The organism is Rubripirellula amarantea, from assembly GCF_007859865.1.
Classification (GTDB): domain Bacteria; phylum Planctomycetota; class Planctomycetia; order Pirellulales; family Pirellulaceae; genus Rubripirellula; species Rubripirellula amarantea.
The window spans coordinates 3,539,011-3,596,681 of record NZ_SJPI01000001.1; the positions used below are offsets into that span (position 1 = coordinate 3,539,011).

The 57,671-nt window shown below is 54.6% G+C and carries 38 protein-coding genes (2 of these 38 only partly in view); 17 read left to right on the forward strand and 21 right to left on the reverse strand.

What is annotated here, in order from left to right; translation table 11 throughout:
- From Pla22_RS12905 to Pla22_RS12925, 5 genes are all read left to right on the forward strand, one after another.
- Nucleotides 1-69: the 3' portion of a hypothetical protein gene (locus tag Pla22_RS12905; protein ID WP_146514973.1), read on the forward strand. The gene continues 849 nt to the left of window position 1, outside the view; only the last 69 of its 918 coding nucleotides appear in the window; the start codon falls outside the window, past its left edge; its stop codon occupies nt 67-69.
- 505 nt (nt 70-574) lie between these two features.
- Nucleotides 575-2,017 carry a BBP7 family outer membrane beta-barrel protein gene (locus tag Pla22_RS12910; protein ID WP_165440632.1) on the forward strand — a complete coding sequence of 481 codons (1,443 nt, stop codon included), beginning with the start codon at nt 575-577 and terminating at the stop codon, nt 2,015-2,017.
- Nucleotides 2,018-2,105: 88 nt separating this feature from the next.
- Nucleotides 2,106-6,434, forward strand: coding sequence for a beta strand repeat-containing protein (locus Pla22_RS12915; RefSeq protein WP_146514975.1), 4,329 nt, complete (start codon nt 2,106-2,108; stop codon nt 6,432-6,434).
- 186 nt (nt 6,435-6,620) lie between these two features.
- Nucleotides 6,621-6,923, forward strand: a complete 303-nt coding sequence (locus Pla22_RS12920; RefSeq protein WP_146514976.1) for a P-II family nitrogen regulator — start codon at nt 6,621-6,623, stop codon at nt 6,921-6,923.
- A 2-nt stretch (nt 6,924-6,925) separates the two neighbouring features.
- Nucleotides 6,926-7,414: a hypothetical protein gene (locus Pla22_RS12925; protein WP_146514977.1), complete on the forward strand. Its 489-nt coding sequence runs from the start codon at nt 6,926-6,928 to the stop codon at nt 7,412-7,414.
- Nucleotides 7,415-7,433: 19 nt separating this feature from the next.
- Here Pla22_RS12925 and Pla22_RS12930 read toward each other — a convergent pair whose 3' ends face one another.
- The 5 genes from Pla22_RS12930 to Pla22_RS12950 form a co-directional block, all read right to left on the reverse strand.
- Complete coding sequence (locus Pla22_RS12930) at nt 7,434-9,377, reverse strand: PDZ domain-containing protein (RefSeq protein ID WP_165440633.1); 1,944 nt, start codon at nt 9,375-9,377, stop codon at nt 7,434-7,436.
- Nucleotides 9,377-10,264, reverse strand: coding sequence for a S1C family serine protease (locus Pla22_RS12935; protein ID WP_390620266.1), 888 nt, complete (start codon nt 10,262-10,264; stop codon nt 9,377-9,379). The genes Pla22_RS12930 and Pla22_RS12935 overlap by 1 nt, the downstream gene beginning before the upstream one ends.
- A 104-nt stretch (nt 10,265-10,368) precedes the next feature.
- A complete protein-coding gene (locus Pla22_RS12940) occupies nt 10,369-12,249 on the reverse strand; it encodes a S1C family serine protease (protein ID WP_146514980.1) in 1,881 nt (626 codons plus the stop codon).
- 56 nt (nt 12,250-12,305) lie between these two features.
- Nucleotides 12,306-13,445 carry an NPCBM/NEW2 domain-containing protein gene (locus Pla22_RS12945; protein ID WP_146514981.1) on the reverse strand — a complete coding sequence of 380 codons (1,140 nt, stop codon included), beginning with the start codon at nt 13,443-13,445 and terminating at the stop codon, nt 12,306-12,308.
- Between the two features lie 95 nt (nt 13,446-13,540).
- On the reverse strand, nt 13,541-14,647 hold the full coding sequence (locus tag Pla22_RS12950; protein ID WP_146514982.1) for a glycosyltransferase family 4 protein: 1,107 nt from the start codon (nt 14,645-14,647) through the stop codon (nt 13,541-13,543).
- Nucleotides 14,648-14,799: 152 nt separating this feature from the next.
- On the opposite strand from Pla22_RS12950, the gene Pla22_RS25530 reads away from it, so the two are divergent.
- The 3 genes from Pla22_RS25530 to Pla22_RS12965 all read left to right on the forward strand — a co-directional run bounded on the left by Pla22_RS25530 (nt 14,800) and on the right by Pla22_RS12965 (nt 18,784).
- A complete protein-coding gene (locus Pla22_RS25530; RefSeq protein WP_207310350.1) occupies nt 14,800-15,264 on the forward strand; it encodes a hypothetical protein in 465 nt (154 codons plus the stop codon).
- An 84-nt stretch (nt 15,265-15,348) separates the two neighbouring features.
- A complete protein-coding gene (locus Pla22_RS12960; protein WP_146514983.1) occupies nt 15,349-16,773 on the forward strand; it encodes a DUF1559 domain-containing protein in 1,425 nt (474 codons plus the stop codon).
- A gap of 97 nt (nt 16,774-16,870) precedes the next feature.
- A complete protein-coding gene (locus Pla22_RS12965) occupies nt 16,871-18,784 on the forward strand; it encodes an arylsulfatase (RefSeq protein WP_315854175.1) in 1,914 nt (637 codons plus the stop codon).
- Between the two features lie 139 nt (nt 18,785-18,923).
- On the opposite strand, the gene lysA is transcribed toward Pla22_RS12965, so the two are convergent.
- The 3 genes from lysA to Pla22_RS12980 form a co-directional block, all read right to left on the reverse strand.
- A complete protein-coding gene (gene lysA / locus Pla22_RS12970; protein WP_146514984.1) occupies nt 18,924-20,195 on the reverse strand; it encodes a diaminopimelate decarboxylase in 1,272 nt (423 codons plus the stop codon).
- A gap of 119 nt (nt 20,196-20,314) precedes the next feature.
- On the reverse strand, nt 20,315-21,028 hold the full coding sequence (locus Pla22_RS12975) for a hypothetical protein (RefSeq protein WP_146514985.1): 714 nt from the start codon (nt 21,026-21,028) through the stop codon (nt 20,315-20,317).
- 570 nt (nt 21,029-21,598) lie between these two features.
- Entirely contained in the window at nt 21,599-22,882 is a 1,284-nt protein-coding gene (locus tag Pla22_RS12980; protein WP_146514986.1) for a cysteine desulfurase family protein, read from the reverse strand.
- Between the two features lie 402 nt (nt 22,883-23,284).
- On the opposite strand from Pla22_RS12980, the gene Pla22_RS12985 reads away from it, so the two are divergent.
- Both Pla22_RS12985 and Pla22_RS12990 read left to right on the forward strand, forming a co-directional pair.
- Nucleotides 23,285-24,586 (forward strand): DUF1559 family PulG-like putative transporter, encoded by a 1,302-nt coding sequence (locus Pla22_RS12985; RefSeq protein WP_146514987.1) that lies wholly within the window; start codon nt 23,285-23,287, stop codon nt 24,584-24,586.
- 535 nt (nt 24,587-25,121) lie between these two features.
- Complete coding sequence (locus Pla22_RS12990; protein ID WP_146514988.1) at nt 25,122-26,906, forward strand: PP2C family protein-serine/threonine phosphatase; 1,785 nt, start codon at nt 25,122-25,124, stop codon at nt 26,904-26,906.
- Between the two features lie 40 nt (nt 26,907-26,946).
- Here Pla22_RS12990 and Pla22_RS12995 read toward each other — a convergent pair whose 3' ends face one another.
- Entirely contained in the window at nt 26,947-27,828 is an 882-nt protein-coding gene (locus Pla22_RS12995; RefSeq protein ID WP_146514989.1) for a serine/threonine-protein kinase, read from the reverse strand.
- 335 nt (nt 27,829-28,163) lie between these two features.
- Here Pla22_RS12995 and Pla22_RS13000 point away from each other — a divergent pair, with 335 nt between their 5' ends.
- On the forward strand, nt 28,164-29,489 hold the full coding sequence (locus Pla22_RS13000) for a Gfo/Idh/MocA family oxidoreductase (protein ID WP_146514990.1): 1,326 nt from the start codon (nt 28,164-28,166) through the stop codon (nt 29,487-29,489).
- 266 nt (nt 29,490-29,755) lie between these two features.
- Here Pla22_RS13000 and pheT read toward each other — a convergent pair whose 3' ends face one another.
- Together pheT and Pla22_RS13010 are read right to left on the reverse strand one after the other, a co-directional pair.
- Nucleotides 29,756-31,810 carry a phenylalanine--tRNA ligase subunit beta gene (gene pheT, locus Pla22_RS13005; protein WP_146514991.1) on the reverse strand — a complete coding sequence of 685 codons (2,055 nt, stop codon included), beginning with the start codon at nt 31,808-31,810 and terminating at the stop codon, nt 29,756-29,758.
- Nucleotides 31,811-31,918: 108 nt separating this feature from the next.
- Nucleotides 31,919-35,233, reverse strand: a complete 3,315-nt coding sequence (locus Pla22_RS13010; RefSeq protein WP_146514992.1) for a dockerin type I domain-containing protein — start codon at nt 35,231-35,233, stop codon at nt 31,919-31,921.
- A 235-nt stretch (nt 35,234-35,468) separates the two neighbouring features.
- Here Pla22_RS13010 and Pla22_RS13015 point away from each other — a divergent pair, with 235 nt between their 5' ends.
- Nucleotides 35,469-36,290 carry a putative RNA methyltransferase gene (locus Pla22_RS13015; RefSeq protein ID WP_146514993.1) on the forward strand — a complete coding sequence of 274 codons (822 nt, stop codon included), beginning with the start codon at nt 35,469-35,471 and terminating at the stop codon, nt 36,288-36,290.
- Between the two features lie 62 nt (nt 36,291-36,352).
- Here Pla22_RS13015 and Pla22_RS13020 read toward each other — a convergent pair whose 3' ends face one another.
- Nucleotides 36,353-37,441: a YdjY domain-containing protein gene (locus Pla22_RS13020; protein ID WP_146514994.1), complete on the reverse strand. Its 1,089-nt coding sequence runs from the start codon at nt 37,439-37,441 to the stop codon at nt 36,353-36,355.
- Nucleotides 37,442-37,587: 146 nt separating this feature from the next.
- Here Pla22_RS13020 and Pla22_RS13025 point away from each other — a divergent pair, with 146 nt between their 5' ends.
- Genes Pla22_RS13025 through Pla22_RS13035 form a run of 3 tightly spaced genes read left to right on the forward strand, consistent with a single transcriptional unit; the run spans nt 37,588 to nt 40,540 of the window.
- Complete coding sequence (locus Pla22_RS13025) at nt 37,588-39,528, forward strand: hypothetical protein (RefSeq protein WP_146514995.1); 1,941 nt, start codon at nt 37,588-37,590, stop codon at nt 39,526-39,528.
- Nucleotides 39,529-39,530: 2 nt separating this feature from the next.
- On the forward strand, nt 39,531-40,265 hold the full coding sequence (locus Pla22_RS13030) for a YggS family pyridoxal phosphate-dependent enzyme (protein ID WP_146514996.1): 735 nt from the start codon (nt 39,531-39,533) through the stop codon (nt 40,263-40,265).
- Nucleotides 40,265-40,540, forward strand: coding sequence for a DUF167 domain-containing protein (locus Pla22_RS13035; RefSeq protein WP_146514997.1), 276 nt, complete (start codon nt 40,265-40,267; stop codon nt 40,538-40,540). The genes Pla22_RS13030 and Pla22_RS13035 overlap by 1 nt, the downstream gene beginning before the upstream one ends.
- Nucleotides 40,541-40,587: 47 nt before the next feature.
- Here Pla22_RS13035 and Pla22_RS13040 read toward each other — a convergent pair whose 3' ends face one another.
- Nucleotides 40,588-40,920, reverse strand: coding sequence for a hypothetical protein (locus tag Pla22_RS13040; protein WP_146514998.1), 333 nt, complete (start codon nt 40,918-40,920; stop codon nt 40,588-40,590).
- 598 nt (nt 40,921-41,518) lie between these two features.
- Here Pla22_RS13040 and Pla22_RS13045 point away from each other — a divergent pair.
- Nucleotides 41,519-42,682 (forward strand): agmatine deiminase family protein, encoded by a 1,164-nt coding sequence (locus tag Pla22_RS13045; protein WP_242631978.1) that lies wholly within the window; start codon nt 41,519-41,521, stop codon nt 42,680-42,682.
- Nucleotides 42,683-42,716: 34 nt separating this feature from the next.
- On the opposite strand, the gene Pla22_RS13050 is transcribed toward Pla22_RS13045, so the two are convergent.
- The 8 genes from Pla22_RS13050 to Pla22_RS13085 form a co-directional block, all read right to left on the reverse strand.
- Nucleotides 42,717-43,172, reverse strand: a complete 456-nt coding sequence (locus Pla22_RS13050; protein ID WP_146514999.1) for a hypothetical protein — start codon at nt 43,170-43,172, stop codon at nt 42,717-42,719.
- A 4-nt stretch (nt 43,173-43,176) separates the two neighbouring features.
- The gene (locus tag Pla22_RS13055; RefSeq protein ID WP_146515000.1) at nt 43,177-44,583 is read right to left on the reverse strand and encodes an NAD-dependent malic enzyme; all 1,407 of its coding nucleotides are present in this window, start codon (nt 44,581-44,583) and stop codon (nt 43,177-43,179) included.
- A gap of 110 nt (nt 44,584-44,693) precedes the next feature.
- Complete coding sequence (locus tag Pla22_RS13060) at nt 44,694-46,523, reverse strand: sugar phosphorylase (protein ID WP_146515001.1); 1,830 nt, start codon at nt 46,521-46,523, stop codon at nt 44,694-44,696.
- Nucleotides 46,516-47,727 carry a glycosyltransferase family protein gene (locus tag Pla22_RS13065; RefSeq protein ID WP_146515002.1) on the reverse strand — a complete coding sequence of 404 codons (1,212 nt, stop codon included), beginning with the start codon at nt 47,725-47,727 and terminating at the stop codon, nt 46,516-46,518. Before Pla22_RS13065 ends, Pla22_RS13060 begins: the two co-directional genes overlap by 8 nt.
- 38 nt (nt 47,728-47,765) lie before the next feature.
- Complete coding sequence (locus tag Pla22_RS13070; RefSeq protein ID WP_146515003.1) at nt 47,766-48,617, reverse strand: HAD-IIB family hydrolase; 852 nt, start codon at nt 48,615-48,617, stop codon at nt 47,766-47,768.
- Nucleotides 48,618-48,809: 192 nt separating this feature from the next.
- Entirely contained in the window at nt 48,810-49,586 is a 777-nt protein-coding gene (locus Pla22_RS13075; protein ID WP_146515004.1) for a phosphatase PAP2 family protein, read from the reverse strand.
- A 286-nt stretch (nt 49,587-49,872) separates the two neighbouring features.
- On the reverse strand, nt 49,873-51,099 hold the full coding sequence (locus Pla22_RS13080; protein ID WP_390620252.1) for a DUF1559 family PulG-like putative transporter: 1,227 nt from the start codon (nt 51,097-51,099) through the stop codon (nt 49,873-49,875).
- A gap of 1,346 nt (nt 51,100-52,445) precedes the next feature.
- The gene (locus tag Pla22_RS13085) at nt 52,446-52,748 is read right to left on the reverse strand and encodes a hypothetical protein (protein ID WP_146515006.1); all 303 of its coding nucleotides are present in this window, start codon (nt 52,746-52,748) and stop codon (nt 52,446-52,448) included.
- Between the two features lie 338 nt (nt 52,749-53,086).
- Between Pla22_RS13085 and Pla22_RS13090 the strand changes: the two genes are divergently transcribed.
- On the forward strand, nt 53,087-57,671 hold the 5' portion of the coding sequence (locus Pla22_RS13090; RefSeq protein WP_146515007.1) for a Calx-beta domain-containing protein. The gene runs 4,577 nt beyond the window's last position; 4,585 of the gene's 9,162 nt are visible here — the first part of the coding sequence; its start codon is at nt 53,087-53,089; its stop codon lies beyond the right edge, outside the window.

A 57,671-nucleotide genomic window follows, 5' to 3' on the forward strand; every position in this document is an offset into this window, starting at 1 on the left:
TTTGTGCTGATCGGCTGTCTGGCGTTATGGAATCGATTTCCGCGTCGGAATATCCGCAACCGGGTCTAATGCGATTGATTCATGCGTGAAATTCACGTTGTGAAACTGAACGTCAAGCTTTGCGGGTTGGGCAAGGTTTGATGATTTTTCGGATTATTCCGATTTTGGTTTGAGCTTTCTTGGTCGTCTGGACGATCTAGCTGGTGAAGGGAATATCCAAATCCGACAGGTGTCGACTTTGGTAGCCATTCAATCCCGGGGGGGAACTTGAGTTTCAGTGCGACGGCACTTTGCACGTCCACAATATTCCAGCCATCCATGGGTGAAGCCAGTGCTTACCTTCCGCTTCCAATCAATCATCTCCCTCGCCATCGCGGCGATGTTCGTTACCAGCACGTATGCGGTAGAGCCGACAGGGCAAAGCTCATCACGTCGGACGTCCGCCTACAATACGAGCTCATCCAAGAGCGTGCGGGCTAACGAACGTGTGGCTCGAGCAAGTTGGGCTCCCACTCGGGAAACTAAGTCGACAACCTCGACAAAGCAACCGCTAGTGGACCCTGAAACATCGACAGTGAAACTCGTCGATCACGTCATCTCGGAGTCTGTGATCGAAAAGCCAATTCGCGGTCAGCTCGACGATCGAATCGCACTGTCGCCAGTGCCGGGTTCGCCAATCGACGGCTTGCCTGTGTACGACGGTGGCGAGTTCTATGAAGGCGGACCTAGCTCATGCGATGCGATGCCAGGCGGCGATTGCGGTTGCGGCTTAGGCGGCTGTGATGGCGGTTGCGACTCGCTCGGCTGTGATTCACTCGGCTGCGGAAGCTGCGGTGGTGCTGGTTGCAGCACATGCGGCGAACTGGTCAGCCCTAATGCTTGGCGTCCTTGCTTGACGCTTTGTGTTCCTCAGGACGGTTGGGTCAGCTTCGAATACTTGATGTGGTGGCAAGACGGAATGAGCTTGCCTCCGTTGGTCACGACCAGCGTGGGAACCGCGATTCCAGCAACGGAATCAGGTGTGCTCGGTCAAGGCCACACTCGCACTCTATTCGGTGGCAATGATGTTCTGACTGACAGCATCGACGGCGGACGACTTCGCTTCGGAGTTTGGTTGGATAAGTGCCACACTTGGGGATTGGGTGCAGAGTACTTCGAGTTGGGTGAAGAGAGCGAAGGCTACAGTCGAACCAGCAACGGAAGCCCGCTGCTTAGTCGTCCCTTCTTCAATACTGAAACAGGGGTAGAGGACGCCGAATTGGTCGCCTTCCCAGGGATCCTTAGTGGAAATGTAACTGCAAGAGCGACAAGTAAATTGACGGGAGCCGGTGTTCATCTTCGCCACTTGCAATGTTGTTACGAAGGCTGCGGACGGGGGTTGTTCTGTGGTTGCGACGAGAAGTACTGCAGCCGCACCGAAACGATGTACGGATACCGTTTCCTAGAACTTGAAGAGAGCGTAACGGTCACCGAAGCGTTGGTAAGTTCAGACACCAGCAATCCTGGATCGTTCGATATCTTGGATCGTTTTGAGACTCGCAACCAGTTCAACGGCTTTGACATCGGTTGGATGTACAAGCGAACTCGCGGCTTCTGGACCTTTGACGCACTGCTTCGAATGGGAATTGGCAACACACGCCAAACCGTTCGCATCGACGGCAGCACCACGATCAACACGACCACTCAAACTCCCCAGGTTCAAACCTTCGAGGGCGGCCTGCTGACTCAACCCACCAACATTGCGGTTTACGAGCAGGATCAATTCACGGTCGTACCTGAATTCGGTTTGACCGCCGGATACCAACTCACTGACCATTTGCGAGCAACGCTTGGCTACACCTTTATCTACTGGTCCAACGTGGTTCGTCCAGGCGATCAAATTTCACGAGACGTGAATCCAAACTGGCTTCCCCCTCGTGACGCGACCGTAGAGGGTGCTCGTCGACCTGGATTTGAGTTCGATACGACGGACTACTGGGTCCAAGGAATCAGCTTTGGTGGCGAGTATCGCTGGTAACGGTCAAGACTGTTAGGCCTTATGGCCGATGATGACAAAGATTGCGTCTGAATGAGTCAACACGACATTCAGACGCATCACGACTTCAGTGCAGTTTCACACAATTGATGAATTGATCGCACTGTCGTTCACACACGCTCAACCCACTGTTTACGGGACGACCAAGATGACTTGGCAACGCATTCTCAGCCGTTTGACGAAGAAGAATCAAAGTACTCGACGCAACAAAGTCAAACGACGCGGTCTTCGTTTGGAATCCATGGAAAAACGCCAATTGATGGCGTCGGACCTTGGCGTCATCGCGGGAACCACTTTCGTCGACCAAGACCTTGATGGATCACCTGTTGGGGACCCACCGGTGCTGGTGGACAACTCCGGCAACCTGGTTTCGCCCGGTACCGCTGGTGCCCAAGGTGTTCAGATTCAATTGTTCAGCGACACGAACAATGACGACATCTTTGACAATAACGACCTGTTGGTCGGGACTGTCACTTCGCAGATCGACGGAAGTTATCGCTTTGATCAACTTTCGCCAGGCACCTATTTCGTAGTCCAAGCCGATGTGCCTCAACTAAGTGTTCCCGGTGCGACTTTGGTTGAAGTCACCAACGACGCCGGCATCCGGACCGCGTTGATCGATGACTACACCGATGGTGCGCAAAGCATTCAAGCCAATGCTGGTGCGACAGTTACTGATTCAGCCACTGGCTTGACCAACGTGATTGGCGGCGGCCGCGATATTCGTGCCGTTAATACGTCCGGAACAGCGATTCAGGTGATTGCCGATACAACCTCGGGCACTTTGATCATGGGGTCTACCGGCAATGCGGTTGGAACTGCGTTCGTGCAGTATGACGGCAACGACAACGACATCACACTTGATGCCACAGGGCTCAACGGCGCTTCGCTCGCTGGCGGAGCCGCTGGCGAAGCGATCGACCCTGATGCAGGTTTGATTGTGCGAACAACGTCCGAACAAGTGGGCGCCCAACTGGTCATCACGATCTACTCGACGGGTGGAAACACATCGACGACAACGATCGCCGTTCCGCCTGGTGACGCAGCTTTCTCCGAAACCTTCGTTCGCTTCAGTGCGTTCACCGGATCGGCTGACTTCAACGACGTCGGCGCGATCGAGGCTTCATTGGCCCTGTCGTCTAACAATGACGTAGCCATCGAAATTGCTGAAGCCATCACTCCCGAAATCGTTGTCACCAATCTTGCGAACATCCAAACGGTAACGCTCGGCGGCCAATTGTTTGTCGACAACTCAGACGTTGGTCAGAACAACGGCGTGCGTGAAGGAACGGAAGCCGGAATCACTGGCGTGACCGTACAGCTATACGAACTCGCTGGTCCAAACGACGTGGTCGATCCGGCTAATCAAACTCCGATCGCAACGACGACAAGTGGAGCCAACGGCACTTACAGTTTCCCCGACCTGATTCCGGGGCACTACGCCACAGTCATTCCGGCGTCTCAGTTCACAACCGGTGCGGCTCTGTTTGGATTTGCCAACAGTACTGGTAACGATCCGGCGAGCGACCCCGATGACAATGTTGATAGCGACGACAATGGAACGGTCAACAACGATGGCGATGTGATCAGTGGTACGATCACGCTTGCGTCCAACAGCGAGCCGATAAATGACGACGATACGGATCCGAACACAAATACGACCGTTGACTTCGGTTTCTTCCCCCAGATCAACCTAGCCATTACCAAGACCCTTAACGATGCTGCGTCGTCGGTCGTTTCTGGCGGAAATGCAGTGTTCGACATTGTCGTTCAAAACGCCGGTCCATTGGCCGCCACCAACGTTGTCGTAACCGACGTTTTCCCCGCAGGATTAACGTTTACCGGCATCGCCAATGCTTCGGGCAACTTTACTCAAAGCGTCAACGGAACAACCGCGACCATTTCGCTGGGAACTATTCCGGTGGGTACGACCGCGACGTTCCAACTGACCTCTGACATCCTTGTTGGCCAGACGAACGATATCACCAATACGATCTCGGTGGCTACCGATGATCAGGTGGAAACGGATTTGTCAGACAACGATGACGATGAAGTTCTTGACTTGATCTCTACCGATTTGGTCATCGTCAAGACGGACGTCACCGATCCGGTGAACGCCGGCGAAACGATCGAGTACGACCTTGTCGTGACCAATAACGGTCCCGATGATGCAAGTGGGGTCGTGATTCGCGACACACTTCCCGCAGGCGTGACATTCGCAAGTGGAAACGTAAACGGTGCAGCCAACCTAGTTACCGTTGACGCGGGTACGGGCGACATCATCGCCACCATTGGGACACTCGCCAATGGTGCCAGTGCAACGGCTCGCATCGTGGTCAACGTCGACGGTGATGCCGGCAGCACGGTCCGGAACAATGCGACCGTAACGGCCGATCCAAACACGGACCCGAATCCAGACAACAACACGACCTTTGAGGACACGGATATCAACCGATCGGTTGACGTGCTTGTCACCAAGACGGTCACTGGGAATGCAACCGCAGGTGGCGTGGTCACCTATCGAGTGTTGGTCGACAACGATGGTCCGAGCCAGGCCCGCGGCGTCACCGTGACCGATACACTTGCAGCGGACCTAACGCTTGTAAATGGCAGCTTCGATCCTGGCACTACCGGCGTAACGCTCAACCAAAGCGGACAAACATTGACATTCGATGTCGGTGATTTGGATCGCGACGAGTCGTTCTTCTTCGAGTTTGATGTTCTGATTGACGCGGGTGCGACCGGAACCATCGACAACACAGCGGTAATTGCGACCACAGATACTGACACGGTGCCTGGAAACAATACCTCGACAGTCCCAATCACTGTCGGACGCGTGGTTGACTTGATTTTGACCAAGACAGTGGATCTTTCGACTGCGGTTCCCGGACAAGATCAGTTGGTCTACACGTTTACCGTTTCGCACGACACCGACAGCGTGAGTGATGCGGTCGATGTAATCGTGACGGATGTTTTGCCGGCCAACGTCGTCAACCCGGTAATCACGGCAACAACGGCTGACAGTCAGAACTTTGACACGGGTACCAATACGATCACGGTTGGCTTCGATAGCCTTCCCGTCGGCGAGACTCGTACGTTCACGGTCACAGTGGACGTTCCTCAGGCTGCAACCGGAACCGTTGTGAACCCTGCCTCAGTCACATCGACTGCAACCGAACTCGACGATACTAACAACAGCGACAGTGCAACGACGACGCTCACACCTGTGTTTGACGTTGTCGTCGACAAGACTTTGACTAGCGGCAGTACAACGCCTGGGATTGGTTCGACGGTAACTTACAACGTCAACGTGCTCAACGAAGGCCCGAGTACTGCTACCAACGTGATCTTGACGGACGCGGTTCCTGCGGGATTGACGTTCAGCTCGGGTACGTTCAACGGTGTCAACGGCGTGCTCAGCGGAAGCAACGTTACATTCCCCGGAGTCATCTTGAACTCGGGACAAAGTATGAACGCGACATTGTCGTTCGTCGTTGCGGATACCGCCAATGGAACGATTGTCAACACTGCTAGCGTTCCAGACATGACCGCCGCTGGTGAAGACGATATCACAAACAACAGCGACACGGTTACCATCACCGTCACGCCGCAAGCTGAGCTGACGATCTCTAAGACAGTTGACGCAGCCAATGCTCAATCGGGCGGCACGTTGACTTACACCGTGCGAGTTGACAACGCGGGACCTGCTGCGGCAGCCGGTGTTGTAGTCACGGACACATTGCCAGCCGGCGTGACCTTCACTGCGGTAACGGACTTGAACGGGCAAGCCTTAACGGGTGCATCCGCCGCAAGTGGAGTGGTGACTGTCAACGCAGGAACGATTGCCGACGACGGCTTCTTTACCTTCTTGATCGAAGCCACGATCAATACGGGAGCATCGGGCACGTTGGTCAACACCGCGTCCGTCGTGACCACGACATCCGAAGTCAATCCGAACAATAATTCGGCAACCGCCCAAACGGTCGTCGATCCTGTGACTTCGCGAATTGAAGGGACGGTTTACCTGGATGCCAATGGCAATGGTATTCAAGACAACGGCGAAACCGGTATTGCCAACGTAACGTTGAACCTGACTGGCACCGATTCGCTTGGAAACAATGTCACCCGGACCGTGAACACGGACGCCGCTGGTGACTACGTGTTCGCACAGCTTGCCGCAGGAACCTATCAGGTCACTGAGATTCAGCCTGCCGGTTTCCGCGACGGCCAACTTGATCCTGGTAACAACGCCACCGCGGTGATCGGGACCAATGTCTTCAGCAATCTTGCACTCGCCGCGAACACAATCGCGGACGAATTTGATTTTGGCGAATTGGCAGCTTCAGTGTCTAAACGCCGCTTTTTAGCCTCTGCACGTTCAGCGACGGAAACGTCGTAAGGTCGCACACGTACCCTTGGCTTGGGAGCCGGTGGAAGGACACCAAGGGGACATCTGCAAAGAACATGCAAGTTACTGAGCGAAAACGCTCGGCTTTCGGGGGGAAGCCGAGCGTTTTTCTTGCGCCGGCGGTGATCTAATGCGATGCCGCAAGACAAGCATTTATCCACAGGCTAGAATACGACCATGAAGCAAATCGTTGCCATTGTTCGACCCCACCTCGCCGAAGACGTTTTGGCAAAACTTCGCCGTGCGCCCGTCGAGGCAATATGCGTCAACGAAGTCAAAGGATTTGGACGGCAAAAGAGTTACCTGGACGAATACGACCATACGGATTTCGATCAAACGTTCTTGCCCAAGGTCGAGATTACCTTGTGGGTCGATGAGTCACGCTGCGAGGAAGTGCTCGAGAAGATCGTCGAAGTCGCGCGTTGTGGTCGAATTGGTGATGGTAAAATATTCGTCATGCCTGTCGCCGAATTCTATTGATCATGCAGTGGCCACCACTCCCTGACTACGGATGCATCGCCCGTTGGCCCGCGGACGGACAATCATTTATCCATCCTGATGATGTTGCGACCGCGACAAGATGCTTTCCGAGCGAACGGGTGCTCAAACGAGAATCGTTCGACGGAACGTACTACCACTTTCGTTACGGCAAAACTCGTTTTCGATTGCGTCCGTGCATGTGGTTGAAGGTCCAGCACGAAGGCATCGACATTGGCGACCAAGTGGAAACGATTGGCACCGGGCTGGAACGTGAGTTGTTTGTTGCTGAAGTCTGGGGCATGCACTACATCCGTCGCAAAGGACGCATCGCCTACCGATTGCGTCGCGGTGACCAAGTGTTACCCCGGCTGTATTCAATCGACCATCTTAAGCTGCTAACCGATAAGGCATCGGTTCGAGACGGTGACGTGGAGTATCCGGAACCGAAATGGACGGGCGATCAAACGAACGTGGAAAAAGGTTTGCTGTGAAGCAAGTTTCGTTGTGGACTTACAACGTTTGCAGCAAACGCACCCATCGAAGCACGTCTTTGTCCTTTGCATTTCCACCCAAGATGATTGGATAGCCCGCCTGTTCCACAGCAGCAGACCATGTTGGCAATTCATCCTTGGTCGAAGTCGGCATGAAAATTTGCAGTGATGTCGACGGTTCGTTTTGACGCAAACGCACCGCGGGAGGGCGAGATTCCGCCGCGACGGCTACGCCAAAAAATCGTTCGCTTTGCGAAAACGCAACGGCTAACGCCATCGAATCCGCTGCGGATGCCTTCGTTCCGGTGACCGCACCCATCGATGTTACCGCTACGGCGTTGGAGTCAATGGGAGCTTTCTTCAGCATCGCGGATGCAAAATTCGCAACCACTTCCAGTTCCTTGGGTTGCCAACGACTGGCGTCTTCCGAAGCAATGGCACAGACGACCACGCCTAACGCTTTGGCCGACGGTTGCCATGATTTGACTGCGTCAATCGGCTTCTCTTTGCCGGGTTCCAACAATAAAACCATCAGGCCAAGGTCCTTGGTCAACGCTTCGCCTTCGGCAACCGGTGGTGCCACATAGGCGGCCACGTTGGCTGAGTCGGGCAACTTGATTTCCGATGTTTCCCATTCCTTGTCGTCGACTTGCCAGTTCGCGGGCAACGATTCGATGGCAGCACCAGCGACATCAGATAAATCAATTTCGCGAGTTTCGAGATTCGAGTCTCGCGAAAATTCCAGCTTAACTTTGCGATCGGGGTCAGCCGAAATGAATTTGCGTCGTAGCGACGAAAGGGAATCGACGTCTTGCCCATCAAACTTCGTGATCTGGTCACCAGGCTTAAGCAAGCCATCGGCAGCTGTGCCGGGGATGATCGCATCAATAATTAACCGATAATTGTCGTCGTCCAAACGGTTCTCTGAGATCGCTACCCCCAAGCGTTGAGGTTGAAGCGGCGGTATGGAATCGGTCAGCACCACGTCGATATCCAATTCTTGGTCACCGCGTTTGACCTTCAACGTGATCGTTTCTTCGGCGTCGTAGCTGCCGAGTACTTGGCGTATTTGCTGGTACCGCGTGACCGGAGTCCCTTGAACGCTCAACACCACATCGCCCGCCCGAACACCAGCCAATTCGGCGGCCGATCGTGTGCGAACTGCCGCGATGCTGGTATCGGTATCGTTAGTGTCCTTGCTGGCAGCGACGATACCGATGATGCCTTTTTTGATGTCCTTGCCATCGCGAAGTCGCTGCAGTTTCTTCGCGATAACATCGCTCGGGATAGCAAACGCGATTCCAGAGTCGTACCAGCTAGTCGCATCTTCTGCTCCGCCTTCGGCAACCGCGGGAATCAAAACGCCTAGTACGTTGCCGTACAAATCGATCAGCGGGCCACCGTACATTGCCGGGGTGACTCGTGCGTCCGTCTGAATGGCAATGCCATCGAGCCGACCTTTGGCACTTAAGATCCCGGTGCTAACCATGGGCGATTGCTTGGACCCATATCGCCCCACCGCGATGGTCGTTGCCCCGATGGGAGTGTCCGTTGGCGCGCTTAAATCAACTGGTTGAAGTTTCGCATCCGTTTTGATCTTCAGCAAAACCAAGTCACGATGATGATCTTGCGCCACAAGAGTTGCGGCGCTGCGCGACCCATCGGGCAATACGACCAAAATTGTTGCCGAGGGACGTCGCATGACGATACTCGACACCAAGATTTCGCCACTGTCGCTAACGATCAAACCTGACGTGGGCGCGTCTTGCTCAACCTCTCCTTTGACCTCGCCACTAGTGCCGATCACTTCAACGCGAACGACTGACGGCAACACATGATCGGCGGCGGCACGCACCGATTGAGCCATTGCCTTTCGATACGCAACGTCATCGGCGGTAGCGGTGCCCTGCCAGGCGAGCCAACAGCAAAACAGAACGGCGATGTTGTTAAGCGGGTTCATCATCATGGCTTCAGTACCACCGTCAGGATTTCAGTATCACGTTGAATCGTCATTGCAACGTTGTCGCGGCGGTCAATCGTTCGCAACAGTTTTGCAAGAGATCGTTGGTTTTCCACTCGCTGTCCATCGACGAGCAAAATCAAGTCGTCAGGCCGCAACTTGCTCGCGTAAGCGGGAGTCCCTTCAATGACCTCATCCACGAACGCAGGAGTGGTTTCCAGCACGTCGGGCACGAGTACCAATCCAAGTGATTGGATGTTGTGGGATTCATTGCGAGGCAACATCGGATCTTTAGTTTGCGTCGTGGTGGCCACACGTCCGGCAATAATGTCTCCGATAGTCTTTCGAAAAACATCTGCGGGCAGTGCATAGTTGAGCCACACACCCGTTGCCGCGTCGCGTAGTTCTTTTCCCAGCATTCCCACCAAGTTGCCATCGCTATCGACCAACGCCCCGCCAGCAGCACCCGGATTGTTGGCGATCAAGTCCAGCACCAGCACGTCGCCTCGGTAAGGTGTTTCGAAGGTTCCGCTGCGAGCATCTAGAGGAGCGATCGCGGCGACCGTACCTTGCATCACGCTGGCGGGTTCATTTCCGGTCGCCACGTTGAATAGGTTACTGATCGCCAGAACCGGGTCGCCGTAGTTCACCGTGCGAGTTTTGGGAACGGCAAAGTACGGTAGGCCCGACGCTTCGATCTTCAAAACGGCAATTTCAATCGCGGGATCGAAGTGGATGATTTCAGCTTCAAAGCGGCGGCCATCATCGAGTAACACAATCGGCTCTACATCAAGCACGTAACTCCACGCGGTCGCAATGTGTCCTTCAGGCGAAACCAAGAAGCCACTTTGATAGGCTTCGAGTTCTTTCAGTCCGCCAGCGCCATAGATCTTAGCAACCTTGGTCTGAGCCTCGCGTGCCCATGGGTGAAGCGACGATTGCGCATGCGAGGTGGAAACGCCAACTGCAATCGTCAGCAAGCAGAGGAAACGAATCATGATTCGGCTCCTGTGTTTTTCGGTTCGTTGGATCCTTCTGGCGCGATTGCTTTGCCGGGATCGTTTGGCTTGTCTGGCAATGTTGAAGTCCAGTCGGTGACTTTAATCTTTAAGAACGACTCGGTTCCATAACGAAGATCTAATGTGCTCGGCACGGCATCGGTGTTGCCGATATCGTGAGTGATCCACAACTCGGCGGGATCTTCATCGCGGTCCGCGAACGCTTCGATCACTTCGACCATTTGAGAATCAGGATGCGAAAGAAAACGCACTTCAATTTCACCGTCAATTCCGACCATGCAATCACGAAGCGGTCGTTCACCCCCGAGCGGCATCGTACCCAGATAATAACATTCGCCAAATTTCTTGGGCCCGTCCGCGATCATTCGCCGCCAACCGTCGAGTGCGGCGGTAATACCACCGATTGAACGTGCCGATATGGCATCGTAAATATCGCCTTTGCCATCCGCCTCTAGCGATCGCTCGCCCACTACCATCGCGATCTTTTCGTCCGTGATCATTAACTTTACTGGTTCTGCTTTTGCGTCATCTGTGATTCCCGTGATCACCCAATTGCTGCGTGGTGGAGATTCACGATCGGCGTCTGTGATCGGGTTCTGCTTACGCAACGACTCGATGAAGGATTGCTGTTCCTGTTCGTTGAAAAAATAGTTGGCATAACCATTGCGTTCGATCAATCTCGCTTGCACGTTTTCTGGGATGTCGCCAGATTCCGCCACGGTCGTGTGCCCGTGCGGGTCATCTTCACTCTCGCCATCCTCTTCTTCGCCTTCTTCAGGTTTGGGCTCTTCACGCGGTGGCGGCGGAGGCAAAGCTCCTTTCATTTTTTCGAGCAGTTCATCAGGCAAGTGAACGCTGCGGAGTCGCACGAGCGTTTCCTGCGTCTTGCCGTTTTCGCGAAATCGAACCTTCACTCGCCAACCACTCGGGAAGGTCGCCATCACGTTCTGCAGATCGTTGGCCGTGCTAACAATTCGCCCGTCGATTTCCAGAATCTCGGAATCGTATCGCAGGCCACGCCGATACGCATCACTGGATTCCAGGATGTTTGTAACGCGCACGCCACCTCCGTCCGGGGCCGTTGCCACGGTCGCGCCAAGCGTCGCGTGATCAAGAATGCGTCCGCTGCGAAGATAGCCCAGGAAGTTCTTGCATTGGTTGATTGAGATCGCGTATCCAACGCCGACATTCACGCGGCCGCGTTTTTCGAATGAGCAACGACCGACGATACCAAGCACCCTGCCTTGAGCATCGTAGATTGGTCCGCCCGAGTTGCCTGGATTGATCGATGCATCGGTTTGCAGGCAATCGCCATATTCAAGCAAGGTGCCTGATGGATACTGATAGCGATTGACACCGCTCAGGATTCCCCAGGTGACCGTTGGTTCAAGATTCGAAGCCAACAAAAAGGGGTTGCCAATCACCATGCACCAATCGCCAGCCTGCGCAGCTCGCGAATTACCCATGGTGGCATACGCCCAGTCGTTTCTTGGGCCATCTTCGCCAAGCAGTTGAATCATGGCTAAGTCGCCGACGGGATCGATTCCCACGATGACTGCATCGTAGACATTGCCATTGGCAAGGCTACATCGCATGAAAGAACCGGCGGGCGATGTGACGTGAAAGTTGGTCAACGCATAACCCTCGGGCGAGATCAACACGCCACTACCGCCACCTCCACCACCGGGGATGAAGATGCTGACTGCTGAGGGAGTCGCGCGATTGACGGCTTCGACTCTAGCCTGTTCGGCTTCCGCAACGATCGACGGTAGTTGCAAAGGTCCATCGGCGACCGTGGTGCTAACGTTCCCTACGCATGCCAATGCGATCAACGCGAACTGAAATATCGTTCTCATGTTGTCATTCCGTGATCGTTAGTTCTATCGAAAGCAGAGAGCGGATTGCTGGGAGTCTATTTCAACAAACGGGGTCGGTTGAAACGGATCGTTGTACCCATATCACCATCGTTGCCGGAATCGACCTGCAACGTGACTCGTCTTGCGTTGTTGATGTCCAATTCGAATCCACGTGCCTGGGCGTCGGGGAGTGATTCTTTCCATACCAATTCGCCATCAAGTAAAATGCGCACGCTCACCTCGCTGGCTGACTTCACCCGTTCGTCGCGACGCACCGAGCCGCTGAAGGTTCGGAACCCGTCTTCAATTCGATATTCGGTTGAACATCCGCCGCGCAATATCAAGTCTTCTAGTCCGACGGATTGAGGTCCTAGCAAACTTTCAACGAGAGCTGGATCAATGTTGACTGCCAACGATGGCTTTAAACTCGTCTCAGCCGGTTCGACGCTCGCCAGCATCATCAATCCGCTAGACCAACGGATCGAGCTAAGAAGTTCTAGCGGCAAACGATGTATGGCATTGTCGAAACGTATTTCTAAGCTCGGTGAACTGGGTTCAGCAACGACTTCGTCAACCAACCACGTCGATCCGTAGACATCGGTGATCGTGACAGGCTTAGACGATTTCGACGACGAGGTCGCACCAAAGATGATTCCCTCGAGCCGATCGATGGGAGCGGCCACAGAGTCACCGTCCAGATTGAAATTTACCTTGTCACCGGCAATGCCTTCGACAATTCCAATCGTTGGATCGAGTCGGTTGCCAGGGCGACGAATCACCATCGTATCGCCACGAGTCTCTTTTTCGAGAATTCCCAGCCACGCAGCATCGGTTTCAGCGGCGGGCCCCGCAAACCGAATCGCACGAATGGATTGAACAGGAACGCGAAGCAAAGGTTGCCGCGGGAGTTCGATCTCGGCGGTTTCGCCAGCGATCCGAATATCGCGTGCAAAGATTCGCGAACCGCCCACAAATGTGATTTGCGATTTGGGGCCCGTTCTAGGTGGGGCATCCACGACGGAAAGGCCCGTCAATTCTTCCAAACTAATTGTTTGTTTCGCTCCGTCTTGATCAAGCACCAAGCCATCGGTCGCGATCGCGGAAAGGCTACCTTGATAGGTTTCGCCCGATGTTGTGCTCACTTCCACAGGAAGGATTCCCGCAAGAGCGACGCAAACGAATGTCAATAAATTCAACGTTGGGATCTCCCCCCGAAAAGCCTGGACGAACAACAGGTCGTATTCTACCGCAAGAGTCGATTTCGCAGTATGTCGCCCAATGGAATTCCGTTCTACGAGGGAATTGATGCTCGGAGTGCTCGTTCATAGGCGTCGACCATGACGTCCCAGCCGAATGTTTCAAGGACGTCGACGCCGTTTCGAGCGATCACCTCGCGTTGGGATTCGTTGCTGATGGTTTCTTCGATTGCTTTGGCGATCTCTTCGGCCGTGGGGCCAGCAAGCCATCCGTTCTCACGATCGCGAATGATGGCTTTCGATCCCGCTTGCTCGGCCAACGCCACCGACGGCACACCCATAGCCATGGCTTCCATCAGCGCCGACGGGAATCCTTCGTAACGTGACGGCAGAACAAATATCGTTGCTTCGCCAAGTTCGTTCCACGCAGGGCTAACCCAACCGGGCAAGCTCACTCGGTCAGTCAACCCGTAGTCAGCGATTTGCTTTTCCAGATCGGGCCGCCGATCGCCTTCTCCCAAAATTCGCAGCGTCCAGTCGGGATACTTAGGTGACAGGATCGCAAAAGCATCCAGCAAGCGATCGAAGCCTTTTTCGTGGGCGAGTCGGCCGACGCCGATGATCCGTCGATTGCTAGCCGCCATTTTGCGATCGCTGGCGAAAGGTGGTTGGTCCACAGCGGATGCAATGACTTGCACCGGAGTGCGGAAGCCGTGTTCGCGAAAAAAATCAGCCGCGTCGTCGGTTTGCGTGACAATCAAGTCCGCGCTGCGGTACGCTCGCCGACGCAACCATCGCCATAGCTTGGGCAGCTTTTGACGCGTTGGATCACTACGCTCGCTCAGCACGGTGGGGATGTGACCGTGGCTTTTAACCGGCCCGACTGCTAGGCCAGCTAAAACGTTGGTGCGATCACAAAACGACAGCAGCACGTCGGGCGAAACTTTGGCCAGTTCGGTTCGGATTCTGTGAACTCGGTGCAGGACATTCCAGGCACCGGAGAGCTTGCCGCGACTAGGCCCCATCACGTTCAGGGCGAGGCGTTGTACGCATTTGTTGACCCGATGACGATCGCTAGTGCCGTCGTCAAGCGTGATAAGAGTTACCTGGTGTGACCGGTTAGCCAATCGAGAGGCTAGGCCAGCCATCACGCGTTCAGCACCTCCGCCGTCGAGCGAATGGATCAGGCAAGCGATTTTCACGAGGGCTGAATCGTGGGTGAAAGGGGGGAAGGGGTCGGGAAAGTCTGATTCTTACGAACGTAGTGATTGAAAGGATCGCAACGGGCAACTAGCGTGGGATGAGCGGCCGGGGATTTCGATCCATATCATTGTGTAATTGACTGAGGTTTCTGATGCCTTTTCTGAACAAATCGCGAGCTTTCTTCGCGTCTTTCACGCTCATCTTAGTGGCTTCGTTCGCGGCAAACGAAGTCTCCGCTCAAGGTTTTAACGGCGGACTAGGATTTCTTCCCTACGGATTCTACCAACCGTACGGAGCTCACTACGGAACGTCGCTTCGCACCCCTCCTTACTTCGCGACCAACCCACCGGTTTACTACGGTGCTCGGCATGCTCGACCTTACGGCGTTAGCCCGTTCGCAGCACCACCGATGGTCAGCGCTGGCCCAGGCTACCAGAGTCGCTTGCGTAGCGACTTTTATATTCCGCGAAGCGCCATGGGACCTGTTTTGCCCAATCCTTGCATTCACGTAAACCCAGTGTTGCAAGGAAAGCTTGAATCAAATGAGGAAACAAAGCTAGGCGCGATTCAAACCAACCCGTTCGTTGAATCGTTTGATCGAGTGGCGAAGAAGTAGCGTCGCGATCAACAATGGGACTGGAATCTGATAATCTGATGAGGCAACGTTGCGTTTCGTCATCACGGTTAACGGACTCCAATAATGAGCGGACAGGATCCTTTTAGTGACCCTTTTGCAAGTCAACAGTCTCCCAAGGGAATTCCGCCGTTGGGGCCGCCACCGGGTCAACCCGGTCAAATAGGTCCGCCACCAGCAAAAAAAGGCATGTCGTCGTGTTTGATCGCGGCGATTTGCCTGTTTGCGTTCATTCCCATCCTGGGCGTATGCGCGGGGTTGCTTTTGCCGGCCGTGCAGGCGGCACGTGAAGCGGCGCGACGAGTGAACTGCAGCAACAACCTAAAGCAAATTGGTTTGGCGCTGCACAATTATCACTCCGCCTATCAAACGTTTCCGCCTGCTTATACGGTCGATCAAAATGGTCGCCCGATGCATTCATGGCGAGCGATGATCTTGCCATTCTTGGAACAGCAAGCCTTGTATGAGCAGATTGACTTTAACAAGCCTTGGGATCACCCGGATAATCAAGCGGCGATGTCGAGCGCGGTGTCCGTGTACTCGTGTCCGTCGACGGTCGTAGAGCCGAACTACACAACCTACTTGGCGATTGATCATCCCAACGGCGTGTTCTCGGGCAGCCGGCCGACTCGGATCAACAAAATCACCGATGGTACCGCCAACACCGTGATGGTTGTCGAGCACGATTCAGGTTTCGCGGTTCCGTGGATGCAGCCGCAGGACATTGATATGAATCAGTTTCTGCAGCCCGGAATCGCGTCAACCGCAGGAGGTCACCCGGGCGGAGGACATGTGCTGATGAGCGACGGAGCAGTTCAGTTCTTAACCCATTCAGCGTCGGCGGAGATTCGCACGTCGATGGTAATCATGAACGAGGATGAAGGCGGTATCGCCCCAATGCTAGATGCGACTTCAACGGAAGCCGTTCCTGGCGATCTGTCCAATACGGGCGATCTGTCCAATACGGGCGATCTGCCCAATATGGATGACACTGCGGTTCCGGCAGACGGAATCTCGTTTCGTCATCGACCTAGTGGGGCGCGTTTTGTTCGGCCATCGCAGGAATGGTCACTCTTGACCGGTAGGGCCGCCGCAAGTGTCAATCCGATCGCCAACGCGGTGCTGTTGCACAACGGCAATGACAATCACCGAGAACGAATCGGAATTCTGATCATTGAATCGCTCGCAGACATATCCAGCGAACCGATCGATATGAAGCAGTTGGCCATGAACTTGGCGGAATCCATGGAAATGGAAAACAAGACAATTGAGGATATCGAGGAAGCGGACGTGAACGGACTGTCGGTGATTCGATACGTCGTGGCGGGCGATGTGACCGATGCTGGTCGGTTGCGGTACTGTTGCCTCGTGTTTGAAAAGAACGAATTCCTGTTTCAAGTGATTGCGTTTGCTGCGGCCGATGACGCCGAAGCAGATGATCAGCACTTTCGATCCATTCACCAAGCGTTAACGTTCGCATCATCACCGTGAACGTCTAAAACTCAGCCTGCCAAAGCCGCAACTTATCCGAGCGGTGGGAAACGAAACCACCGCGTATTCGGCTGCGAAACCAATGGGAACTGTTGATATGAATTGCAAGCTGTCTTGCGACAAGCCGCCGGTAGCACAAATGCGTGTTTCGTCATCGTTTGCTCAACCGCTGCGAGGGAAAGCACAATCTTCGAGATCGTTCTTAGTGAAGGCATGCCTTGTCGTCGCAGCTATTGCCTTCGTTTCACAAGATAACAAAGCGGTCAGTGATGACGTCCCCAAGCGTCCCAATGTCGTGGTGATTTTGGCCGACGATCAAGGGTGGGGGGACTTGAGTTGCAATGGCAACCCCAACCTATCCACGCCGCATATCGATTCGCTGGCTAGAGATGGCGCCAGAGTTGAACATTTCTATGTATGCGCCGTCTGTTCACCCACTCGAGCTGAGTTCTTGACCGGACGCTATCACACTCGAATGGGTGTTTACAGCACTTCGACGGGCGGTGAACGCTTTGACGCCGGCGAGCAAACGATTGCAGAAGTGTTTCGCCAGTCCGGATACGCTACGGCGGCGTACGGAAAATGGCACAGCGGCATGCAGTGGCCGTATCACCCGAACGCTCGTGGGTTTGATGATTACTATGGCTTTTGCAGCGGACACTGGGGCAACTACTTTTCGCCCATGCTTGAACACAATGGCAAGATTGTCAAAGGCGAAGGTTTCTTGGTTGATGATCTGACGAACCACGCGATCGAATTTATCGATGCTCATCGTGAAGAGTCGTTTTTCGTTTACTTGCCTCTCAATACGCCGCACTCTCCGATGCAGGTTCCAGATCCATTTTGGGATAAGTTCAAGGACAAAGACTTAGTGCCGGATCCTGCCAAGGAAAACCAGAAGAAGAACGATGTGGGCCACTCACGTGCAGCGCTGGCGATGTGTGAGAATATTGATTTTAACGTTGGGCGTTTACTGTCGCATTTAGAATCTTCCGGGTTGGCGGACGACACAATCGTTGTTTACTTCAGCGACAACGGTCCTAATGGAGCGCGGTTTAACGGAGGGATGCGTGGACGAAAGGGGTCAACTCACGAAGGTGGATTAAGGTCACCGTTGCTGATCCGCTACCCGAGGAAAATCAGGCCTGGCACCCGAGTCACGCAGGTGTCCGCTGCTATCGATCTATTGCCCACACTCTCTGAATTGACGGGCACGAGCCACGATTCGCGATTGCCGCTCGATGGTCAATCGATCGCGAGCTTGTTGGTGAATCCCGACTCGGTACCACCCAAGCCCCTTGCTGATCGCATCGTGTTTTCGGCTTGGAACGGAAAGGTTTCGGCGAGAGATCAGCGCTATCGCATGCAGTTCGATGGTGGTCTTTACGACATCGAAAATGATCCTGGCGAACGGATGGATCTGAGGGAGCAGAAGCCTGAAGAGGCGCGAAGGCTCGGCGATGCGATGGCAAAGTGGATCGAGCAAACGGAACCTCGCAAGTCGTCCGATGCACTCGATCGTCCAATCACGATGGGGCATCCCCAAGCCGTTTGGGATCAATTGCCCGCCCGCGACGCCGAGCCGATCGGTGGCATGGTTCGTAGCAATCGCTATCCAAATTGTACCTACATGACGAACTGGACATCGCCGGACGATGCGATCGTGTGGGATGCCGACGTGCTATCCGACGGCGAGTTTGAGGTGGTCATGTACTACGCTTGTGAACCATCAAGTGTGGGGTCGGTGGTTCGACTTGAATTTGGTGAGCAAGCGATTGAATCAGTCATTCAGCACGCCAACGTGAGCGATTTAGTGGGCGCTGCCGATGATCGAGTCGTGCGTCAGGAAGGCTATGTGAAAGACTGGCGGCCAATGAATCTTGGGACCATTCGACTCGCTGCAGGCCGAGCGATGCTCAAGCTATCAGCGTCAAAGGTCAATGGTGGCGAAGTGGCTGAGATGAGATTGTTGATGCTGAAGCGGTTGCCATCAGCCGAACCTTCAAAGTAGCTCGCCAAAGTAGCCGTTCGCGGTAGCAGCTTGGAGATTATGTCCACCGAATGTATGCAGCGCCATCGGCACTTGGTTTGATGTGCGCTGCGCCGCTTGCTGCGGATCGACTCATGTCGTCTTCTGTGACGGGCTTGCCCTATTGAGGAATCACTTCGCCACGGATCAGGTCGTCGAAAGTTTCGCGAGCCCGGATCAGTTTCGCTTCGCCGTCTTCGATCAAGACTTCCGCCGCTCTCGTCTTGCTGTTGTAGTTGCTTGACATTACGAAGCCGTAGGCACCGGCGTTTTCAATCACGATGAAATCACCCACACGAACAATTGGCAGCTTTCGGGAATCTACGAAACCACCTTCGCGTTGGGTAAAGATGTCTCCGGATTCGCAAAGTGGGCCACCGATCACCATGTCAACTTCTTCGCGAGCAGCAGCGTCGCCAGAGGCGGCCGTTACCGAAATCGGGTGGTGAGCTCCATACATCACTGGGCGGGCGAGGTCATTGAAGCCAGCATCAACCAGCGTGAACAGGTTTTCGCCGACTTTCTTGACGCTGCGAACTTCTGCGATCAGGTAGCCGCTTTCAGCGGACAGATATCGGCCCGGTTCGATTTCTAGGTTCAAACGGTGGCCGAAAGCCTCGCTGAGTCGATTTCGCACCCCGTCCCAAAGTTCAAAGTACTTCGCCAAATCAACGTAGGTCTCGTCGTGCTTGTAAGGGACTGGCAGTCCACCACCAGCACTGATCGTCGTCAGTGTTCGCCCAACTTCCAGAGCAGCCTTTTCCATGGCGCTGCAGACCTCGCTTAGGTGCTCCAAATCGGTGCCGCTGCCAATGTGCATGTGCAAGCCGGTGATCGTTACGCCGGTCTGGTCAGCCCGAAGCAGGCAATCATTGATTTGGGTGTGCCAGATTCCGTGCTTGCTTTGTTGCCCGCCTGTGTTGGTCTTCTGGCTGTGGCCATGACCAAAACCAGGATTGATTCGAAGGGTCACGTCGCTTCCGGGGCGGCGTTCACCTAGCTGTGAAATCATGTCGGGGGAGCCGCAGTTCACGTGAAGCCCATGTTCGATCACCAAGTCCAAGGACTCTCGGTCGAAAATGTCAGCGGTGTAAACGATGTCATGGCTGCCACCGTCAGTGGAGTATCCGGCAGCAATCGCCCGGCGAATTTCGCCAGCGGAAACGGCATCGACGACCACCCCCCTTTTGCGGATTCGGTCGAGGATGGCAAGGTTGCTTGACGCTTTTTGGGCGTACCGGATCGTGTCGAAATCCGACAGGTCTGCGATCCGTTTGTCGATGACTTCGCGATCGTAAACGTACAGTGGAGTGCCAAATTTCGCGGCCAGATCGGCAACAGGTTGGCCAGCGATTTCGGTTCGTGAAGTGGAGAAAGTTGGAACGGTCAGCATCGTGTAATTTCGGGTCGAGGAGGTTTCATGTTCAGGCGACCCAGTGTCACGCCTGTACTGAAAACACTCAACCGCAAGCGACCAAAATTCGCCACATTTCTGGACGTTGGAAAGGAGGGCTACGAGGTACTTTGGCTCTTCTTTCGCGAGCCTTGGGGGCCAGGTCTACGGCCTCTTCGCCGCCCTTGTTGCACAGGCACAAATCGCGACTCGGCAGGCTGAAGCAGCTTGGTGATGCACAGCTTGTTGATGCTCAACTTCATTAGTTCTGACTCGGCCGTCAGCACATCGTGGAGCGACTTGGGCAACCGAATCGTGATCATTCTTTCTGGCTCTACCGCATCCCCTTTCGAATTGTCTTGGCTGCGCATCGCGGCCACCATTTCTTGCAGCTCTGCATGCTCGGGTGAGTTCATGAACCAGGTAAGTGATTCTTCCGTTTTGAAGCTCTTGTGCACGACACCGTTGAGGCCAAGAAGTTCGCGGTAGAAGACGACCCAGCTACCGGTCTTGGCGAACGCATCAACTGCCAGAGCCAAAATTTGCTGAGCCTTCGCTTGATTCGAAAGTTCGCTAGACGGGGGGGTGAGGTTCAGCGTGGTCGACGCTGGATCCGCCGCGGCATTGGCGGCGGGGGCTGCGTTGGATTGGGGGGCATTCCCGGTCGGTGAGGCGATCGGTTGGCGAAGTCGCGACTCGGTGGCCGGGAACGAGTTCGACTTGGAGTCGGATGAGGTTGGGGAAGCGGTATGAGGACGATCTGCAAACGTCACTGATTCAAGATGACGGGGAGCAGAAGATTGGGATGAGCTTGTCTGATCGGCAGATGCCATTGCGGTCTAATCCTTCGCGCGAACGATTCGAGAGGAGAGCGTGGTCGTGTCAGCCATCCTCGAGCCTGGTCAAACAGGATGTCGCAAGTGTCTACCAGCAATAAGCTTAGATCGCATGCTCTGTTTTGATGCAGGGCTACCCCTCTTTTGGTGACAGGCTGGTGCTTGTTTTTTGAGCAGTGGAAAATGGCTGTCGGCCATGTGTCCAGTTCGGGAATGCTTGCATTTTTTGAGAATCCTTTGCAGGCAATTCGGCAGCATCAATGATGGGTTGGCATCGATGCGTGGGGTGATCGCGTCTCCTTGGAGGTGAGATTGCGGACGCGGGGACCGGGTCGCCTGATCTCGACTAAGACAGGCGTTTTAGGAGGTCGACTTGCAGGGAGCGGGCCGAGCTGGGTAATCGCTCTTCGGCGATTGGGTTGCCGATCTGGCGGTCAGGCAAGGGGCAAAACCAAGAGCGGATTTACCAAGAGAGGGGGCGGGTTTGCCGGTTGTTTACCCGATCGTCGGGTCGCAATAGCGTGGCAAATATGAGCGAGTAGGCTGCAGGTTATCCAGCGGATGTGGCTACCGACTCAGCGTGTCGCAGGCATCTGCGATCAACTCAATCGCTCGATCAACCTGGTCATGGCTGCTGGTCCAGCCGAGGGAGAATCGGACGGTCCGCCCGATCTGGTAATCAGTGCGTTGGATGGCTCGTAACGCTCGAGTAATTTCATCAGGCGGGGAATCGCTTTGGGCTGTAGCGAACACTAGTTGCCGGGCCGCCCGCTGGATCCGGCGGGCTTCCCCGGGCAGTTCAATAGCGATCGTGTTGGGAAGCCGAGCTGCGTCTTCGCAAAGCAAAACGGCGCCGTTGCTAAGGGAAGAAATGAGGCCGTTGCAAAAGTAGTTTCGCAGGTCGGTCAAGGTGTCGGAAACGTCGCTGGCGCAGCGGGCGGCCATGGACGCGGCGGCACCCAGGCCAATGCAGGCGGGGATGTTTTCAGCACCGGGGCGCAACCCCATTTCGCGCGCTTCACCAAACAGGATTGGGCACAGGTGCAAGCCCCGCCGAACATAGATGGCGCCGCTTCCCTTCGGGCCGTAGAACTTGTGGCCACTGATCGAAACCATGTCAGCGCGAAGGGCTTTCACGTCGACGGGAATCTTGCCAAATGCTTGAGTGGCATCGCAGTGAACAAGCACCCCCCGACTGTGGCAAGCGTCGGCGGTTTCTCGCACTGGCTGGATTGTCCCCAGCACGGGATTGGCTAGTTGCAGGCATGCCAGGCGAGTGTCGTCGCGTAACCGGGATTCAAACGCCTCGGCATCGCAGATTCCATTTTTGTCCGCCGGCACGGTTTCGATGTCCCAGCCAAACTGGGCCAATCGGGCTGCGGCGCCAAGTACCGATTCGTGTTCGAGCTCGCTGACCAAGATATGTCCGGGGACCTGCCAGTTGGCATCGTTGCCAACTTCGGGATGGCGTGGTTGGTCGTCTTGGTTGGCGTCCCGGTCAGGCGTTGCGGACTGGGTGTCATAGCTTGCGGGACGAAGTCGCGAGGACTGCAATTGACGCTGGCTAAAGTCAGCACGCCCGTTGCGTTGCCGCTGGCCATCGACGAGTCCCAGAATCCCCAAATTGTTTGCTTCGGTTCCACCGCCAGTAAAAACGATCTCAAACGGCTCGCATCCAGCCAGAGCGGCCACACCTTCACGGGCATGTTCGAGCGATTCGCCGATCGCTTGAGCATGGGCGTGTTCTTGTCCGGGCAACATGAAGTGTGTTTGCCAGTACGGTTTCATCGCCTCAACGACCGAGGGGGCCATTGGTGTGGTTCGATTGAAATCGAGATAGATCACAGACATAGAGAACGAGCTGATGGGCAGCGGCAAAACATACGTGGGAAGTGGCTGCTCGCTGGAAAGCAGTGACAACCCGTTGGGCGTCGGGGCACTGGGTTTGTTTTAAAGCGATTCAGGTTCAGAGAAATGGTCCTGGGCGGTATCGGATGTCGCCAAGGGGTACATTGGTGAAAAGCCGCGGACGCTTTGCCATCGGGGGGGGCGGCAAGGCTCGGAAATGCACCGGGAGGAAAGTCAGATTAGTTATCAGCGGGGCGAAAACTAGCCCTGATGGCGTTTTCGGAGGATTCATTTGCACAAACGGTTACATTTTGCGATAATGGAGGCGTTCGCAATTGGCGGAGGGTGCCGCCTTTCTATTTATTGTACCCAGTCCTTTTCTGCTACTCCCCGCTGGAGCCCCTTATGAAACGTTACAGACCCGGTTTTACTCTTGTCGAGCTGTTGGTGGTCATCGCCATCATCGGCATCTTGATGGGGCTATTGATCCCAGCCGTGGGCGCCGCCCGCGAGTCCGCACGCTCGACCCAGTGTGGCGTGAATGTGAGGAACCTCGCGTTGGCGGCTGTTCAGCACAACAACACGAAAGGGCAACTGCCCACCTACGTCAACAAGTACGGATATTTTGCTGGCGGTACAGACCCTTCTGACTTGGGGAATTCACCGCCTGCTCACGTTAAGCTTGGCGGCTACGGCGTCGCAATTCTTCCCTGGTTGGATGCTCAACCGACCTACGAACATTGGACCGAAGATCGCTACCCGCTGATTTCTACAGGTGCCGGTGACATTGGTGCAACTACCGCCTTTGCCGGTGAAGGCTACCACGGTTTGGCCACGCCAAATCTCGGAGTCTTTCAATGCCCAAGCAATCCCGTTAGCGAAGGCAGAAATGGTCGAAACAGTTATGCGCCCAACAACGGGCTGTCACCTATTCGCCTGAGTGCTAGCGGCAACGGATCGCCAACGGCAAGCGACTACGTTGTTCCGGGTGCGACACCCCTGGAAGCGTTCGTCGCAAGTGAGTCGGAGCTTAATGGCGTTTCTACTGCTGCCTACCTAGGACTTGACATGGCCCCCGTCGCATCCGGAAATTCGCCAAGGTTGCCGCCAACGGGCAGTCGACCAGCGGAACGAATTCGTTTGGAAGACCTGAAGGATGGCCAAACCGGTACGCTGTTGTATTCTGAGAATATTCAGGCAATGCCTTGGCACCGCGTTGGATTTCTTGGTGAAAACGCGGGTGATTTGGCAACGCAGCTTGCACCCTTCGCAGGTACGCAAGATCTCGACTACACGGCAACCCCGCAGACGCTTCCGTACCTGTATGCCAAGTTCACCAATGGCCTCGTCTGGCACTATCAAGACCCCAAGTTCGCTCAGTTGAATGGGCTTACGGTGCCACCGGTAAGCCCTAACGGCTCTGCTGTTACCGACGTTTGGCCGCAGCACAAAATCAATGGCGGTGGTGCTTTGCTTGAGGAATCACTTCTTGTGAAGACGATGTACGAAAACTACTTTGACGCTCCGTCGCTCGCACGTCCCTCATCGGCTCACGTCGAAGGTGTTAACTGTGGTTTTGGGGACGGAAGTAATCGCTTCATCTCCGAGAGTATTGACTATCGTGTTTACCAAGCGATGATGACGCCTCGTGGTAAGAGCAGCGATGTTCCTTGGAAGGAATTCGTAATCACCAACGAGCTCGATTGATTTCTGTAGATCAGTTTGCAAACACGTCACCGAGGTCGCTTCCAACGAAGCGGCCTCGGTTTTTTTATGCGCCCACGATCGTGGCCGGTGACGATTGTGGTGGTTGATTGTTCTGTGATGCCGTCTTGGTAATCCTTGGAAACTTTTCCGGTCCTTCGGCTGAGTGAATCTCTATCGGTTGCCGATGACTCTACTAGCACCCTGAAGCACTTGGCATTACGCCTGTCGACCGGATCGCGGTGGCGAGGATCCTATTCCTTTCGCCTTGGATTCGAGCCACGACAGACTGGCGTCCTGTGTTCGTAATGGCGATGACCCGGCACCGGTCAGAGCCAAATGAGGATGGGGTGTGATTGTCTCGAGCGTACCTCCCTCCCGCGCTTGGGCAGTCCGGCACGGAATGCCAAACCCAGTCATCGACTTCCACCGCATGCGGCTTGCCCTGGTCTCCCACGCCAGTACTCCGACAAGTCTCGAGTTCTCGATTGGCTAATCCATTCCGTACCCCAATCCCCATCCTCAGGCCCCGTTAGCCGTGACAGCTTCTCCACCCTCCTTTCTTCGCGTTCATCGTGGTCCAGAAACCTCGTCGAGCGAAGCAAAATCTGCCAGCGAATTTTCCCATAGCGACGAGCAGCGGATCGACCAGTTTTGGGACCGTTTCGCCGCCGCTACCGGTTGGCGGTTAACGCCCCGTGCTCGGCGAGTCGGCGAATCGCCGGAACTAACGGCAGTCGTTGGGTCGGGGCCAATCGATGAGCTCAAGCAGATCAATGCACTGGAGTCGACCGCAGGGTTGGATTCGATTGATGCAGACGCTTTCGACGCCTTTGAAGATTCCTTCATCGAATCGCTGCGAAGTTCGTCAGCCCTTCACGACCGAGCTTCGGGCGCAGCAAGCTCGGTGATTGGTAAGGCAGACGCGACCCAGTTGGCGGCATCGGCGATCGAGGTCATAAGCGAATTGCAGGCGGCAAGGGGCGCGATCCGGCGGGCCAACGCGGAAATGGCTGCCCGCGCTAGCGTGATTGCTTCACCCGAGCAGCAAACCACACTTGCCGAACGTATCGAGACGATCTTATCGGATGCCGTCGCAGCATGTGATTGCACTGCCGCCATCATTTATATGCTCGACGACGACACGAGCGTGTTGTCAGGTCGAAGTGTTTTCGGCATGTCACCTCGCGTGATCGAAAAAGAGCCTCGTCCGCTGCAGGGCAGTCGCGGTGACTTAGAAGCGATGATCAAGGGCGTCGTGACGATCGACGATATGAACGCGGGCCCAATCGACACTTGGAATGCACCGGAGAAATGCGAAGCCGCCATTTGCGCCGCGATATGCAGCGGTGATGTTCCCATTGGAACGATGTGGCTGCTGTCGGACGAAACGAAATCGTTCCAAAATGCGCAAGCCGCATCGGCGCGAATGGCGGCCCGAGCCATTGGCGTCGAGCTGACTGCCGCAGGGGTCGAAGATTTCGCCAGTCCCGTGACGCAGGATACCGACCTTGATTTGTTGAAACACCAGTCTGCTGATTGGGACCAAGCCGACCAATACGGTCCAACGGAAGCCGAGTTGCTGGAATTGCAGGCTCGCGAAGATGCATTGGTTGCCAAGATGCTTGCCGATCGTGCTGAACTAGCAGAGGTCGCCGCGTGGCAGATTCAAACGTTGCCCATTGGGGCTGCAATCGCGGCTGACTGGAAAGCCGACGGCATGATCGACTCACCTCGGGACTATGCAATCGGATGGCACCTGTGGGATGTTCTGCCCGATGGTTCGCTGGCCTTTGCGATCGCCGAAGCTTGCGAGGCTGATGTCTCAGGAGCCATGAACGCCACGGTGGCGAGAGCCGCGTTTGCGTCACACCTTTCCTATCGACACACGCCCACGCAAATGCTCGCCCGAGTTGCTGATACTCTCTGGCAAACAAGTTTGGGTGAGCAATGGATGTCCATGCTCTACGCGTCGATCGACCCGGAAACGGGAGAGGGCATTGTGGCCTCGGCAGGTCACATCACTGCGATCATCGGCAGCCAACGTGGTTACCGCCCCATCATCGGTGGCCGTTCGATACCCTTGTGCATGGATATTGATCCTCTTTGCGTCCAGAACACATTCCGGATCCTCCCGGGCGAAGCACTGCTGGCTTACACGCAAGGATTTCTCGGTGGCGACACCAACCATTCGACGCTCGGTGAAGTGCTGCACAAGGCAATGAAAAAGTCCAAGCCCAACCCACTAGCGGAAATTCGCAAAGCGATGGCGTCGATTCCCAAGCTAAGTGAACAGGGAGCCGCAAGTTTGGTTCGATCGTAAGGGATGATCGGTGGATAAACCAAAGCACCGCAGCGTCGACTTAAGCCGCGCGTCGTGTCATCGGCGCGTAAGCATTCGAACCGGTCAGCGAGATTGAGCGATCGGTCAGCGGGAATTTGATTTTGCTCATCGCATTGTGCATGGCAACGCCATCACGAAATCGTCGATTCGGTGTGGGGTCGATGGCTTTCTTGATGAGATCAACAAAGTCTTTCGACAAGCCTTTACGCAGTCGATTGAAGTTGGGCAGGCGGTCAAACGGATACTCGGGAACGTCACCAGCGAAGAGTCGGTAAAGGACTAGGCCGAGCGAAAACACGTCGCTTCGGTACGTGGGTTTTCCCATCGCTTGTTCAGGAGCGATGTAGCCCAGAGTGCCGCTTCCCGAAACGTCATGAGGTCGGCTTTCAAAGCGAGCCAAACCAAAATCGGTAAGTTGGACGACTTGATTAGGAAAGAGCACGAAATTGTCGGGTTTAATGTCTCGGTGCAGAACCATTTGCTCGTGCGCATAACCAACCGCGCTAATCATTTGCACGGCGTAGTCAATTGCGGTTGCGCGTGACAATCGCCTTGTCATTCGGTCGGCCAGCGTTTCTTCGCCTAAGGGAAACGCGATCACGAAGTGTCCGTCAATGAAGCGGGCATCTTTCAGGGGTAGGATCGCCGGGTGATCCAGCTTGGCCATGATCCGGACCTCCCGCTGCATGTCGTCGAGCGACTGCGAATTTTGCAGATAGCGGTTGTCGGGTATCTTCAACGCAACCTTGCGGTCCTCAACCAGATCGGTGGCCGCGTACACGGTAGCGAATCCGCCTTCGCCCAATCGGCGGGTCAAGCGGTACTTGTCTAAGCGAGAGCCGATGCGAAGCGGACCCGATTCTTGATCGGAGCTTCGGAAAATCTTGAGGGATACAGCCACGAGCGTCCTTGCCAATGTCGAAATCAAACCACCGATCGTAACGCATGGAAACTGCCGTTCGTGCGGTCACAACCTTAGTGTGCAATCGTCAATTTCGCGTCAATCGCGTTACTTAATTTTACTCGCGGGAAAGGATCGACTCCGCTTAGATCCCACGCACGTCACAATCGGCAAGGTTTAACGGCGTTGTTGGATAAGAAATGCCATGATTCGAGGACCAAGGCTCCCCATAGAGCGCCGTTTGCGTTTACAATTTCCCCATAAGTAAAACACCCACCTACGGGGACCAGCGACTTTTCGCTGTCTACCAGCCTACTACTTACGAGAGATCTTCCATGCCTCAACGTCCGGAGCAAAATTCCACGGATCGCCGATCCTTTCTTAAGAACTCATCGGCAGTAGCCGCCGGCGCTGCCTTGAGTACCTCGATCGCGCAGACTGCTCACGCAGCCGGCAGCGACGAGATTAAGTTTGTTGTCGTAGGGATCGGTGGCCGCGGTAGCGGTGCAGCAGCCAACATTTTCGAATCGAAGGGCAACGTCAAGCTAGTAGCGGTGGCCGACGCCTTCGCTGACAAGGCGGAATCAGCGCTGAAGTCGCTTAGCCGAGGCAAGTACAAAGACAAAATTGACGTTCCCGCTGATCGTATCTTCACAGGCCTGGACGGTTACAAGGCTGCGATTGACGTCGATTGCGACTTGGTTGTGATTGCGACTCCACCCGCGTTCAAGCCTCAGCAGTTTGAATACGCGGTCAACAAAGGTCGCCACATCTTCATGGAAAAGCCGGTTGCGTCGGATGCACCTGGCGTGAAACGCGTCTTGGCTTCGGTCGAAGAGTCGAAAAAGAAGAACTTGATGGTCGGCATCGGTCTGCAACGCCGTCACGAGCCTCAGTACATGGAAACGATCGCTCGCATTCATGACGGCGCTATTGGCGACGTCGTAGCACAGCGGGTTTACTGGAACGGTGGCGGGATTTGGTACCGCAATCGCAAGCCTGATGCCAACGAAATGCAGTTCCAGGTTAACAATTGGTACCACTTCAACTGGTTGTGTGGCGACCAAATTTGCGAACAACACATTCACAACTTGGATGTCGGTTGTTGGGTCAAGGGTGACTATCCCGTCGAGTGCAACGGAATGGGTGGTCGCGAACAGCGAATGGGTGGTGATCCGACCAAGTCGCAGATCTTTGATCACACGTGCTGCGAATACACGTTCAAGGACGGTACCAAGATGTTCAGCCAAGGCCGTCACTTGGCCGGTTCATGGCAATACGTGGGCGAAGCCGTCCACGGAACCAAGGGCACCGCTGATCCGTCCGGGCGAATTGAAGGCCCGAACGCATGGGAATTCGCTGGCAAGCGTCTGAACGGTCACCAACAAGAGCAGCACGATTTGATCGAGGCTCTGATGCGTGGCGAGATTTACAACGAAGGCGAATACGGGGCTAAGTCCACGTTCACCGCAATTCTGGGACGCGAAGCCTGCTACAGCGGCAAGATCGTGAAGTGGGATGAGCTGATGGAAAAAGGTCGCGACTTGGCTCCAGGAATCGACAATTACAGCTTGGACGGTGAAGTTCCTGAATCGGCTCGCCCGGATGACGAAGGCAAGTACCCAATCCCAACCCCGGGCAAGTACAGCCCCTTTGCCTGAGTGAATGGTGAACCTCTAACGGACTCGCGGCAGAGTCGCTAAGTCGATGCGGGGGCAGTTTGGTAAGCGAACAGCAAACCAACCTGCCCCGTTTTTTTGTGCCCCTAAGATGGCACCTGAAAAACTTGGTCCAGGGTCTAATTCCAGAACCGTTAAATCCAGAACCGTCAAATCCAGAACCGTCATGCGCTGACTAGCTGATCCCTGGGAAAGTCAGGTCTCATGTATTCGATAATGGGTGAACGCTGCGTATTCGATCCGCTGATCTAGCCGAGTAACTGGGCCGATAGCTTATCGCCGCAAGCAGTGATGACTCGCTGAATCAGCGTGTCCGCTTCATCACCACTCATGGTGGCGTCATGCCGCTGAAGCTCGACGGTCATCAGGACGCGTTTGCGATCCTTGCCGTCTTTCTCAGCATCACGGTAGGTTTCCTGGTAACGGACACCGGCTAGTTCAGAACCCACGGCGGCACGAACGACGTCTTCCATTTCTTTCCACTGCACCGATTCGGCTACCACGAAATTCAAGTCGCGTTGAATCGACGGGAATGCACTGACGGACTGTTGTTGAGGTACTAATTCAGATAGCTCTAACAAGGTCGGCAACGAAAGCTCGGCCGCGACGACTGGCTCCGGTAGCTTCCATGCTTTCAGGTACTTCGCATCGACCATACCCAAGTATCCAAGCGGTGTTTCACCAATTTTAAGTGAGACCACCGATCCCGCCGCGAAGCCTTGCCGCGTAACGGATTCAACATCCAGTGTGCCGGCGATACCCATGCGCTGGCAGAGAGTTTCGATTAGCCCTTTTGCTTCAAAAAAGTCGCTGCTCGATACGATGCCAAGCGAATAGGTCTCGCTTGGCAGGTCGTCCGCTGAATCACCTGGCAAGTAGACGTGCGCGATTTCGAACAAATCAGCCACGATCGATGCGGATGCCCAATTGCCGGCGCGGCCTTCGATGAGGCTCGGAATCAACGACCGGCGAAGTCGGCGTGATCCCTTTAGCATGGCCGTTTGGGTTTCGAGTGCCGGCTTATCGGTCCAGGTGCAAAAACCCTCGTCAACCTTCGCGGTCACAACGCTTGGGGTCATGGCTTCGCTGAGTCCGCCAGCGGTCATCACCTGGCGCACGCGATCCATGGCAGTATCAAATGGACGCTTGGTGCTTGGCGCAACGGGAATAGGTGAATCCTCAGGGATTTTTTCGTACCCGTGAATGCGGGCGACTTCTTCCACCAGGTCAGCCTCGCGTGTTAAGTCGAACCGCCACGTCGGTGGAGTCAGCACCATCGTATCCGAGGCGCTTTTGCTCGCGCTACAGCCCAGTGCGAGAAGGATTCGCTGAACTTCGAGGCGGTCAATTTGGATTCCTAAGATCCGCTTGAGTTGCGACATCCGCAATACAATCTGTTCACGCTTGGCAATATCGGGAGCCGTATCAATGACTCCGTCGGCAACCTCGCCACCCGCCATCTCAACGATCAACTGGCACACTCGGCGACTAGCCCAGTCAACGCCTACCGGATCGACTTTACGCTCGAAGCGGAACGATGAAGGGCTATGCAATTTCAAACTTCTCGCCGCGCGTCGAACCGCCAGCGGCGAAAACATGGCTGCTTCGATGACGAGGTCGGTCGTTGCTTGAGTCACTTCGCTAGATGCGCCGCCCATCACGCCCGCGATCGCCGAAGCGGACTTTCCATCGGCGATCACGCACATCGAAGGATCGAGTTCATAGCTTCGGTGATCGATCGCTTCGATCTTCTCACCTGCCTCGGCGGGGCGAACTACTATTTTTTGATCTGCGATCTTCGCGTAATCGAAAGCGTGCAGGGGTTGTCCGCATTCCATCATCACGAAGTTGGTGGCATCAACCACATTGTTGACGCTCTGATAAGGCTCAATGGTTCCGTCAAATTTGCGTTTCCAGAATACGCTCTGCAAGGCATCGACAAGCCAATCGGGGCTCGGCCCGATCTTGACGCCTTGAATCACTCGTGCGGTGTAACGCGGGCAGGCTTCAACAAAAGTGTTTTCAACGCTTAGCAGCGAATCGATTGCCACATCCGACGTTGCAAGTTCGGGTTCGGGCTTGGCGACCGGCACGTCATAGAGGACGCCAATTTCGCGTGCGACACCAAGATGGCCCAGGCAATCGCCGCGGTTACTGGTGACTTCTAAGTCAATCACGACATCATTGTTGATGTCAATCGTTTCCTCGTGATTGAGCCCCGTCAGGCTCAAACGATCGCACAGTTCTTCGTGTGAAACGGGAATGTTGACGTACTGGGACAACCACTTCCAAGAAACGAGCATGAGGCCAAACCACGAGAAAAAAAAGGGAATTTCGACGCAGGTAGGTTACGCGAAAGCTCCCTAGGGTCACAAGGAGTGGACGGGGCCTCAATCGTCCAAAACTAGTCGTTAGAACAGACGGATTTCATCACCCAATAGCAAATCGTCGTCGTCATCAGCGGAAGAATCCAACGTCAATTCGCTTTCAGCCACCGACGGCGTCAGGCTCAGCCGGTTAATAATCACCAAGGCATCAAGTGCCGTGATCGACCCGCTGCCGTTGGTGTCCATCCGTCGCATTGACTCCGCGTCCATCATCAAACCAACGCCGGTGTCGGTCGCTAGACCTGCCTGCGACTCGGAACTCGGCACCGTCTGCGAACCGAATCGACCGAGGAAGTTGATCACCTGCAATGCGTCAGCAGCAGTGACTTCTCCGTTGCCGTTGACATCCAATGGCATCGGGTCGACTTCCTCATGACCAACAATCGTCAGGTCGAGTGGTGACAGCCGAACTCGGGCGTTGGGCAATGCGACATCCAAATCCAACAGCAAGTTCTCGGCAAATTGGCCGTCGGCGTAATCGGCTTTCAATTGCACTTGCCCGGCTTGCAAGGCAATCATACCGAGTCGGACGGCAACCGATGGACCCGTTTCAGGCGAATCAAACTCGCGAAGCACCACACCTAATTCATCAATCAGGTTCGCGCCGCCAATTGCCACGCCATGTTCAGCGTTCAGCAAACCGGATCTGATAACTTCTGGATCAAGCCGGTTCGATTCACCGATCAATTGATAGCCATCCCCTGGGTTCAGTTCACCAGTCAGCATCAGGTGCTCGGCGGGGATCTCCAGATCAAAGAAGGTTCCGAAGACACCCGAAGGATTCTCGCGAAGATCCGTCAGCACAACTTCAATCCAAAAGTGGTCGTCCTGATCAACACTAGTGATCACTTCGCCCGCTTCGTTCACCGCTCTTAGGCCGACTTCCATAAGGAAAACGTTTTCTTCCACGGAGAGCTGTTCGACTGCCCCATCTGTCGTCGCCGAGTAGCGTGCCAGCCTGTCGCCAACGATCAATTCAGCGATGATTCCCGGGATTGGATTTTCCGGACGCTCATCTTCGGTGGCATCGTCAGTTCGCCCACCGAGCCCATCAAAGATGTGCTTGACGGAAACCACTTCGACGTCGTTCACATCGACATCGAAGTCTTCGGCAGCTTGCGCGACAGCCGAGTCAGTAAGCTGGGCCATTTCATCGTCGCTAAGAGTCAGGACATCGATTCGCACATTGGCCGTTGATGTCGTGAATCCATCACTGATCGTGTACTTGAATTCAATCACGTCGTAATTTCGGATCACGTCGTGGGGAGCATCAAGCCAGCGACCCGATACAATTTCAAAACCATTGGGTGCACCGATCAGTTCCGTGATCTGGACGCTTGGGCCCCAATAGCTGTTCGAAAGATTGAGGTCGTTCGCCAGAACATCAAACAGAGGTTCGAATCGAAAGGTTTGCCGACTGTCTTGATCGGTGAACGTGAACACGTCGTCGACCGCTTGGATCGCGGGCTGGAGTTCACCGAGTGGCGAGGTAACTGGGTTTTCAACGTCGTCCCAGCGATATTCGATCAATCGGTCTCGCATCCGGGCAATCAACCGATCGGCATTGGCGTCAATCTCAAGCCATAGGTCGCTCGGCAGTGATCCCTGTTCGACGAAGCGTCCTTCCGCATCGACGGTTCCATACACGAATTGACGCTTCCAAGGCGATCCGTATGCGAACACTGAATCGCGTGCTTCACTATTTGCCACGTAACGCGTGAACCCTACGAATCCCGTCGATGGCTCGATTGCAATTAAGTCGTCGCCCGCATTACCACGTGCAAGAACGGCCGCACCCGACTCTGGCTCGGGACCCTCGTAAGTCAGTTGAGTGATTCCAATAAATTCGCCCTCAGTGACCGACAGAGTAAGCAAGAAGCTACCACCGACGGCATCCGGAAGTGTTAGATCTTGGTACCCTTGAGCCAAGAAGACAATCAAATCCTCGCGAACTGTCACGCCCGTGTAGTTGATCAACATGCCTTCCGGCGTCTCGACCTCTCGAATCCGTCGCTCGCTGGCAACATCCGTCGAAAGGTCCGCGTCGATCAATAGAACGGAGCTTCCCCAGCCATAGCCTTGCCGTAAGACTGATGTTGCACCGGAGGTCGTCACCACGGTGGCCTGAGGATTGTCAATCATCAACGTGTCAAACACTTGCGGCTCATCACCGCTTAAGTCGATCAGGTCAACGTAGGTGACTGGTTGCCATGGAATGCCTAGTGCGGGCAATTCAATCGCAGCGTCGCGACCATTCCCGTTTTCGTTCTCAACATCGCTAGCGGTTTCGCTTGGTAGTTGACCACTGCGAATAATCGTCGCTGAGTTTCCGTCTTCAGCGAGTTCAAAACCGAGAACGCGAGAGCCATAGTACGAGTGATTGTTTTCGAGCGTAGCAACCGTGATCTTGCTTGCCTCGCTTAGCCCGTCACTCGAAACATCAAATTTGCTGAGCTCAATTTTGTCAGCATCAGGTTCCGAACCGCCTAGGCTATCGGAACCGGCTTCGAAAGGTAAACCGAAAAACGGTTGGGGATGAGTCAACACGTATAAGGAGTCGCCATGAAGTTGCACGGACTCCGAGGAGTACGGTCCATAGTACGATTGATCATAACTTTGAACTGCTGCCTGCTGGTCCAATCGAATCAGGCCACTCTGGCTACTTTTGTAAACGCTGAGAGTTAGTTCGGTCGGCGGCGGCGGATAGATCAGTATGGTCGGTTGCCCATACATCGTGTCCGTGACGGTGACAATGTGATTGTCGTCGTGGATGACATTAATCAAATGTCCTTCTTCGATAACTTCACTGACGATTGCTCTCTCATCGCCATCGCTGACTAATACCGAGATCGCCTTCCATCGAGGCGTAAAGTCAATCCAGAGATCCTCGTCTGGGACGGTTGTTCCGTCGTTGGTTGCCGGTGGTGGGTTGTACGGCAGAGATCCTAAGACGTGAAATTGGCCATCGGAGTAAAACGCGTGACTCGGAAAGAAATCGATGTCAATCTGCTCGAAAGTCTCTAGCTCGCCATCGCTATTGCGACGCAACAAATTCAAAGTTGCAGTGGCGTCGACGTCGGATGGGGCAATCGCATAAACGATCCCGTCAATTTCTTCGGTTTGATCAGTGGGGAAAGTGGAAAATCCAAACCAAGGTAATTCGTTGCCGCAAATCATCACAGCAGCGACGTCTCCTTGGGGCTGAGTTGTTTGCATAGCCATCGGAGGCAAATTCAACGCAGGCACGTCAGGCACAGCATTGGCTGAAGCGTGAGCGGCCAATAGCTGCCGCTTCTCGAGAGTCTCAACGTTCAGACAACGTTTTTTAAAAGTAAACATGAATCAGACCAGAAGCGGGTGGCGGGGGTCAAATCTCGCCAGAGCGAATGCAATTTTCCCAAGGACCATAGTATCCCCCTAGAAGTAGCTACGACGCAATCGTAACGCCCTAAGTTCCTGGGAATACGCCTATCGACCCCCAGATTTCGCCGACCGGGACACTCGTTGATGGTGGGCAATTGTGCACTCGTTTCACTCCCCTTTCTGCATCGTTGAATCCTTTTACGATGACGACATGTTCGAACTCCGATGCACCGTCCGAAATTGCCAGCATCTGCTGAAACTCATCGATGGTGCGCTGCGGTGCGAGTCGGGTCATCACTTCGACCGTGCTAAGCAAGGTTACTGGAACTTATTGCAGCCTCAGGATCGAAAATCCAAGAACCCAGGCGATTGCGAAAGCGCGGTCATGGCTCGGCATCGCTGGCTCGAGCGTGGCTATGCGACCGACCTGATTGAAACGCTCCGACTTTGGACCGAGACCGATTCGGAAACGACGGCGGTTCGAACGGTCGACCTTGGCTGCGGCGAAGGCACCTTCGGCCCGGCGCTGTTCTCGGCGCACCCTGAGTTGTACTGCGGAATCGAGCTTTCTAAACAGGCAATCAAGATTGCCGCCCGACGCTGGGCTGATGCGACATGGGTGCTCGCCAACGCTGATCGAACCCTGCCCGCGGCCGACGGTAGCGTTGGTCGCGTGATGTCACTTTTTGGCCGTCGCCCGATTCGCGAAATCAAACGAGTGCTTGCACCGGGAGGCGTCTGTATCGTCGCGGTTCCGGGCGAAGACGATCTCATCGAACTTCGTGAGCAGGTTCAACAGGCTGCGCATCGTCGAAGTCGGTGGGAAGTGATCGTTGACGAAATGGCAGCCGAAGGAATGACCTTCGTCGAGCATCGATTGTGGCAACAATCCGTTGTGCTTGATCCAGATGCAATTGGCGACGCGATGGCGATGACCTATCGCGCGGTTCGCCACTCGCAGCAGTCTCGATTGGAAACTCTTGATACGATGCCAGTCACGCTATCGGCTGACTTGATGCTCTTCCGAGCGTGACCGTTTCAGCCGTGTTCACATCGACCGACGTTCCTCGGCACGGATCGTGGTCGTGCTCGCATTTACTGGTTTCCCAGTACTTCTTCGGTTGGCGGTTGCAGGCTGGTGCTGTTCCCCGCTGAGTCATCGCCGTCGCCGTCAGCGACTTTATCAGAGTTTTTAGCGGCGTCGTCGTCACTGGGGACCGCGATGGGTTCAAGAACGAGTCGAACCGGAGTGCCACGTTCTGGAATTCGAGAAGTGAAAGGCTCATAGAGCAGTGAACCTGCGTCAGCACTGCTACTTACCGGCACATCCATCATCGCGGTCGTGAAGTTGGAAACGCAAATCAAATCGCCTGCATCGGCCTGGTAGTAATTTCGTCCATCACGCGGGTCCTTCCATACCGAACTGCCTCCGAACACCCACTCAACGTCCATGACGTCGTCGGTGCCTACCTTGCGAATCCACTGGCGAGCATCAGTGACTTGGAATTTTTTATCTTGGTCAAGGTAACAAACCCAGACACGAATTTTTTGACCTGTCGCGGGTACGAAATCAGGATGGTAAGCAACGGGTGTTCCCGGTTGCGCGTCGATCGCGAGCAGGGCTGCGTGTACCTCGTTAGCCTTGGCAATGGTAGCGACAACGGATTCGTGTTCTTTGGTGCCTTGGGGGCAGGCGAACATTTCCAAGGGCCCTTCGTTCATCGCAACGTATCCATCGGCATAGACGAGACCTTTCTTGCGATCGATCCAAAGGTTGGTCTTGGTCATCTGAATTGCGTTGGGAGGCGAGCCGAAGGCTTTCGCCGCAATCTCGTCAGGGCCAACGTAGTCGTCGAGCGGCGTTTTCTGTTCTTCGTCAGTCAACGGGTCACTGATCGAAACGCTTGGCGCGTCGTCGCCTGATTCTTCGGGCATATCGACGGACGTTTCAGATGACCCGTCGTCGGGTGAGTCCACCGATGAGCCGACCGGTTGAGGCTTCGGCAGCATGCGCTTCGTTGGCGTCGCCGTGACTTCCTCTGCGGCCTGGTCCACCGTCGGTGAGGGCTCGTCCTGGGCTACCTCAGCAGGTTGCCCACACCCCGAAATCACGACCAATGTCGAGAAGAACGCGATTGCAAAAATGGATTGGGATTGAAAAACAGGCGAAAATCGCAGGTTCATGCCGAGGCTTCCGTAGAGAAATTTAGCCGCATCTAGCGTTGATTGGGTCAGTGGTTATCGTAACGGGCGTATTGTACCGCGTTCGCTCGACTTACGGACAATGTGCGATTTCAACGAACACCGCCGACATCTGATTTGCTTTCTCTATGACGACCAATTTTCCTGATATGGCTTCGCCTGAATCATCCTCTTCAACGGTTGAAGGGTCGTCCATTCGTGCCAATCGAATTGATGGTTGGGAAGAATTTCTTAAGCGACCCTCGCCCCTGCGAGTCGCGTCCGTTCGTGACGTTTTCGGTGAGCCTTCCGAGGGTGGGCAAATTTATCGTTGGGGCGTCGCGGTGGCCACGGGCGCTGCATGTGATCCTGTCACCGAGGCGATCACTCGTTTGTCATGTGATGGGAAGGTACGTAAGAAGGACCGCGATGTTGATCTTCTAGTCGCCGTTGATGCAGCCATCGAGCAATTCAATGATCCCACAACGCCAAGTCTGACGTTGGCTGCGTCAGCCGTTCGTTGGGCGGTGGCGGTGGATCGTCTGCTAGAGATCGTAGAGGAACATCGCGCCCACGAGTTGTTGCGATCGCTTTTAGATTTGCACGAGGCGATACTTTCACGTGCATCTATGGAGTGTCCCTTGCACTTGATACTCGGTGGCGAACTCGGTTTGACTCTCGCGTGGCGATTACCCGATCTTGAAGCCACTCGAAAACTTCGTGACATGTCGATCGAAGCGGTTGCTCAGTGGTGCAGTGGTGAGGACGAATCGGTCGCTTCCGCAATCGAAGGAGCGGTGAATTCAAGGTTGGTACTGGCGTCCTTGATCCGCTGCAAATCACTTGTGCAAAAGAAGACTCTTCCTCGACCTCGTAAAACCAAAGCCCTGGAAGAACAAGACAAACTATCCGTTGTCGGTAGCAGCAGCGCCGGGCCGGCCCTGAAACGCACCATGCGTCGAACGGGTGACTTGCTGGCGACTTGGGTGGTTGCGTTGACGAGCCCCGGCGGAGTTTCAGCGTTTAGCAACGCGAGCTCAAGAGATGTCAAAGACGACGTGGGTGGCAATGGGTTGCTCGACAGGGCAACGCATTTTGATCGCGAGGCTTTGGTTCCCGCACTAACCGCCGCTCTCGGAAGTCATCCTACCGGTGGACGTTTAGCTTGGGAGGTGTCTTTGCCAGATTCGATGTGGTGTGAGAACGACGCCAAGCTTGCCGTGTTGATGCCCGAATGGGATGTGCGAAAAGGCCGAACTGTGATCGACTTCCAAGGCGATTCGCTAAGTCTAGAAGTCTTTGCCGGAAAATCGCTTGCTTTGTCCGGCGTCGTGGAAACCAATGTGGAAGTTGATGGCGAAGCTCTGCAATCAGAAGGCGATTGGGATGAAATTTGCCGGTTTTCCGATGATGATGTTCATTACCTTGAACTCGAACAGCCATGGAGCGGCGGGTGGGTGTTGCAGCGTCAGTTCTTGCTGCTTCGCGACGACCGATGTTTGTTGTTCGCCGATACGATTCTTCCGGATGCGAAGAACGACGACTCGATTGATTTGACTCGAGCTAAAATTCAATCCACGGTTTCTTTGCCAGTTGGCCCGCAGGTAGTCGTAAAGGCGAACGACGAAATTCGCGAAATTCTTCTTGGTGACGTATCCGGCAAGCAGGCTGACCGAGCGCTCGTAATTCCGATATCGGCTAGCGAATGGAAGGTGGGGCCGACTCGCGCGAAGCTTCATGTGCAGGCGTCTTCGGCGGATAGCCCTTCGCGATTGGTGTTCACATCATCGGGAACCGGCAATCTATACCTGCCCGTTTGGATCGACTTTGAACGACGTCGTTTTAATCGAGATCGAACTTGGCGAACGTTAACCGTTGCCGATGCGTTGCGAATATGTCGGCCCGAAGAAGCGTCCGCGTATCGCGTTCAGTCTGGATCAGAACAATGGTGCGTTTATCGGTCCCTCGGTGAATCTCGCTGCCGCACTTTCCTGGGTAAGCACATGATGGCAAATTTCTTCGTTTCGCGATTCGATATGGGCGATGGCGTTCATGAATCGCTGATTACTGTCGATGACGAAGAGGTTTAACGTTGGATTACCAACAAGTCATTGCTCGAGTTGCGCAAAACTGGTCCACAGTCGAAGCCGAGGTCAACAACGCGGTTGCCGATGCGGGACGTGACCGAAACGACGTGCGGGTGGTCGGCGTCACGAAGTACGTGGACGCCGCCGCTACGGCGGCATTGGTAGCGGCTGGCTGTGACCAACTAGGTGAAAATCGTCCTCAAGTGCTTTGGGAAAAAGCTGAATCCGGTTTGATCGCTGATTCTGTGCAGTGGCATTTGATTGGTCACTTGCAGCGGAACAAAGTGCGACGCTCGTTGCAGTACCGACCAATCATCCACTCCATTGATAGCCCTCGATTGCTGGAATGTGTCGCTGAGGAATCACACGCGGCGGGATTCGTTACCCAAGTGATGTTGGAGGTCAACGTCAGCGGTGAAGCAAACAAAACGGGGATGGATCAAGAAACGCTCGAGGTTTTGGTTGAGCGATGCTCAGGTGCAAAGGATGGAGCGTCGTTGCGAAACGTTGAGGTCATTGGATTGATGGCGATGGCGGGATGGGGGACTGATCTTCAAGCTGCTCGTCAACAATTTTTCCTCGTTCGCAAACTGCGAGATCATCTGCGGGCAACCTATCGTTTGCCTTTGTCGCAATTGTCGATGGGCATGAGCGGCGATTTTCAAGCTGCGATCGCTGAGGGCGCGACCATGGTCCGCATTGGAAGTCGACTGTTCGAAGGCGTGATGGAGAAACACTGATGGTGCGTTTGCCCATCCACGTGACCGCTTCGGCCCGGCGCAACCATGTAGGCGGCCAGCACGATGGGGCGCTTCGGGTTCGCGTGACCGCGGTGGCTGACAAGGGAAAAGCAAACAAGGCGATCATGAAACTGCTCGCCAAAACACTCGGGTTGAGCATAAGTCAGTTCGAGATTATCAGCGGTCACACGAACCGTAGAAAAGTGCTTGAGATCCACGAGGCCCCGGACAATCTAGCCGCGACCATTGAACAACTTCAGCAATTGGAATCGTAATTTCATCGAGTTCCAAAGCTCAGGTTCACTGCCTAGCAAACCGAAGTTCAGGACAGGTAATTCACGCCGACAACCAGAGCCGTTAGCAATGCGGCTACAAAGATTGGCAAAGCGTCGTTGGAATCGATTGACGCGATGGAAGCTGCTTGCGGACTAATGTCGCCACGCGAATCTCTTTGGATCGATCGCACAATTCTGAGCGATTGCATGGCAAAAACAACGGCGAGCACTAACCCGATTAGTAACTCCTCGGACATCAGGGAAAGCGGTTTGCCGATTTGGCTAGCCAGCAGTGATCCACCGATGTAGCACAAAAGCGAAACTAAAATCGCGAACGCAAATGATCCAATCAGGTACCCTTTGCGTTCACGCAAGGTCATGCGGTGCCATTCGACTCGGCCCGTGCTTTTCACGTCTTCACATCCGCCGCAGCGTAAATGTCCCGGCCCAAGACCTCCGCTGAGGAAAGGGATTTGAATGCTAATGAGTCCCCCGCACTCCTTGCAGAGTTGCGGCAAGCGTAGCCATCGGCGCGAAGTCTGGTGCAATGTGCTCACGTCGTGCTGAGTGTTTCGTAAGAGGCGAGTTAGAACTGAATGCAACAGTCGGGCGATGGGGATGGCCACGTCTCAATGCAGACGGAGGGACGGACTTCCGAGATTAATCAACTCAGGGGTCACTGGTTGTCCGTCCCAAGCTGATTTGGTGAAATTCCTCGCCATACTTGACGATTAATCCTAATATAATCTCTCAATTTACCTCCGGTGGGAGGATTTCGATACTTTGGAAGCGGGGTGAAAATTTCGTCAAAATCAGTGATTCCAGGAAAACGCGTGAAGACTAGAATCTCGACGATGCAAGTCGCCGAATTCGGTGGTCGTTTGAGAGGTCGTCGGGACCGCTCCGCTGGCACGCCCTCTCTGTCCTTCTAGCCACCAGGGCTATCACTTGATTTACGTCACCATTCGCTGCTACGTCATGACGACGTTGTTGGTACTGCTATCGCACTCGATTGGCAGAGCGGACGAACGTGTCCAAATGGTCCTTGATCCATACGGTGGTGCCCATGTTACCCAGGCTTCGACCAAGCCCTATCCACGTTTGGTCGCCGAGTTTGAGCGCACTCAGGTGCTCATGTTTGGAATTAGCGATTGGCAAGAGCATCACAACGAGATCCTGATCGAGATTGCGGAAAAGACTTCCGGTCGTGTTAACGTTTTGATTCTGTGCAACGACATGTTGCAAATCAAAACCGCTACAAAATGGTTGCTCGACTCTGGGCTCGACTGTTCGCACGTGTACTTTTGCGAAATTCGTTTGGACACAATTTGGCTTCGCGATTTCGGGCCCATCTTTGCGCAAACGGAAAGAGGTGCCCATGTTTTGGATTTCTTCTATGAAGGCACCCGGCCTCGCGATGACAGGCTTCCTGCGGCTTGGGCAAAACGCACCAATGTCAAACATGTCTCGGTTCCCTGGACAATTCAGGGTGGCAATTTGATGTGCAATGGGCAGGGGCTCGGTTTGGTAAGCAATCGGATCTTCGAAGACAATCACATTACTTTCCCGCAGAAACACTACGGGATGAATGCGGAAACCGAACGTCGCAGGATTGTGGTGGATGCTTTTGTAAAGTCATGCAACCTCTCGCAACTTGTGGTACTCGAACCCTTGCAATCGGAACTCACCAAGCATGTCGATATGTTTTCGACTTTCTTATCACCTAACGATGTATTGGTCGCACAACTCGACGCAAGGAAGGATCCTGTCAACGCTGCGATACTTGAACGAAACGTTCAGCGACTATCGAAGGTCCAGGTCGGTGACAAACCCTTGCGAGTGCACCGGATTCAGATCCCGGCGCGTGAGAATACTTCTTGGAGCGCTTACACGAACGCGATCATCGTCGATGATCTGGTGCTAATGCCGATCTTCCGATCGGATCCGCCTATGTTGGTAGCTGCAGCGAAAGCTTCGTATGCCCGTTTGTTGCCTGAGCACACTATCGAGACAATTGACATGACGAGCATGAAGGAACTGCAGGGCGAGCTGCATTGTCTCTCGCTGCACATTCCCAACTTTGTGCCGGTTCCGGATCGTATCTATCCGTTTGCCAACGCGGTCGACGCATACTACCCGTAGTACGTAGGTCTTAGTTCCGCACGGATCGGGCGATCTACCTAAGGCTCGGTTGGCCGGCAACGGTTGGACTTCTTGCAATCGTTTCGCAAGCCGATCGCACCCGTTTGCAAAAGTCTTGCTCGGTCTCTCCGACGACCTGCCACTGGGTAACTGGATCGCAGCGGGCGATGACCGCCAAGCAAATCTCCTCTAATTGCCGCAGGATCGTCCCGCAATGCGAGGTGTTCTCGTGGGAGTTATCGGTTGCGCGCTTGATCAGGCATATCTGGCCATTCTGGGCCGCATAGCGACGGCCGTCGACGTAGGCCCGTCGAAGCTGGAATTGTGAATTGAACTGAAATACGGGGTCCTGGTCCCAGTACAGGCTCATTTCACCGCCGACGCGGAAGCCGACAAAGACTTCGCTGCCCGCTATTATCGCCTGTCCCCGCAAGGGCATCGCGGTTGCATCACGCAACAGGTTTTCTCGCTCGGAGGTGTGTTTGGCCACGCGACTACGTTGCCTTTCTCGCCACACCGGTGTCGATGGCAGCCTGCGCTACCGCACTGGCCACTAGCTTTGCCACTCTTCGGTCGAACACACTTGGAACAATGTATTCCGGATGCAAGTCGTTTTCGGGGATGATGTCAGCGATCGCGCAGGCTGCTGCGATCTTCATCTCTTGGTTGATTCGACTCGCTCGCACATCTAAAACTCCACGGAACAAACCTGGGAAACACAACACGTTGTTAATTTGGTTGGGATAGTCCGAGCGGCCCGTCGCAATCACTCGCGCGTGCTTAGCGGCGAGTCGAGGAGCAATTTCGGGGTCCGGATTCGCTAAACCGAAAACAATCGGATCGGAATTCATCGTTTGAATGTCTTCAGGCGTTAGCACATCTTTCGACGATACTCCGATGAAAACATCGGTTCCCGGCATCACTTCGGAAAGCGAGCCAGCCTTGTTTTGAGTATTGGTGTTTGCAGCAAGCCATTGCTTTAAATCGGTTAATCCTTCGCGTGCTCCGTGGATCGCACCTTTACGATCGCAGACCACAATTTGATGGATGCCCGTGGATATCAACAGCTTCGTGATCGCTGCACCCGCGGCACCCGAACCGTTGATCACGACGCGAATGTCTTCCCGCTTCTTATCAACGACTTTAAGCGCGTTGTTGAGCGCAGCCAAAACAACGATCGCTGTTCCGTGTTGATCATCATGGAAAACGGGGATGTCGAGTTCTTCGATCAGGCGTTCTTCGATGTCAATGCAGCGAGGAGCCGAGATGTCCTCGAGGTTGATACCGCCAAAGGTAGGCGAAATTGCTTTGACGATCCGCACAATCTCGTCAGGGTCTTGAGTATCTAGGCAGATGGGAAACGCATCGACGCCTCCGAATTCTTTGAACAGAATAGCTTTGCCTTCCATTACGGGCATGGCTGCTTTGGGTCCGATGTTTCCAAGCCCTAGTACGGCCGAACCATCTGAAACAACCGCTACGGTGTTGCGTCGAATCGTGAGCTTGAATGCCGCTTCGGGGTCTTCCGCGATTGCGGTGCACACGCGGGCAACTCCCGGTGTGTAAGCCATCGAAAGATCGTCACGGGTCTTCACCGGGACTCGCGACGTAATCTCTAGCTTGCCACCTAAGTGCAACAGAAAAACTCGGTCCGATACGTGCACCACTTCTAGGTCGGGCATCTCTCGCAGTCTGAGAACAACCTCTTCGCCGTGCTCGACGCTATTGACGTTGATGGTGATGTCGCGAGTGATATGGTTTTCGCTGGCATCGACCACATCGACCGCGCCGATCGAAGCATCCATACCGCCAATAGTCGAGGTGATCATTCCGAGAAACTTTGGCTGGTCGGGATAGCATAGTCGCACGGTGATGCTGTAACCCGGACTGTTGTGACTCATGAATGTGGCTCGAAATGAAGGGGGTAATGGAAAGCGGAGATTCTAGCGAATTCGCTGCTGATCACGATGCGGGGTCCGGTCTCGCAGAAGACCACAACTTGCTGGCCCGATTACTGTCGATTGGTAATCCAAAGGCATTGATAAGGTGCCACGTCGATTGATTCGGTGCCCTCATCAAGTTGACAACCGGAAATGGCGTCGTGCCAAGCGTCGGTGGAAATGAGGTTCAGGTCCGAAAGGCGAAGTTCTTGGACCTCGTCGGTCATGTTGTGAACGCAGAAAATGCTTTGGCTGCGGTCAGTGCTTTGGCGCCAGAACGCAAAGAATGCATCACTGAGATGAAGTGTGAACTGAGTGGCGTTAGGGTGAAAAGGAGCCAATCGACGCCGGATCTTGGTCCGTCGCGTCAGCTCCTGGAACACTTTCGCGTGAACTGATTTCGGGTCATTGAGTTGAGCTTGAAGTTTCGGCCAGTTCCATTTGTGGCGATTGATACTGCGGTTGTGACCCGAGGCGGTCACTCCGACTTGATCATTGGGAGTGGCAAGTAGGCTGTGGATGTAGAACGCCGGAATTCCTTCCAGCCCTAGCATCACCGTCTGGGAACACAGAAAACGTTCGATTTGCCACTGATCTTTCCCGGAAACCGTTCCTTGCAATGCATCGAACAAGGACACATTGAGCTCGTAGACTCGTTCGCCGCCATCAGCCGTGCGACGTGTCGAGACTTGGCCTCCAAACAAACGCACCGTTTCAACTAACTGCAGTTGCTCTTCGTCCGAAAGCAGCCCCTCGGCGGGACGCATGCCGATGCCATCATGCGAAGCGGTAAAGTTAAGGTACGTGCAACCGACCGGTGCCGGCGGCATCGTCATCATCCAGCGTTTGAGATAAGTCGTTTTGCCGGTCAACAGAGCATTCACCAGCAGCGGCGCAAGACTGAAGTTGTAGACCACGTGAGCTTCGTTGCGATTTCCGAAGTAAGTCAGGTTTTCGTGGTTGGGCACATTGGTTTCTGTGATCAACCATGTCCCCGGGGCAAACGAATCCGTGACGGTTCGAATGAGCTTGACCACTTCGTGCGTTTGAGGCAGGTGCATGCAATTCGTGCCGGGTTCCTTCCATAGGAAACCAACGGCATCGAGACGGAAAATACTGACGCCGCGCTGCAAGTACAGGCGAATGATCTTCAAGAATTCAATCAAGACTTGAGGATTGTGAAAGTCGAAGTCAACCTGATCATGGCTGAACGTGCACCAAACGTGCTTGAGTCCAGCCTTGGTTTCCGTGGGACGCAGCAAAGACGACGCTCGCGGTCTTACCACCGCGGACAGATCATCGCCCACGTTCGCTTCCATGAAATACGACGCACCGGGCTCAATGGCGTCGCGGTAATTCTTGAACCACTTGCATTCCGATGAAGCGTGGTTGATGACCACGTCAGCCATCAGGCGATAGTGATCGGTAAGCTTTGATATCTGCTTCCAATCACCCAACGCAGGATTGACTTCGGTGTAGTCGATCACCGCAAAGCCGTCGTCGGAACTGTACGGGCAAAAAGGCAGTACGTGGACCGCGCTAACCGCGTCCTTGAGTTGTTGATCGAGAAACCTATGCAAGACATCGAGAGGGACTGCATCACCGTCAACGAGTGAATCGCCGTAGGTGATCAGCAGGCAATCCGACTGCGACCATAATTGGTGAAGCGGTTGAGATTCTTGGGGCTGCAGATCGTCAAAAATCGCGACCACCGAATCGGCCAACGCCGTGGGGTCTTGATCTGGATAGAGAAAGCTTAAGTGTTGGCAGAGTTGTGCATGAACAGCGGATTCATCGTTCTGCACGGCTGAGCGATCTTCGAGCGGTTGGTCTTGATGCAGCTTGCGCTGGTTGAGTTTGCGTTGGTGTTCCTTGCTCGAGGACGGCTGCGAATCAGTCATTGTCGGTTTCCACGGCGCCTAAGATCTGGTCGTAAATGTCAGGGATCGCACTCGTCACGCGCGACCAATTGTGAATGAATGGGCTTTCGTCAGGTCGATTGAGAAACTCATCGCCCGCCGCCAGCAGGACGCGACTAAACAATTCGACCGTGAGTTCTTCTTGGTGGCGATCGAGCGTCAATCCGCTCATCACCGCATCGTTGTGGTAGTGATCCACAACGTCTAAAGCGGTTCGGTAGTAACATGCTTTTAACGTTCTGATCATGCTGCTGCTGATGTCGATTCCCTCGACCGCGAGCTTGCGAATGAACGCTTTGCAAATATCGTTGGCCATCCGGTGCAACCCGGCGGTTCGGTTGTCTTCCGATAGCACTTGGTGCTTATGGTCGTACGAGTCGGCAATGTCCACTTGGCAAATGCGATTCAAATTGCAGTTGCGGTACATTTCCGAAAGGGTTCCGATTTCTAGTCCCCAATCGCTTGGAAAACGAAGCGATGACACCACGTCGGATCTCATCGAGAATTCACCGGACAATGCGTACCGGAAGCTGCCCATGTAATCGAGGTACTCGACTCGTCCGAGCACTTTCTTTAACGCTCGGATCAACGGAATGACTAGCAATCGGAAAACGCGACCGTTCAGCTTTCCATCAGCTGCGCGGTAGTAATAGCCTTTGCAGAACTGATAGTGAAACGATGGGTGCGCCAGCGGGTATAGAAGCCGAGCGGGCATGGCCCGGCTGTACGTTAGGATGTCACAATCGTGCAGCGCCACCGCCTTGGATTTTCCCGACGCTAAGAAATAACCTAGGCAATACCAGACGTTACGTCCCTTGCCCAATTGGTTCGGTGAAAGTCCCTCGGCTTGCAACGTTGCGTCCACGTGCCTTAGCCGGGTTCCATCGTTCCAAAGCACGACGTACTTCTGGGGCAGTTTCTGGAAAAATCGCTTCGCGTTTTCGAACTGTTGTTCATTGGCACGATCCAGCCCAATGATGATCTCGTTGAGGTACGGGATCTTGGCTAGTTCTTCGACGATATGACCCATCGCCGGCCCTTCGAGTTCCGAATACAAGCACGGAAGCAAAAGCGACATCGGAGTCTCGGTTGAAAACTCCACCAGCTCTGACTCTAGCTCTTCGGTGGAACGATTCCGCAGATTGTGCAGCGTTCCAATGATTCCATTTTGCGCAAAGTCGGCCATTGTTTTCCGTTCGGTCGGTCTTAGGGGAGATCAAGTATTCAACGGGGAAACGCGTCCAGTCGCAACAGCAACTCACTAACGGCTTGTGACCAGCCCTCTGCGCCTTGCTTAGTGGCAACGATTCCGCGATTCAAATCTATGTTCACACCAAGGCCGGCCTTGGTGGGGATACCAATCGGTACGTCGGCAACGTCAAGCATGCTTTGGTCGATGGGACTATCACCGATCGCAGCCGTGACTGTTTGAGCGTTATTTTGACCATCACCTGATGAGGCAATATCAAGGGCGGGAATATTTTGAACGGCCCATTGTTGAGCGACACGTTGCATCGCCTTGCCTTTACTGGCGTGCCCGGCGACATGCCAAAACCGCCCACCACGCGTTAGGGTCAGGTGATGATCCTGGATCGCCGCTTCAAAGTCGAGCCGACGTTCTTCGGTGTCATCCCACAGCAAAGGTTCCGTTCCCTGCCGCTGCAAGGCCATCGAAGCTTGGTCACGTGGCAGTTGAGTTTCGGCAATCACGCCGTCAAGACCCAGGTCAACAAACGAACGAAAGCTAAAGTTTGGCTTGAGCTGACGCAGCACTGTCAGGATTTGATCGCGTGGAACGCCGATGACTTCAGAGGTTCCCGACGATTCGCCCGAGTCGATTCCCCAGCGAATCACCGAACCATTTTCAGATATAAACGTTTGTTCGTTTAAGTTCAATTCCGTCGCCAGTTGAGTCATCTCTGGCACCGTCTTGCTGGAATTCATGATCACGGGCACGCTGAGTTCCCGTAATCGGCTTAACGTCGCAGCGGCGGCCGACCAATCGTAGTCGTGCTTATTGAGCAAGCATCCATCGAGGTCGGTGAAGATGATTAAGGAGGGCTTCGGTTTTTGCATCCGCAGAGTTTAGGCTACCGAACGCGCGGTGACCACAAAGCGAGCATTAAGAATTAACTTTCTCGAGCACTCCGGTCACCGTGACCGTCTATTGCTATAAGCGTTGGTGCAAACCGCCCATCGGCAAAGTCTTGATGGGGGCCGGGCAACGCCTCATTAGCACCCTCTTCTTATGCCAGATTACTGTTTGTCTTACGCCGGATAGCTCTTTGCATCGTCATTGCTCTGGGCATCGTTATTGCTCTGGGCATCGTCGCCCTCGACTTTATTCCGTTTTTGAAGCCAACGTGCGACGATCCAGCATAACAACGCCCAGACTAAACCAGCGATCCAGCCCGCCAACACATCGGTGGGATAGTGGACACCGAGATAAACGCGGCTGAGGCCGACGATGAACGTTAGCAGACATGCCACGGCCAATATGTAAATCTTAAGTGAGCGATTGGGCAGAACGCTGGCGACCAGGGTTCCCAGCGTTAAGTAGACCACTGCCGACAACATTGAATGTCCGCTCGGAAAGCTGCTGGTGTGAACGATCGATAAGTGAGGAACGATGTCCGGTCGAGGCCTCGCAAACACCTGCTTCAAGGCCAGGCTGATAACGAGACCACTGAAGGTCGAAAATACGAGAAACAGCGTCATGTGTTTCTTTTTGTCGATCCACAGGTATCCAGCGATTATAGCGGTGAAGAGCGTTAACGCTCCAACGCCTCCCAGCGCCGTGGCGTCACGTCCCATTTCTTGCAAGAACGGAGGTCCGATCGGTGTGGCCGGATCGTCGGGCTGTCGCATCAACCGAACAATCCACTTGTCCAACGCCAGCGTCTCGCCTTCGAGCACCTCATCAGCGAGTTGGATAAAGGCCCACGCTGCAACCACGATGATGAGCACCATCGCCAACAACGCTGGCTCGCGACCGCGAAGCCACTGGAAGAGTCGACTTAACCATTGCCACACATTTTCCAGCATCTTGAACAGCTATCCTTAGAGTCAGAGAATCGAATGAGCACCTTTGCCGTCGGTGCATCAGCGATCGCGATCGCTTGCATGTCACGCCCTGGCTGCCACTGCGTGACATGCAAGGGATCGGCTACTGCATCATAATATCTGACTTGTTCCATTCGGTTGGCATCCGTTTAACAAATTGCGACGGTTAAGCAGCGCATAAAAAAAGACCGACTGGCTGGTCCGCCGGTCGGTCTTGCTATTGAACGTTCCTTGCTATTGAACGCTCGAAGTTCGACGTCGAAGTCGATTAGAGTTCTTGGTCAATCACTTCACGGCTGGCACGAGTGCCCAGTGCGCCCCACAAGCCATACGGGCTCTTTTGTCCAGGAGCACTATCGCCGATGCCGTCGAGCTGAACCGTAGGAGTGTTCGAGTCGCCAGCATCAATCGAGTCAGAGATAAAGCGGACCGCTCCATCACCCATGAGGATATGCACGCCACCGAGGTGACGACTGCTCGATGACAACATGCCTTGACCAGTATCAAAGAACGTCACGCATAGTTCCGTATTGGGTGGCAGGATGGTGTTCATGCTGCTGTAGGTTGCCGTTCCACTGGCCCATCGGTAACCCCGGCCTTGATTGGCAGCCGCAAGTACAGTCACGTTTGGATCCCAATACTTAGGCCGCTCAACATCAATGTCGTTTCGGCAGAACAACGGTTCATCACTCGCAGGGCCGAAGCCGATGAGGGCGCGGGCAAGGGTGCGGATGTCGCGATCACCAATGTCCGTCATGATCTCACCTGCGGCGATGGTATTCGAAAGGCCGTCGATGACATCGCGAAACTTGATCTCTTTGCGAGTTTCAAAGAAGCCGCGTCCCGACGCTCGCATTTCTTCAACTCGATCTGGTGCAAGCTCGATGGTGCTGTAGTACGGACCATCGGCATGAAAGGAGTTCGCATCTCCCAAGCACGCGGCGTAGTTGGTGCGTCCCATCGCGGGTAAGCCAACACCCGGATCGCTAGGGCAGCGAAGCATGGGGATTTCCGTCATCCATGGTTGGTACGCAGTGTTGCGTGTGTTGATGCCACTGCCGTATTGGTTGTCTTCGTCAGTGATGGTCGGTCCCATCGCTGGCCACGGCACGGCTCGCGTAGTTCCCGGTGCAGCCAAATCGACAAAGTTGGGATTGCTGATTTGTTCCCAGATGCCTTGCTGTTCTGCGAAGGGCATCAATCCCACCAGCCATCCCAGGGACAACTGGTTGGCTTCATCGGTCGCACGGTACCAAGCTCGTGCGCCGGGCGGAGTCTGGGTCCCGCCCATTTGGGTCGGGCAATTCTTGAAAGCTGCATGGTAGTTGTGCAGTGCAATTCCAAGTTGTTTGAAATTGTTGCTGCAGCTCATTCGGCGGGCTGCTTCGCGAGCAGCTTGGACGGCAGGCAAAAGTAGCCCCACCAACACGCCAATGATTGCGATCACAACCAATAGTTCGACCAACGTGAACGCATTTCGTTTGCGTGAACTCAAAGGAAACATTCTCTATTCCTAAATTTGTGTATCAATAGAATTTAAAGTTTCCGCCTTGATGTCTTGTATTGTTGCGTGCCTAAATCGCAACATTCGAATTCGCTTTCTCAGCCCTCGTCGTCGGCTGAGCCTCCCCTCATTTGTGCTTCGAGGTCTAGGTTCTTTTTTTCGATGGTGGAGAGTTGGTAGTCCTCGCCAGGCAAGATGATAGAGGGATCCGTAGAGCCCCCGCAGCCACTCAGTGCCGCGCTGGAAGCGATCACGATGAGTAGAAATTGGTAACGTAGTGAAACGAACACTCGACTAATCCTTAAAGTGCGAAACAGCTAGTAAGCCCACGCGAAACGACACGAAGAACGGTTATCGACATCGATCTCGCGGAGCCAGAAATGCAATGGATAAACCAACTTGTAGCGCAACTTTAAATCTTGGATAGACCTAAAAATGCACTTTTCACTTAAGGGAAGCTGCTACGCCTACATCCGCAAGCTTGGGCTAGATCCGCACATCTGTGTGCACTTCAAAATCGCGAAGATCGAACGGTCGTGATTGTCCAACGCGACATGCTTTATCCGGTGCAAGCACTTGATTGCGTTGCGCGAACATCGTGTAAGCAGTCCTGGTTGGGGGGATGACTGCACCTTTCGCAAATCTGAATTTGATTGCCACGATGGTGCCTCAAGGACAGCCATGCACGGTCAAGTGATGATGACGTTCACCGACAAGTCAGCGTCGAGGGATAAACGATGCATCGTTCGCCCAAGTTGCGAATCGCGGACAAGGCTCATGGTGGGGCAATCGGTAAGGCGCATTGGTACGACTCGTCGTGACGGTTTCTTAAGGCAGTTCCCCGTGACCGTTCCCCTTGATAGCTCGAGATGACAGATTGCGGGCAGTGGGGCGCGACCACTGCATTCGTCATCCCCGCCGCAACCCCTCATGCCGTTGACTTGATGGGGTGCTTCTTTCGCCGACGAAGCAACCATCGCCGACATTGCTTCCGTAAACGGCTCGCGTAGTAGGACAACGCACTCAACGCACTCACTCATTCAGGGCGGCCGGTCCACTCGGTCTGGTCTACTAGGGCCCGTCCTTTCAAGCCTGTTCATTCGATCGCGTTCATTCGATCGCGAAGGAAGCTCAAAGCAGAAGAGATCCACCGCGAGTATGGCGTCAATGACCGCATGGGATAACATCGCGTGGATGTAAAGATGCTAGGCCACCAGGAACGTGAGGCTAGCTTTGTTGAAGCAGAACACGGTGAAGCAGAGCACGATGAAGCAGAATACGAAGCGATCTGCGGTACTGTCGTCAGCAACCGCGATACTGGTCGTGATGCTTTGTCTCTAAGATTCAACGATGGAATACAGGCCACCGCCTTCGCGGCGAATCTTGCCTTTGTTTTCGAGTTCGCGCCAGATCTCTTTGGGAAATTGATCCGGCGGTCGGATGGCTCCGATCTGCGACGAGTTCCCCGAGGACATCGGTCCGTAGCCCAAGCTCGATTCATCGTCGAGCCGCATCAACTTTAGTCGTTTGCGAAACGCCTTCATCGCCAAACGCAACTCCTCCTTAGACGGTGGCTCAGCTACGGGTTCAGGCGACGCTGGGGTTTGAGGCACGTCGGGATCGTTGGTTGGGTCATTCAAGGGTGTTTCCTCTAGTTTGGAGAGAAGTCATGGATGAACTCCCTATCCTACATCACGTAGGGACGCCGAACAGAGTTGGCCTAGAAACCGCTAGCGAGATCCAAGCCGCCACTCCTTCAGGCCGCCAGGGTTCCAAGCGCAACGAAGATTGACTTCTTGAAAGACGCTTGGGAACTACGGCGAAGGTCCCAGAGTCTGAGAGGGCTGCGAGTGGGGGCTTGAGTCGCCTTATTGCGGCTTACGGTTAGCCCTGGGGATGGGCGGCGAGAGTACGGGGCGGTACGATCAAACGGGTAGTCTAGGCGTTTTGGGGCGTGTGGTGGTTGAGGGATAGAAACATGAGTTTTGCGAGACGTGCTGCTTTGAAACATCAAAAGGGAAACCGTGCCGTGGGAAATCGTGTCGTAAAGAATCGCCTTTTTGGCAACCGTCTTTCGGGACAGCGTCGTCGACGGCTGAATTTCGAGTCGCTCGAGAATCGACGAGTGCTAGCGGCGATTGCCTCGGGGCAAGAGTTGACTGACTCATTGGCCATCGGGCAAACCGAGTCGTTCGAGTTTTCGCTTGCTCAGCCGGGACTGATCCGCGTGGCGGTGGGTCAGACATCGGGCGCCGTTGGGAATCCTAACGTGACGATTCTAAACGCTAGCGGTTCGGTGATCGCGGGGCCGACCACGGGCACGGACGATGTAACGCTTGAGTTATCCGGGCAACCCTCGGGAGCCTACACGGCGGTCGTTTCTGATGCCAACAACGATGAGACTCTGGATTACCACATTCGCTTGCTGACGTTGCCGGGAACCCCATCAGCCATCACGGGCCGGGATTCAATTTCGTTGGGCAATGGGCAGCGTGTCGCCGCCAGTGTTGATGTGGGAAGCTTCAACTTTTATCAGTTCGCCGTGCCCGCGGACGGTACTTTTCGTTTGAGCGTTGGGCAGGACGCGGGAGCTCCCGGGCGACCCGAGCTAACTGTCTTTGGTCCAGACGGCATGGTGATCTCTGGTGCAAGCAGCGGAACCGATGATGTGACGACTCAGATCACCGGTTTAACCGGTGGAACCTACACCGCGGTGGTCGCTGAAACCAACAATGACGCTGCGATGGACTACTACCTTCGCTTATTGACCATTCCGGGGTCACCGCAAGCGATCGTCGGACGCGACACCACTTCTTTGTCCAATGGGTCCGAGATCAGTGCGACCGTCGAAGTCGGCGGGTTTAATTTTCATTCGTTCGACGTCGCCGAGGGCGGTGCCGTTCGTTTCACTGTGGGCCAAGATGCGGATGCCTCGGGGCAACCTGACTTGACTGTTTTCAACAGCAGCGGCGCGATCGTCTTTGGCCCGTCGAGCGGAGCGGACAATGCTTTTGCTCAGTTAACTGACTTGCCCGCGGGAACTTATACGGCTTTAGTTGCGGACGCCAACGGCGATGAACCGTTGGACTATCGGGCACGCTTGCTGACCCTGCCGGGATCTCCTGCCCCGATTACCGGGCGCGATCAAGTGGCGTTAGGGAACGGGCAAGAGTTTCAATCGAGCCTTGAAATCGGTGGATTGAATTTTCATCAGTTCACTCTTGGCGAAGCCGGTACTTTCCGGGTGAGCGTAGGGCAAGACTTGGCGGCAGTGGGCGGTCCCGAGCTGACGATTTTTGATTCCACCGGGACCATCATCGCCGGGCCAACGCGAGGCAATGATGACGCTACCATTCAGCTCATCAATCAACCGGTCGGCACCTACACTGCGGTAGTAACGGAAACGAATAGCGACGAGACGCTGGATTATCGAATCCGGCTGTTGAGCTTGCCTGGTACTCCAACACCGATCGGAGGCCGCGATTCGGCATCGCTTTCCAACGGCGGGGAAGTCGTTGCGTCAACTGACGTAGGGTCATTCAACTTTCATCGCTTCACACTCGATGCCACCAGCACGGTACGAATTGCCGTGGGACAGGACGATGGGGAAGTTGGCCAGCCGCAATTCACGGTCTTCGACGACGCGGGCGATATCTTGTTTGGGCCATCCAACGGTAACGACGGTGTTTCCGCTGTGCTGGCGGATTTGCCTTTGGGAACCTACACGGTCTTAGTCGAAGACGCCAATAACGACTCAGCATTGGACTACCGTATTCGCATGCTGGCATTGCCCGGTACGCCGCAGCCCATCGCGGGGCGCGATTCGGATGCGCTGGGCAACGGAGAAGTCTTTGCGACGCAAGTTTCGGCGGGAGAATTCAATTTTCATCGCATCGTGCTCGACGAGCCCTCGACGTTTCGCTTTAGTCTGGGACAGGATGCCGATGCCGTTGGAAACCCTGAACTGACAATCTATGGTCCCGACGGCAGCATCGCCTTTGGTCCTCAGAATGGCACCGATGAAATTTCGTTCCAAGCGACACTAGCCGATGCGGGGACTTACACGGCGGTTGTTACTGACGCGAATAGTGATTCGTCGATGGCGTATCGAGTTCGGTTACTTGTTTTGCCTGGGACGCCGCAGACCATTGATGGGAACGATTCTGTCTTGTTGACCAGCGGACAAGAAGTGAGTTCGACCGTGGATGTTGGTGGCTTTCATTTCCACAATTTTACCGTGGATTCGTTAAGCACGGCTCGTTTGTATCTCGGTCACGACTCAGGGTCGTTGGGTCAGCCTGAATTGACGGTCTTTGCTGCCGATGGGTCGGTCGTTCGTTCGGCGATTAGTGGTACCGACGATATTAGTGTCGAGTTGGCCAATTTACCCGCGGGTGATTACGTGGCGATGGTTACGGACGTCAGTAGTGACGTTGCGATGGACTATCGATTGCGATTGCTTACGTTGCCCGGTACTCCTACGTTGCTGAGTGCTAGGGATCGAGAGCTCGTCGATGGAGCAACGGTGTTGTCTACCGTTCCGGTGGGCAGCTTCACGCTGTTTCCGTTTAAGGCAACCGCCGGCGATAACGTGCTCGTTCGTGTGTCCAAGGATGCCACGACTCCCGATGCGGAACCTCGCGTCGATATCTTCGATTCCAATGGATCGCTCGTGATTTCACAGGGTGACACCTCCGTTGCAAACGCCAGTTTTACGATTTCTGAAAACGGAACTTACTACGCCATTGTTACCGATGGGAACAATGACGAAGCGATGACCTTCTCGGTCACGGCGTCGGGTAACAATGCGCCGCCGTCGACCGTAACCATACGTCAAGCATCACAGGTGGTCGACGAAGACGCAGGCACCGTGTCGTTTGATATTGATTTGGACTTCCCATCGGCTACCGAAGTTACCGTACCACTTGCTTTGTCTGGAACAGCTACCGAGGGTAGCGACTACACGATTTCCACGAGCACCGTTACCATTGCTGCGGGATCAAGCACCGCGAATGTCACGCTTTCGATCGTAGACGATTTTGACGATGAGGCTGACGTAGAAACGGCGGTTGTCACGATGGGGACCGTGACGGGCGCGGTGAAAGGAGTCGGCGTGAGTCACACGTTGAGCATCAACGACAATGACGATCCACCAGCGATTGTCTCAGTCAGCGCAGCTAGCCAAGAAGTCGACGAAGATGCGGGAACAGTATCGTTTGATATATTGCTGTCCAAGCCTTCGCCGTTTGCCATCAACATTCCCTTCACGTTGACGGGAACGGCAACTCGAGGTGGCGATTACACGTCACCGCCTAGCCCCATCACCATTGCAGCCGGCGAGACCTCATTGACGGTTTCGATTACTGTTCTTGACGACAGTGAGGATGAAGCAGATCAAGAAACGATCGTCATGACACTTGAAACACCCGATCGCGCGGACCTTGGTGCCTCAGTCGTTCACACCGTTACGATCAATGACAACGATCAACCGCCACCGATGGTGAGTATGGCGGCTGCATCCCAGAGCGTTAACGAAGACGTTGGGAACTTGACATTCGATGTGGCTTTAACGTCAGCAAGCGCAAGCGAGGTAACGGTACCGTTTACTGTCTCAGGCACAGCGACCGATGGTAGCGATTTCACATTGACAACAACGTCGCCGCTTACGTTTGCCGCGGGATCTACCACGCAAACGGTCACTATCGCAGTTGCTGATGATTCTGAGCTTGAATCTAGCGAAACCGTGATCGTGACCTTAGGGACACCGACCGGCGCGAGCTTGGGGACGGCGATCACTCACACCGCGACAATCGTTGACAACGAAGTGGCCCCACCGACCGTGAATTTCACTTCGGTTCCGCAAGCCTCGACTGAAAATATTGGCTCGTTCTCGGTTAGCATTGGATTATCAGAGGCATCCACGGAAGCCATCACGATTCCTTTCGCACTGGGCGGAACCGCGATTCGTGACACGGATTACACAGCTCCAACGGACTCCTTCACGATTCCAGCGGGGGCAACATCCGCGACGATCACGGTAACGGTGATTGATGATGCCATCGACGAACCCGATGAAACGATCTTGATCACGTTGGGCGAAGCTTCGGGAGTGCAGCTAGGGACGAACATCCAGTACACGCTGACCGTTCTCGATAACGACGATCCCGTCGTGAATCCGCCTACCGTTGGATTCTCCACCGCGAGCACAAATTTCACCGAAGCAACTACCACCGTGGTGATTGACGTGGAATTGTCGGCAACGACGACGTTTGAAGTGACTGTGCCCTTCACCATCACGGGCACGGCCACCAACGGAGTCGACTACACGATATCGAGTAGCCCCATCACCATTGTCGCTGGATCATCCACGGGAAGCATCACCGTGATGTATCTCGATGACTCGATCGGTGAGGCATCCCAGGAAACGATTGTCTTGACTTTGGGCACTCCCACTGGGGCTGATCTTGGAACGGACACCGTCCACACACTGACGATCACCGACAACGAAACGGTTCAGCCATCCGTATCGTTTGGATCTGCTAGTCAGACGGTGAATGAAGATG

What these genes read in the sequence shown, in the direction of transcription:
- Pla22_RS12920 (WP_146514976.1), top strand. Translation starts at nt 6,621, where the DNA reads ATGAAGCAAATCGTTGCCATTGTTCGACCCCACCTCGCCGAAGACGTT.
- Pla22_RS12925 (WP_146514977.1), top strand. Translation starts at nt 6,926, where the DNA reads ATGCAGTGGCCACCACTCCCTGACTACGGATGCATCGCCCGTTGGCCC.
- Pla22_RS12930 (WP_165440633.1), bottom strand. Translation starts at nt 9,377, where the DNA reads ATGATGAACCCGCTTAACAACATCGCCGTTCTGTTTTGCTGTTGGCTC.
- Pla22_RS12940 (WP_146514980.1), bottom strand. Translation starts at nt 12,249, where the DNA reads ATGAGAACGATATTTCAGTTCGCGTTGATCGCATTGGCATGCGTAGGG.
- Pla22_RS25530 (WP_207310350.1), top strand. Translation starts at nt 14,800, where the DNA reads ATGCCTTTTCTGAACAAATCGCGAGCTTTCTTCGCGTCTTTCACGCTC.
- Pla22_RS12960 (WP_146514983.1), top strand. Translation starts at nt 15,349, where the DNA reads ATGAGCGGACAGGATCCTTTTAGTGACCCTTTTGCAAGTCAACAGTCT.
- Pla22_RS12965 (WP_315854175.1), top strand. Translation starts at nt 16,871, where the DNA reads ATGAATTGCAAGCTGTCTTGCGACAAGCCGCCGGTAGCACAAATGCGT.
- lysA (WP_146514984.1), bottom strand. Translation starts at nt 20,195, where the DNA reads ATGCTGACCGTTCCAACTTTCTCCACTTCACGAACCGAAATCGCTGGC.
- Pla22_RS12975 (WP_146514985.1), bottom strand. Translation starts at nt 21,028, where the DNA reads ATGGCATCTGCCGATCAGACAAGCTCATCCCAATCTTCTGCTCCCCGT.
- Pla22_RS12980 (WP_146514986.1), bottom strand. Translation starts at nt 22,882, where the DNA reads ATGTCTGTGATCTATCTCGATTTCAATCGAACCACACCAATGGCCCCC.
- Pla22_RS12985 (WP_146514987.1), top strand. Translation starts at nt 23,285, where the DNA reads ATGAAACGTTACAGACCCGGTTTTACTCTTGTCGAGCTGTTGGTGGTC.
- Pla22_RS13000 (WP_146514990.1), top strand. Translation starts at nt 28,164, where the DNA reads ATGCCTCAACGTCCGGAGCAAAATTCCACGGATCGCCGATCCTTTCTT.
- pheT (WP_146514991.1), bottom strand. Translation starts at nt 31,810, where the DNA reads ATGCTCGTTTCTTGGAAGTGGTTGTCCCAGTACGTCAACATTCCCGTT.
- Pla22_RS13010 (WP_146514992.1), bottom strand. Translation starts at nt 35,233, where the DNA reads ATGTTTACTTTTAAAAAACGTTGTCTGAACGTTGAGACTCTCGAGAAG.
- Pla22_RS13015 (WP_146514993.1), top strand. Translation starts at nt 35,469, where the DNA reads ATGTTCGAACTCCGATGCACCGTCCGAAATTGCCAGCATCTGCTGAAA.
- Pla22_RS13020 (WP_146514994.1), bottom strand. Translation starts at nt 37,441, where the DNA reads ATGAACCTGCGATTTTCGCCTGTTTTTCAATCCCAATCCATTTTTGCA.
- Pla22_RS13025 (WP_146514995.1), top strand. Translation starts at nt 37,588, where the DNA reads ATGACGACCAATTTTCCTGATATGGCTTCGCCTGAATCATCCTCTTCA.
- Pla22_RS13035 (WP_146514997.1), top strand. Translation starts at nt 40,265, where the DNA reads ATGGTGCGTTTGCCCATCCACGTGACCGCTTCGGCCCGGCGCAACCAT.
- Pla22_RS13040 (WP_146514998.1), bottom strand. Translation starts at nt 40,920, where the DNA reads ATGACCTTGCGTGAACGCAAAGGGTACCTGATTGGATCATTTGCGTTC.
- Pla22_RS13045 (WP_242631978.1), top strand. Translation starts at nt 41,519, where the DNA reads ATGACGACGTTGTTGGTACTGCTATCGCACTCGATTGGCAGAGCGGAC.
- Pla22_RS13055 (WP_146515000.1), bottom strand. Translation starts at nt 44,583, where the DNA reads ATGAGTCACAACAGTCCGGGTTACAGCATCACCGTGCGACTATGCTAT.
- Pla22_RS13060 (WP_146515001.1), bottom strand. Translation starts at nt 46,523, where the DNA reads ATGACTGATTCGCAGCCGTCCTCGAGCAAGGAACACCAACGCAAACTC.
- Pla22_RS13065 (WP_146515002.1), bottom strand. Translation starts at nt 47,727, where the DNA reads ATGGCCGACTTTGCGCAAAATGGAATCATTGGAACGCTGCACAATCTG.
- Pla22_RS13070 (WP_146515003.1), bottom strand. Translation starts at nt 48,617, where the DNA reads ATGCAAAAACCGAAGCCCTCCTTAATCATCTTCACCGACCTCGATGGA.
- Pla22_RS13075 (WP_146515004.1), bottom strand. Translation starts at nt 49,586, where the DNA reads ATGCTGGAAAATGTGTGGCAATGGTTAAGTCGACTCTTCCAGTGGCTT.